Raw genomic sequence first — 57,532 nt, 5'->3', positions numbered from 1 at the left:
AAGCCAGCCACAGCGCCATGGTAAGTGGGGAGTCGTTAACTCTGGGTATGTACCTGAAAAGCAACGAACAGCTTGTCGGTAAGTGCATGTTGTTCAGTTACAGTGCACATTCCCGCCGTGCTGAGATTGGTTTTGGCTTAGGAAAGGCGAATTGGGGGCAAGGCTACGTGCGCGAAGCCGCGAATGCTTTGATTGAATACGGGTTTGGCCAGTTGTCATTGCGCAGAATCGAAGCGGAAATTGATCCGTTGAATACCTCTTCTGCCAATGCATTGGAAAAACTGGGTTTTGTGCAGGAAGGGATGTTACGCCAACGTTGGGAGATCGACGGCGTTATCTCTGATTCCGCATTGTACGGGTTGCTTGCCAGTGATGTGACCCAATAGGAATAAAACGACATCTGCGTCGCAGGTGAATAACGCCAAGTGGACACATAACACTGGGTATTTGGAAAGGCCGAATTGCGTTACGGGGACGCTAAAATGCAAAAGATTAATGTCGTTGGCACAAGTGGTAGTGGTAAGTCGACATTTAGTCGTCAGTTGGCGGATAAACTGCGTTACCCGCATGTGGAGATGGATGCTTTGTTCTGGAAAGCAAATTGGCAGGAGTCCAGTGATGACGAATTTTTCGCCGCTTTAATCCAGCGTCTTGAAAGGGACTGCTGGGTATTGGATGGGAATTACAACCGCACGGTACCGATCAAGTGGTCTAACGTGGATACGGTAATATGGATTGATTATTCATTTTCACGAACGGTGTATCAGGCAGTCACAAGGGCGTTGGTACGTTCGGCTACCCGCAAGGAGATCTGGCCTGGAACAGGCAACGTGGAAACATTCAGGAAGTCGTTTTTTAGCAAAGAGTCTGTCGTGTGGTGGAGCATTAAGCACTTTCATCGTAACCGAGAGCGGTATCAGGCAATGAGTCAGGATCCGCAGTTTGAACACATTCGCTTTGTTCGTCTGACCAGCCCCAAAATGGCGCAGGAATTTATTCACCAACAAGCTTAATCTACGGCATAGAAAGGAATCACCATGTATCAACTCTATTATTATCCGAACAACGCCAGCTTGGCACCGCACTTTTTACTGCACGAGATGCAGCTTGACTACACGCTGTTACTGGTTGATAAACAGACGAATTCACAAAAGTCGCCGGAGTATCGTAAACTCAATCCTGCTGGGCGTATACCGACATTGGTGGACAATGGACAGGCCATTTTTGAAAGCTCTGCGATCTGTATTCATTTGTGTGAGTCTCACCCTCAATATGGATTGATCCCGCCATTAGGTGATCCTCTTCGGCCGATGTTTTTTCAGTGGTTAGCTTATTTAAACAACACTTTACAGGCTGAGCTGATGGTTCGTTATTACCCACACCGCCACACTACGGATGACAGTACTATTCCTCATGTGGTGGCGGCGCAGGACGAACGAATCGCGGAAGCACTCGCGTTGCTCGATCAACAACTCGCAGATCACGAATACCTGCTTGGCGAGCGAATCAGTGCATGTGATTTCTTTTTGTTTATGCTGGCGGAATGGTCATTACCCGTGGCACGCTCGCCGCTGACGTTTCCCCATCTGGCGTCTTACCTCAGGCGCTTATGCGAACACCCGACCATCAAGGCGGTTTGTGAGCTGGAAGACATTGATCTGAGTCCGTTTATTTATGGGAGTCTGCCGGACGCCAGATGAAGCGGGGCACGTTACCTACTTCAACACGATAAGAGTAAGGAGAACTCTATGATCACCTGTTATTTGCGATACGTTATTGATCCCAAGAAAGTCGATCTGTTTGAACAATATGCCAAAATGTGGATTCCGTTGGTCGAAAAGTTTGGCGGACAGCATCACGGATATTTTCTGCCATCAGAAGGGGTGAGTAATGTGGCGCTGGCTTTATTCACGTTTGAGTCGTTGAGTGCTTATGATAAGTACCGCTCCGACTCTTTTCAGGATGATGCGTGTAAGGCCGCGTTTGCGTTTGCTGAAGAAACCGACTGCATTATTAGCTATGAGCGCAGCTTCTTCCGCCCGGTATTGGATTAAACGAATGCACGAGGGGGTCGAGATGCAACGTAAAGACATTGAGGATAGTGAGCAGAGGCTGAAACTAGCAATGTTGGAATCGGACGTGATGACGTTATCCGATTTACTGTCAGACTCGCTGATATTCGTCAATCACCTTGGTCAGCGCATAGGCAAAGCGGCGGATATTGCAATGCATCAGGCCGGGCAACTGAAACTAGGCGTGATCGAGCTGTCAGAAATGCAGATCATACTGTTAGCTGATTCAGCAATCGTGCAGACCAATGCGGCCATTGAAGGTCGTTATGAAGGACAGGAAGCAAGTGGTGAGTTTGTTTTTACTCGTGTATGGGCGAGGGAGAACAACATGTTAAGAGTTGTCGCAGCGCATGCGTCATTGTTACTGCCACAAAATGGTTAGCACAGAGAGGGAGAGCATAAGCTCTCCCTCTTCGTTCTATCAAGCTTGTGAGAACTTGTAAGTGCGGTAACCGCCTAACAGGTTTCTGGCGCGGAAACCATTGTTTACTAACTGACGATAAGCAACATTACCGCGTAATCCAACCTGACAGTAAATAATGATTTCTTTGTCTTTGGGCAGTTCATTCAAGCGATCCCTTAATTGATCGACCGGAATATTGATGTCCCCGGCGATGTGGTTATTGTTGTCGCGTTCACCCGGATTACGCACATCCAGAATGATCTGCTCGTCACCGAGTTGATCCATATCGTGGTAGTGAATGGCTTTGGCATCACCCTTCATGATATTGCTGGCAACGAACGCCGCCTGGTTGATGACGTCTTTGGCGCTGCCATAGGGCGGTGCATAGGTCAGTTCCAGATGTTGAAGTTGTTCAACGGTCATACCAGCACGCTGCGCCACCGCCATGACATCAATACGCTTGTCGACACCGTCCTTTCCAACAGCTTGTGCGCCGAAAATCCGGCCGGAAACAGGGTCAAACAAGAGCTTAAATGACACCACTTCAGCGCCAGGGTAGTAACTGGCGTGGCTGGCGGTATGTACGTAGACTTTCTCGTACACAAGGTTTTCTCGCTGAAGTTGTTTTTCGTTTTTACCGGTGGAGGCCACGGCCAGATCAAAGACTTTACAGATTGTCGTGCCTTGTGTTCCCTGATAAGACTCACTCCGACCCAGCATGTTGTCTGCGGCCATACGTCCTTGTCGGTTCGCTGGCCCTGCAAGAGGCACTAAGGTCGGTTTACCCGTGATGAAATCAGCTTCCTCAACGGCATCGCCAACAGCGTATATGAAGGGATCGCTGGTTTGCATGGCTGCATTCGTGGCAATACCGCCAAGTTCACCGAGTTGTAAACCCGCCTGGCTTGCCAACGTGGTTTCGGGACGTACGCCAATTGCCATGATGAGAATGTCAGTCACCAATGTGTCACCATTGTTGAGGGACAGCGTCAACTCGCCTTCAATGTGTTGGTGCTCATCGCTCTCTCCGGAGTCCTGACTGGCCATCGAGGGGTTAAGTTGGTACTCAACAGACTCTAAAGCGACGCCAATACGAAGATCGATGCCCTTGCTTCGGATCTCTTCGTGTACCAGACCTGCCATCTCCCGGTCGACGGGAGTCATAACCTGGTCAGCCATCTCTATTAAGGTCGTTTTGATACCGAGTTGGTGGAATGCCTCCATCATTTCCAGGCCAATGAAACCACCGCCGACAACAGTGGCGTGTTCAGGCTTGTTCATTTGTAGTGTCCGGAGGATTTTGTCCATATCAGGAATATTACGCAGTGAATGCGTCAATGGGTTGCTCAAACCTGGGATCGGTGGAACGATCGGAGCTGCCCCCGGGCTGAGCAGCAAAAAGTCGTAGCTTTCGGTATATTCGTTGCCATCAACGAGGTTTTTGATCGTGACCTTTTTGGCGTTGCGGTCTATGTGGGTTACTTCGTTCATGACACGTACATCGACGTTGAATCTCGCCTTGAAGCTTTCTGGTGTCTGAAGGAGGAGGTTACTGCGTTCCTTGATGTCACCACCAATGTGGTAGGGCAGACCACAGTTGGCGAAAGAAACGAACGGCCCCCGTTCAAACATGATGATGATTGCGTCTTCACTCAGTCTGCGAGCACGAGCTGCCGCGGAGGCACCGCCTGCCACGCCACCAACGATCACTATTTTTGTCATATTCTCACTCCGCTTAATTTGGTTGACGCTTTCGTGCCGTCCCAGTTTTCTCAAAATTGCCGCTGCCGGACATAGTTCCGTGAATGAACTTTGAATTAGGTTCAGGCCAATAAATGTCGTTGACCATACAAAGCCAGGATGAACAAAGCGGTTAACAGTAATGAAATTAGAATTATACTGCCTGCCAATACTCTAACACCATTCTCGATCGTCATTGTGTATCCCATACACTGGATGACGCGTTTACTATAAGATTAAATTTTAGCAAAGTCTAATGTAAGTATTGCTAAATCTGTTAATGCTAATTTAGTATTGACTAAGTTTCATTTATTAGTAACATCTAAATAAGTCGTATGAGTATGAGACCTTCTATGGATACAGCCAACATTGATCAAATGAAATCAAACGTTGAGGAAGTGGCTGAGCTGCTCAAAATTATGGCGCATCCTGAGCGGCTTATGGTGTTGTGCCAGTTAACGCAAGGTGAAGTTGGGGCGGGTCAGTTGCAGAAGAACTCATCGCTCAGTCAGTCTGCGTTTTCTCAGCATCTCACGGTATTGAGAAAGCATCAGATGATTCAGGCGAGAAAAGAGTCGCAACAGGTGTTTTATTCCTTAGCGGATCCCAGAATTTCGCACCTGATCACCAGTTTGCACAGCGTGTTTTGTCAGTAGTGAAGGAGTGTGAAGTCATGTCATTTTCTTTTCCATGGGAATCATTAGCAGGTGGAGTGCTATTGGGCGTTTCGGCCACGATGCTGTTACTAGTGAACGGTAAAATTGCTGGTATTAGTGGCATTTTGAAAGGGCTATTAACGCCAAAGCACGAAGATTTTTCATGGCGATTGATGTTTATCGTCGGTATGGTTGCAGGTGGATTCCTTGGCGCTCTGGCCTATGCTGAGCACGCGCCAGACGAATTTAACTACAGCACTATGATGTTGGTGGCGGCTGGCTTGTTGGTCGGTTTGGGTACTCGGTTGGGGAATGGCTGTACCAGCGGGCATGGCATTTGTGGGATCGGTCGTTTATCACGGCGTTCTATTGTGGCTACGATGACGTTCATGCTGGTGGCCGGTGTCACGGTGTTTATTCGTCTTCACGTCGTATGAGAATAAGAGAGTATTCTTGATGATGAACAAAGTGTTGTTTCGGTTGGCTGCTGGGGTTTCCGGTATGTTGTTTGGGTTAGGCATGGTGATATCAGGCATGGCTGATCCGGCCAAAGTGATCGGCTTTTTAGATGTTGCTGGCGAGTGGGATCCCAGTCTGATATTCGTGATGGGGGGCGCCTTGATGGTCTTCATGCCAGCGTACTTCTTTGCGATTCGAAAGACATCGGCGCCAGTGATGGCTCACACATTTTGTGTGCCAGACAATAAGCGTATTGATGCGAATCTTCTGAGAGGAGCGGCATTATTTGGTGTCGGTTGGGGAGTGGCTGGAATTTGCCCAGGTCCCGCAGTATCGAGTCTGGCGTTAGGTAACCCTGGGGTATGGACATTTTTTATCGCAATGATGGTGGGGATTGGAGCGATGCATTGGATGCTGACGTTCAAGAAAGTATAAAACGCACCCGCTCAGATGACATAACCTGACACACGTGGATGTGATTCGGGGAGGACCACCTATGTTCACAATTCGATATCAGTGTTCTATTACTCGGTGATGAAGAAGCGGAGCTAGCTGATGACCTCTGCCGGGAGACCCGGCAGAGCCGTTACCATTTCAGTTGGGTGCTGACAGGGCAATGATCGCTCAGTTTAAATTTGAGTACATCCTCACTGCTAAACGTATTTTGTTTTGCCGGCCCGGCATCGAAATCCGGACTGGCAATAATGTGATCGATCAAGGATCTAAACTGATGAGTGCGTTTAGGGTCTTTGTTGGAGCGAACCTTACATTCTGCTTTGGTGTAGCGTGTCGTCAATGTAGGTTCATCATCCAAACCTTTCACTAAGGTCGACCAAAACCAATCCCCCTGATAAGCCAGATTGTGATTGAAATCTCCCATAATCAGGTATGGCTGGCCAGTACGGGTTCGATCCAAAATCCACGTGTTGAGCGCTTTGGCCTGAGAATTAAGAATACGGCATTCTCGCTCATTTTGGTAAGCGCCGCTGCAACCAGCCTTCAGATGAACGGACAACGCATGTACGGGGCGATTTGAATCTGGATAAAGAATCACGTAAGTTGCAAATCGGAGTTTGCTACTTTGGCCTTTGTCCAGCCGGACATCTTTCACATTAGTGAACGGAATACCGCGCTTAATCGCAAACCCTGTATATTGATTGATGTCGCTAAACTGAAAGCGCCCGTTTCCGGACTCGGAACGGTCTGACATCACCAACTGGTAATCATCACCGACCACGCGATTGATAGCGCCATAATCATTCACCTCCTGAAATGCCAGGATCCCGGGTGTGAATTGACGAAAATGATTCGCAAGCTGTTTGAAGTCCTCTTCGTCACGTTGGGACTCTGTCACGGACGGCGACGGATTACTGGATAGCCATTCGATATTCCAAGACGTCACAGCGACTGATTGAGCAGTAGCAGGAAGTGAGAAGCCAAATAGTATCGCTGCCGATAAAAATGAACGAAAAATAGTCGTTTTCATACTTGATACACCCTTCTGATGTCTGTGTTCCTTATCCTAGCAACTCTCGCAAAAAATCAAGTTCAAATATGGGAAAAAATTGAATTTTCACAGTTTCTTTTTCAATTGAGATCACGCGCAATAAGATCGATTTGTTCTTAATCTCCCGTCTGTTTTGGTTGATCTACATCAATACTTTTTAGTGGTCGTTCTCGTTAAATACGCCACAATATATTGTGGTAGTTAGATAAGAAATAACCCTATATGGTGTGTTTGTGGATAACTCTGCGAGCATGCTGGGGTAAGGAGAAAAAGTGAAACCAATCGTAATTAAGCGCGACGGCTCAAGAGCTCCGTTCAGCAGGGACCGCATTCAGGCAGCAGTGGAAGCCGCGGCGGAAAATGTCGATAAAGAAATCGCGATTTACGCACTGAATGTTGCGTTAGCGGTCGAGTTACAGCTTAAAGAATACGATGAAGTTCATATTCATGATATCCAGAATCGGGTCGAAAATGAGTTAATGCAAGGGCCGTATAAACAACTGGCCCGTTCTTACATTGAGTATCGTCACGATCGTGACATTGCGCGAGAAAAGCAAAGTGCACTGACACGGGAAATTGAAGGGCTTATTGAAGAAAGTAATGTTGACCTGATCAACGAGAACGCAAACAAAGATGGCAAAGTGATCCCGACTCAACGTGACCTATTGGCCGGGATTGTTGCGAAGCATTATGCGAAGACACACATTCTGCCACGCGATGTTGTTCAGGCCCACGAAGAGGGCGACTTGCATTACCACGATCTGGATTACGCCCCATTCTTCCCGATGTTTAACTGCATGCTGATCGATTTGAAAGGGATGCTGACCCACGGTTTCAAAATGGGCAACGCAGAGATCGACACACCTAAGTCAATTTCAACTGCCACGGCGGTGACTGCACAGATCATTGCTCAGGTTGCCAGCCACATTTACGGTGGTACCACCATCAACCGGATTGATGAGGTTCTTGAGCCCTATGTTGTCGCCAGCCATAAAAAACATCTGAAAATTGCGCAAGAGTGGGATATTCACGATCCTCAAGCGTTTGCAGACGCACGCACGGAGAAAGAGTGTTTTGACGCTTTCCAGTCACTGGAGTACGAAGTAAACACGCTGCATACCGCTAACGGGCAAACACCGTTCGTTACGTTTGGCTTTGGTCTGGGGACGAGCTGGGCTTCACGTCTGATCCAACAGTCTATTTTGAAAAACCGCATTGCGGGTTTAGGTAAAAACCGAAAAACAGCTGTTTTCCCGAAACTGGTTTTCGCAATCAAAGATGGACTGAACCACAAATCAGGCGATGCCAATTACGACATCAAACAGCTTGCACTTGAATGCGCCAGCAAGCGGATGTACCCGGATATCCTTAACTATGACAAGGTTGTTGAAGTGACCGGATCGTTTAAAACGCCGATGGGGTGCCGCAGTTTTCTTGGTACTTATGAAGAGAATGGTGAGCTGGTCCATGAAGGGCGTAATAATCTCGGGGTAGTGAGCCTCAATTTGCCGCGTATCGCGATTCAGGCTCAGGGCGACGAACACCGTTTTTACGAGTTACTGGATACTAAACTTAAACTGGCACGACGTGCACTGGAGACTCGCATCAGTCGCCTGGAGAACGTACGTGCCCGCGTGGCCCCGATTCTGTATATGGAAGGGGCATGCGGAGTTCGGCTCAAAGCAGAAGACACCATTGCGGATATCTTCAAGCATGGCCGAGCATCTATTTCTCTTGGCTACATCGGCGTTCATGAAACCATTAATGCGCTCTATAGTAATCAGACACATGTGTACGATGACGCAGAGCTGCGCGACAAAGCGGTGGCCATCATTACGCGACTTAAACAGGCCGTGAATCAATGGGCGGATGAGACAGGTTATGGGTTTAGCCTATACGGCACCCCCAGCGAGAACTTGTGCAATCGCTTTTGCCGTATCGATGCCAAAGAGTTTGGCGTCATTGAAGGCGTCACAGACAAAGGTTATTACACCAACAGCTTCCATCTTGATGTGGAAAAGAAAGTCAATCCGTACGATAAGATCGACTTCGAGTTACCGTATCCGCCAATTTCCAGCGGTGGTTTTATCTGCTACGGCGAGTTCCCGAACATGCAGCAGAACGTCGAGGCATTAGAAAACGTTTGGGATTACAGCTATACCCGAGTGCCTTACTATGGCACCAATACACCAATCGATGAGTGTTATGAGTGCGGTTACACCGGCGAGTTCGACTGCACCAGCAAGGGGTTTACTTGTCCGAAGTGCGGTAATCATGACTCTTCTAAAGTGTCGGTAACACGTCGCGTGTGCGGTTATCTGGGAAGCCCGGATGCGCGTCCGTTTAACTTTGGTAAACAAGAAGAAGTGAAACGTCGGGTGAAACACCTTTAATCCGGACATGCACTGCCGGGGCAGGTCTCCGGCAGTGCGACGCAGAGAATAACAATGAATTATTGCCAATATTACGCCGTTGATGTGGTGAATGGTCCCGGGACACGCTGTACGCTGTTTGTTTCAGGATGCGTGCATCAATGCCGTGGATGCTACAATCAATCAACGCAAAAGCTCGATGCTGGTAGCGCGTTTACTCAGCAAGCCGAAGATCGGATCATTAATGATCTGAACGATACGCGGATAAAGCGACGTGGCTTGTCACTATCAGGTGGTGATCCGCTTCACCCTGCTAATGTTTATGCTGTGCTTAAGCTTGTTAAGCGCGTCAGGAAGGAATGTCCTGACAAAGATATCTGGATGTGGACCGGATACACGTTGCAAGAGTTAAACGATGCTCAGAAAGAGGTTGCCTCATACATCGACGTGCTGGTCGATGGGCGATTTGAACAGGATAAAGCAGACCCATCTTTGCAATGGCGTGGCAGTTCCAACCAAATCATCCACAAGTTCACCGAATTTTAATCGGATAAGAATTTTCGCTTCGAATTTTTATGAACAAGTGTTAACGTGAGCCACTACTTGAATTTCAAAGGGTTGTGACTTTCATGTTTTCACACTTACCAACACCAGCACTTGATCCTATTCTTTCTCTTTCTGTGGCTTACCGGAATGATCCTCGACCAGACAAGGTCGATCTCGGTATCGGCGTGTATAAAAACAGTGCCGGCGAAACACCGGTGATGGAAGCGATTAAGCAGGCTCAGGACATCGTTGTTGCTACACAAACCACAAAATCCTATGTCGGTCTTGCTGGTTGTGAAGAGTTTAACCAGTCGATGGTCAATTTGCTGTTATCGGGCACAGCTGCGATGGATCGTGTCGCCGCAATCCAAACACCTGGTGCCAGTGGCGCGCTGCGTATGTTGGGAGACTTGATGAAAGTGGCCCAGCCTGATACCACAGTGTGGATTTCGAATCCAAGTTATGTGAATCACAAACCCGTGATGGAAGCCGCTGGCCTGAAAGTGAAGTTCTATCACTATTTCAGCCCGGAAACCAAGCAGGTCGATGTGGCGCGCATGCTGGACGATCTGTCTAAAGCAGGGCCAAATGATGTGGTTTTGCTGCATGGCTGCTGTCATAACCCAACTGGCGCAGATATTGACTTTGCTGCGTGGCAGGAGATCACCAAACTGTCGATAATTAAAGGCTTCATGCCATTTGTCGATATTGCCTACCAAGGATTTGGTGATGGTTTGGAAGAGGACGCAAAAGGGCTGCGTTACATGGCCGACAATGTGGAGGAGATGATGATCACTACATCCTGCTCCAAGAACTTTGGCTTGTATCGCGAACGGACTGGTGCGGCTATCGTGGTGGGTAAAAACCATGTGGATGTTGCCAACGCCAAAGGTAAACTGTTGACGCTGGCACGCGCCACCTACACGATGCCACCGGATCATGGTGCCGCCCTGGTTAAAACTATCCTGCAGGATGATAAGCTGACCCAAGTGTGGAAAGCAGAACTCAGTTGTATGCAACAACGTCTTGTGGCGCTACGCCATTTACTGTGTGAAGAGCTTCGTAACGTTCATGCAACGGCTCAGTTCGACTTTATTGAGTCACACAAAGGCATGTTCACTGTGCTAGGATTTACACCAGAACAGATGGCACAACTGCGTGAAGAATATGGGATTTACGGTGTGGGAGATGGCCGAATTAACATCGCCGGCCTGACCGAGAAACACATCCCTTATGTTGCCAGTGCCATTGTGAGCGTTTCAAAATAATTACTATCGGGTATTTGAATGAACAAACCATGGAAATTGTTATTACCACTAATGTTGTGCGGTGGTCTGGTCGCCTGTACGACAACCAGTCAAGTTCCAGTGGAGCCGGAAACACAGCCTAAGGTTGAGAACCCCAAAACGGAGGTAACCACACCAGAAGTGGTTCAACCGGAAACCCAACCGAAGGAAGAGGTTAAAACCGAGAAGGTTGAACCTGAGGTGAAGCCTCAGGAAGTGAAACCTAAGCCAAAACCGCTACCGAAGAAGACATCGGATGGAAAACTGATTCTGGGCGAGCAAGAATGGGTATATGTTCCTGGTTTGACCGAGTTCTTTAAAGCGAGAATCGATACCGGCGCAACGACTTCATCCATCAGTGCTATTGACGTGATCCCTTTTGAACGCGATGGCAAAGAATGGGTTAAGTTTAAAATTGAGCATGACAAGCTCAAGAGCAAAGAGCTTGCTTTGCCAGTTGAACGTTGGGTTAAGATTAAGCAGTCCAGTAGCGATGAATCTCAAAAACGTGCGGTTGTCGCTGCCTGGATCCAGATTGGTGACTTAAAACAAAAGACGGAGTTCACGTTGGCAGATAGAACCCATCTGGCGTTTCCGTTGTTACTCGGTAGAAGTTTCTTCAATGATGTCGCTGTCGTGGATGTCAGCCGTAAGTTTGTTCAACCAAAACAAACCAAGTAACCGATACTGATGAATAAAGAAAAACCCGCCGGTGGCGGGTTTTTTTGTTTGGTATCAGCGATCCCAGTAGGCTTCTTCCAGACTGTCTTCTCGCTCAGGAAGGGCGCGCGACAGGCGAGGAGAGTGCTGGGTGAGTACTTCATAGCTGACCCGGTTGGCGTATTTACAAATCTGCGACAACGATGAGTAGGTCAGGTAGGTGTGATCGTGTTTCGATGAGTTAGGCACGTTCCTAAGGTGAAAGCTGTTGGCGGCCATATCGTGTAACAAGGCTGACAATGCCGCATCACCGGCACCATTGGTGTTTTTGATCTCTAAAGGTCCGCCTAAGTATGGCCCGATGTGAGAATAAACCCGTTGCGGGTGCTGACAATCCGACTCACGCATCGCGCGACTGAACTCGAACTGGTTGAAGCTGGCAATAGGTCCTTCAAAGATCGGTAGCTCAGTTTCGCGCAGTGCTGATTTGTCTGTAAAACCTGCCATATAGAGGCCATCTGGGCCTGCGGTACACAACACCAGATCGACCCAGTCCAGCGCTTTATTTGCAGCCAGCAATGGCGTCTTCTCGCCGGTCAGCGCGTGACCTTCTTCTTCATTCATCGCCACAATGGTGATGTTTTCTTTGATGTAGTCCTGCCACCATTTTTCATTGCCTTCGATCACGTACTTAGTGCCCAGCGTCAGGACGACAGGTACGTTTTTCTGTTTAGCGATGTCGATGGCACGTGCGACGGCTGCTGGCATCGGGTCTTCTGGTTTTCCTCGCATCAGATATGAAGAAACCACCAGGGCTGAGGCTTTATCAAAGACTTCTTCAGGAATGCTGTCCGGACGCAGTTGGTTCATATGACCTTCGTTGATCGCGAAGGTACGTTCCCCGTCTTCAGAAATCAGGGTATAACAACGCCCGATTGGGCCGTCCACCATTTGCAGGTGGTTGAGGTTCATACGTGATGAAGTACGACAAAGATACCGATACGCAAAAGACCCAACCTCGATATTCTTTGACATTACACCAAGCAGAACCGATTTGCTGTCAGCCAACACAGAGTAGTTGTGTAGAGTGTTACCTATGGTATCTCCCGGATACTGATGTGTGATCAATCCACGCTCAACCAGTTCGTCATAGAGATCGTCCGCTTTGCTTTCTTCCAGAACCAGAGAGTGCCCTTTACTCAGTTCGTATTTATTTAGGAACTCGTCATCAACGCGTGCTTCAATGTCTACGATTGTCTGGCCGACGCCGACAATAAAAGGTCGATATAATTTAGGTGCTTGTCGGGCTTGGTTTAAGATTGGATCGCGGGCGTGAGTAGGGAAGTAGTGCTTAGATTTGCGCTGTCCGGGAAACTTCATGTTGTCAGTGAGGTTAAAAATTTTGCCGCATCATATCACACAAAGAATAGATAGTTTTCATCTTTATTACATAAAAAGGCGACAACGTGAGCAGTCGTCGCCTTCTTAGATTCTGGTTGATTATTTCTTATCTGTTGTGTATGCGCCGTAAGCTTTGGTTCCCCATAACGGCACGGTCGACAAGCTATGCTTAAAGCTGCCGGATGTTTCTTTGGTCGAATAGGAGATATACATCAGAGTTTGATTTTGCGCGTCCAGAATACGTCTGATTTTCATACTTTTAAAAAAGATGCTTTTTGATTTTTTAAATACCACTTCACCGGAAGCGGATTTGTCTATCTCAGCAATCATTTCCGGGGTGATTTCGCCAGTCTGACGACAGGAAATCGAACTGTCTGAAGGATCTGCCAGGCTCAAGTCGGCTTCAATGGAGGCGACGTGGCAAGTCACGCCACTGACAATAGGGTCCTGGAGGTAGTTAAGTTTAATGTCTTTCATCGTGAATAATCCCAGGCTGACGTCACCAACCTCGTCACCACTACAGCCAGCCAGCCCGAGCGAAATCATAGACACCAGGGTGATTTTCTTTAGCATTTCTTTTTCCTGTCAATGTTTTTACCCATGATAGCAGTTTGTTCAGACAAAGAAACGCTTAGAAAATAACTGCTTGCTCATCACATACGGGGTGGTATGCTGCCTGCATGATTTTAAGCCTTACTTGGGATGACTGACAATGGCAACTTCTGTGCAGGCTATCGCCGAACTCAAAAATAACTGGCTTGCCAGTCAGATCGATGTTGAATTTCCTACTCAGGAAAGTCTTGCTGGTCACTCTCTTTATCAAAAACGAGCCGCATTATTTACCTACCACGAATTGAGCCAGGATGAATTCGCAGGAAGCACACTGTTTCCGGAGCAAGACGTTTTCCTGGTCGACTTTCACCGCCTCACGGTGATGTTTGCTTTGCTTCAGGCGCAGGTTTGGGAAGGGGAGCAGGAACAGGCTTTGACGATCGAATTTTTCACCCAAATTATCTACTCCTCACCGTGTGACCTTTACCTTGGCTTTCAGTCTGGTGAACCTGTCGCGTGCGCTATTGTTACGCAACAAGAGTCGGCATCATTGATTTCTGATGTGGTAGCACAAGGAAACGATGCCCAACTGGCTCAGGCTTTTGCGTATTCCGTGGCACAAAAATGCCAGCTACCCCAGAGTGGGAAAACCGTTTACATCGAACAAGCTGATACTTGATGAATGAGAAAGAGTGATATTGTCTGAACTTTTGTCATTCACGCCGAGCAATACACTATTTCTGTTAACTGGATCCTTTATGCATGGCTATTAGCACCTATTATCGAATTTAGCGTTAGCAGCTTAGGTGACTTAAATGCATAAAAAAAAGGTGAAATGTGTCATTTTTGATTGTGATGGCACGTTAGTCGATAGTGAAAAATTGTGCTGCGAGGCGCTGGTCAATGTGTTTAACAGTTTTGGTGCCCGATATCGCTACGAAGATGCTCTGGCGAATTTTGAGGGGGGCAAGCTGGCGGATATTTTGGCTCAAACACGTGATCATTTGAATCTTCAGGTGTCCATTGATGTTCTGGAACCTCTTTATCGTGATGAAGTTCAAAAGCTTTTTGAGCACGGCCTTAAGGCGATGGATGGCGCTCAGGACATTCTTCAGATGCTCGATTCCAGACACATTGAGTACTGTGTTGCTACCAACGGCCCTCAGGAAAAGACCAAGCATGCCCTGATTTTGACGGGGTTAATGCCGTATTTTGAAGGTAAAGTGTTTTCTGCGTTTGATACCAATAGCTGGAAGCCGGAACCAGACCTCATTCGTTACTCTGCGATGAATATGGGTTTTACGCTGGAAGAGTGCTTATATATCGATGATACGCCGAAGGGGTTGGAGGCCGGGCTGCGCGCTGGCGTGAGGACATTGCAGTTACTCGGACCACACTCCAGAACCTACTCACACACCGTTCACGCGATCGACAATCTTAGGGATATCTCCCAATGGTTATAACGCGAAAATAAAGCCAAGCTGCGAATCAGTTTGGCTTTATTGTTTTCCGCCAGTGCAGTTTCAGTGTGACGTGCAGTTGGTGTTGTGAATGTAACTGGTTGAAGCTGAAGTTAGCCCTGAATTACTGACCGTGCGATGGATCTGGTTGATATTTTGCAGAAAGGAGCCACAGTGAGCGCACAGCATATTGTGACTGTTTTCCGAAATCAGAAATTCTTCACTTTCGCATAAAGGGCAGCACAATGTTGCGTTTGCATTGGTTTTTGGTGTGTTCATAAATCGTCTCAGCAAGCAAATAATAGATAGAAATGTTTTTTGTTATGCCTGACCATCATAGATGATCAGGTTTAATGCGGAGTTATATTGATAATCTTATTTGTGTACTTTGAGAGCCAATTCATAATTAATAGTGTGGTATTTATGCAAACGCAGAGCCGCAATCACCATTAGATCGAAAAATTTACCACGCCTGTGATGAAAGGCGTGCCAATCGGAGGGAATGAAGATGGAATCTGAAAAATTCTGTATTGTTCTGACCACAGTCAACAATCACCAAAACGCCGATCAGATCATCGAGAGTTTGTTGCGCCATCAACTGGCGGCATGCATCCAAACGATTCCTATCAACAGTCATTATGTTTGGGAAGGCGCTGTATGTCGTGATGACGAGATATTGATGGTGATTAAAACACGTTGTGCATGTTATGAGGCACTTGAACGAGAAGTGTTAGCGGTTCATGAATACGAAGTTCCGCAGATCGTACAAGTGCCGATTATCGATGGCTTCAATCCTTATTTAAGCTGGTTACAGGCCAATACGCAGGTTTAGCGAAACCGGGATTGCGCGATCATTATGCACAACGATGTGATCGCGCCCAATGTGTCACACAGCATGTCCTTTTGAGCATCCCAAATGTCGCCTTGAGATCCCAGAAAAGCGATGCCTTCATCCCCGCCAGCAACAGCCGCATACCACCATTCGATGATTTCATAGCCAGCTGCAACACTCATGATCGCGAACAAACCAAAAAAGCCAGCCAACACAGGTTTGCAATGCTTATTTCTGATTAAGTATTCAGCAATGGGATAAGCATACAGGCCAATAGAGAAGTGAGCCACGCGGTCAAAGTTATTCCTTTCTGAGCCAATTAACTGATTGAACCAGTCAAAGGGGACTTCAGCGAAGGTGTATTTTGCGCCAATAGTATGCAGTGCCAGCCAGATAAACATCATCACATAAGCAGTGTCACTAAAACGGAATTGCTGTGAGAGCGCATAGATGCCGCCAAGAATGAGCACAGCAGGGACGATTTCAGCTACCCATACCGCACGTGAAGAAGGCTCAATAGCACTGAAGATAAATAACACCCCGTAAAGAAGCGTCAATATAAGAAGAGTTCTGTTGTTTTTGAACGGTAATACAGTGGAATTGGTTGATGACATAGTGGCTCCTGCCTTTATCCATTCACAGAAGCATGACACACAATCGAACGTTGTTCAATTGTGTGTTTTTCCACACGACGTAAACGATTGCTGTTGAAAACATCGAAGATCGCTCAATAATTTCACAATTAAACTTCAGCATTTCATTAAAGTTTGATTTACAAACGGTGGGTATCTATTATCAGCCGCTCAAAGCCATTAATAACAAATAGTAAAGTCATGAAACTGGAAACTGTCGATTACCTTGCCGAAGATGCGGCGGAGCAATTTGTCAAATCACTACGTGAAACCGGATTCGGTGTTCTGAAAAATCACCCAATCCCACAAGAACTGGTTGAGTCTATCTATCAGAATTGGTACGAGTTTTTTAGTTCAGAACGCAAAAATGAATTCCAATTTAACGTTGATACCCAAGATGGCTACTTTCCACCAAGTGTCTCTGAAGTGGCTAAGGGCCATTCGGTCAAAGACATTAAAGAGTATTTTCATGTGTACCCTTGGGGGCAGATTCCTGAAGAGCTAAAAGTTCAGATTCTGGACTACTACCTGCGTGCGAATGAATTTGCCCAGACTCTGCTGAGCTGGGTTGAAGCACATGCGCCGAAAGACGTGCAAGAGAAGTTCTCTGTGGCTTTATCAGAGATGATCAATGGCAGTGACAAAACGTTGTTGCGTATTCTGCACTACCCACCAATGAGTGGTGATGAGGAGCCTGGTGCGATTCGTGCCGCTGCTCATGAAGACATCAACTTGTTGACAGTTCTGCCAGCCGCTAACGAGCCGGGTCTGCAAGTTAAAAGCCAGGAAGGTGAGTGGATTGATGTGCCATGTGATTTCGGTAATCTGATCATCAACATCGGAGATATGCTTCAGGAAGCGTCCGGTGGTTATTTCCCAAGCACGACACACCGAGTGATCAATCCGACGGGTGAACGTCAGGAGAAATCGCGTATTTCATTGCCTCTGTTCTTGCACCCAAAACCAGACGTGGTTCTGTCTGAACGCTATACCGCGCACAGCTACCTGATGGAGCGTCTGCGTGAACTGGGTGTTATCTAATCAAGCAACGAGCCAGCGAAAGCTGGCTTTTTTGTCGCAGAGATCAATTCCTTTGTTCCATGTGGCTGAATCTGGTGAATTTTGATCCTATAGTGAGAGAGCGACGACTTAAGGATCAAGCATTCGACTATGACTGAACAGCATCAACTTTCGGAACAATTTATACACGAAATCGAGAATCCACTACTGTGGCCTATTCTGGAAGTGTTGAAAGAGCAGCCCCAGGGCTGGAAAGTACACACGTTAGCTGCGCGTTTAAGTGAACTGGAATTGATGCCGGTATTGGATTCTTCTCCGGAGAAAGACCTGTTTAAGCGTAATTTCCTGATGATGAACGCGTTGTATCAACTGCAGGAAACACTCTATCCGCGACAGTGGCTGCAAGTGGAAGCCATGGACATTGAATTGACTTACGTTTTTCGCTCGTCAGGGCATGTGATCGACATGGAAGACCCATTGCGTGAGTATTACAGTGACTGGCACAACTATGAAGCGGAAGAAGGGGAAGTCAAACGCCTGCTGAATGAATTCTGGACCCGCTACCGGGATTTTGTTGGTAGTAAAGAAATCGGGAATCTGGATAAAGCTAAAGCGCTGAGATTATTCGACTTACCGCTGGACGCCACTTCGGCCGAAATACGGAAACGCTGGCGAAAGCTGGCTTTAAAATGGCATCCCGATCGTGAGAACGGCAACAGTGAGCAGTTTCGGATCCTTTGCTCTGCCTGGAATGTTCTCCGTTCAGAGTACTGAGCCGAACAATCGCACTGGCTGGACGTTAGTGCCCCGTAATATGTCGGGTTGATCACTTAGTTCAAACTCTATTAATCCTAAACGCTGACACAGCATAACCGCAGGTCGATTCTCCACCAAAGTGTCAGCGTAAATGCGCTTAATGCCATAACTGGCGATACCAAATTCCAGCAACGTAGTCATCGCTTCAAACGCATACCCTTTACCGTGTTCATTAACATTAAGGCCAAATCCAATAGCGGCGTTGGCGTTGTCTTCTAGGCGCATGCCTGCAACCCCAATCAGTCGTTGGCTTGCCTTCTCGACAATGGCCAAATGATAGCGGGAGCGTGGAGTCATTGTCGCTTCGTTGATAAACTCAGCGACTCTCGTTGTCAGGGCGTCCTGAGTATGGTCTGAAGGATGATAGAACCGCTGGTAGTGCGGATGTTGGCACTGGGCGATAAATGTATCTCGGTCATCTGGAGTGAAATCTCTTAATATCAGACGTGACGTAGTCAGCGAAAATGGCATCTTGTGTCCTTGCAAAAAAGCCGATGCTGACGCATCGGCGTTTTAATTCCAGCGAGTGTTATTTAGCCGGTTTGAATTGAGATTTACGCATTCGGTTGAGCGCGGCCATGGTATCCAGAACACGAGGGCGTGCCAGATCGCCATGATTTGGAATAATGCTGTACCACTGTGTGCTATGTAGCATTGCTGCCAGCTCTTTAGCAGGATTTTCCGACCAGCCAGGGAGCTGCGCTAACTGGAACCACAGCCAACCAATGGCGTTCACTTCATTGGCCGATTCTAACTGCTCAAGTGCAGATAAATCCGTGAACTCTTTGCCAAAACGCAATGAGTCTTTCCCCTTAGCGTTAATGCGAAACTTGCCGTCTGCCAGAATGGCCTGCAAATTGGCGCGGTTTAACGCGCGTGGGCGGAACGTGTCCAGCGGTGTCTCACATTCGTTGTGACGCATGGTCGGGTGTTGCTTGATGACTTGCTGTGCTTTTTCTGTGACGTCAACAGCCTGATAGTCGTGCATTTGTATTACGGTATCGGCCACATCCAGATAATCACCAGAGCCACCCATAACGATAATGGTTGAGATATCGAGCTCATCACGTAATTGCCCGATACGATCAACCAGAGGGGTTATTGGCTCATCACCTTTCGCCACCAGAGCCTGCATCCGTTCGTCGCGGATCATGAAGTTTGTCGCAGACGTATCTTCATCAATCAGCAGAGTGGAGGCGCCGGACTCGATAGACTCTTGAAGCCAGGCCGCCTGTGACGTTGAACCGGATGCATCTTGTGTGGTGAAGTCCGCGGTGTCTTTGTCCATCGGCAGATGATTGATGTAGTTTGAGAGGTTGAGGTGGTGAACGCACCGGCCATCTTCCGCACGGATTTTCATTGCATTGTAATCCGTAACAATACGTTCACGACCGTCACCCGGAATGTGGTTGTAAATGGATCTCTCTATGGCATTCAGCAACGTCGACTTACCGTGAAAACCACCACCGACAATCAGTGTGATGCCCTTCGGAATGCCCATGCCGAGTATTTTCCCTTGATTCGGCGTATCAAGTTCGATTTGAAGTGCTTGAGGCGACACAAACGCCACGGCTTCTTTCATCGGTAGATCGCAGTTACCAGCGACACGAGGCAGAACACTGCCGTTCCCTACGAACGCAGCGAGATCATGTTCGTCTAACTGAGCACGCAGGGCTTCCTGATCTTCGACCACCTCACAATGTTGGATCAGTGCTGCTTTATCAAGCTCTCGCTCCAACGTGGCGCGGCGAAGAAACTTAGGCAAATGGAATGTGAGAATGTTATTGGCTTTCTTACCCAGAACACTGCGGCCTTCAGCGGGCAGGTTAAGACGAAAACGCAGCTCTATGCCTTCTTCGGTAAACAATACCGCGGTGTTATCCAGTACAGTTTGTCCGGTCAGTGCGATGCTGACACTGTTTTCCTGCTTAGCAAATTCAGCGAAACTGCGGGCAATAAAGTCGCGGGCGGCCATCTGATAGGCAGGAGACTCATCCAGAAGCCACTCCAGTCCGGTAAGGGGCCAGGCACGAAGAGCGCGTAGACGCGACGCTGAAGCATACGGATCGCCCTGGACATAATCGATGAACAGACGAAAGTCGCCGAAGTCATATTCACCTTTGATTTGTTGATAGGCGCGGTAGTTTTGTTTTTCTATTTTTTTCAGGGTCGCGGTTAACTGATCCATGATGACTGCCTGGTAAGATGGAGAAAGGCGGGGATTATAGGAATCACCGCCCGGTGAGTAAAGGAGATGATGCTATTGTGGGTAACGAATTTCAATGCTACCAGTGTAATTTTGGTTGTTCAGGCAGGCTTCAAATTCATCACAAGGCATGGGTAACCCATAAAAATAGCCCTGACCAAAGTCGCAGCCTTCTTCAATAATAAACTGCTCATGCTGCTGACTTTCGATGCCTTCGACGGTCACTTTCAGCTCAAGTTTCTTTGCGACGTTGACGATAGAACGGACGATCTCTTTGTCATCATCACTACTGTCCAACTGCTGCATAAAGCTCTTGTCGATTTTAATGGCGTCAAAAGGGAATTTTTTCAGATAGTTGAAAGAGGAATAACCGGTGCCGAAGTCATCAAGTGACAATGTCACTCCTAGTTGGTGCAACGCTTCTAAGCTGTTTTGGGCCACATGTTCGTCTGCAATTAAGCTGCTTTCGGTCACTTCGAGTTCCAGATAATGAGCGGGAAGCTGATACGTATGCAGCAGTTCGTTGACCTGCTCTGCAAACAGTGGATTTTTCAATTGCATGGCAGAGATATTCACCGCCAGCTTGAAGTCATCGATACGAGGAGCCCATTCGGCGGCTTTTTCGATCGCAGCCCGTAATACAAAGTTGCCGACTTCAAAAATTAACCCATTTTGCTCCGCCATATGAATCAATGTTTCATTACTGATATCCCCTAGAATCGGGTGCTTCCAGCGCAGTAGCGCTTCCGCTCCGGACCAGCGATGTGTGACGGGTGATACTTTAGGTTGAAAATAGAGCAGCAAGTCGTCGTTGCGTACCGCTTGCAGAAGGTAACCCTCAAGCTGGCTGATGTGTGACTGTGAAGCGGACAGATCCTGTGAGTAAAAGCTGTACTTATGCCCCGAATCTTTACACGACAGCATTGCCTCTGTGGCGTGTTTGAGTAGGGTTGTGCCGTTGATGCCCGGCGTGGCTTTGGCAATCCCGATGAAAGAGTGGAGTAGCAGTTGTTCGCCGTCCACCTCAAATTCCTGATACCCCAGTTCCACCAGCGCCAGACATAAGCGGTGTAAGCTGTCGTCCAGATGCTGACTTTTTACAACCAGAACGATATCGGTAGAGGTCGGTCGCGCCGTAATGGCTTCGTACTGAGAAAGGTCACCCAGGCGTTCCCGATACTGCACCAGCACCTTTTCCCAGATGGAATAACTGTATTTGGACTGTACACGTCGTGCATTGGTGAAGCCGATGTGGATCAGCGCTAATGGTTTGATGTTCTGATCCGCACTTTTCAGCTGGGTATCCAGCTCGGCTTCGAGTGCTTTTCGGTTGAGAAAACCAGTCCCCATATCATGTCGTTTTCGGTAAGCGACTTCCTGCTCTGCAGCTCGTCGGCGGTCAATCTCCTGATTCAGTGAATAGTTCAGATCGACTAAATCTTTTGTTCTGGTGTCGACCCTGGAGCGTAACTCTTCATTTAACACCTGGAGTTTCTCTTTCTGGTAGACGGTCGTGAGTTGAGATTCGATTGAGTCACGAAAGCTCGCCAGCAGTTGGCGGTAAAGATCGTTGAAATGGTTTTCTTGGGTATCCAACACGCAAATGGTGCCAAACGGTGAATTGTCTGGCCAGTTTATCGGAATGCCACAATAGGCAATCATACCGAGCGCTACATCGGGGTTATCACGCCACTCGGGATCAGACAGAGCGTTCGGAACCAAGAGTTCACGCTGCTCGTTTATCACCGTTTCACAGTACAAACCTTGTCCTAATGATTCAGAGTCTCCTGTTTTATAGGGATTGGTGGTATTGCTGCTGCTAGAAAACACTTCGATATGCTGATCATGGATACGCATGACCAAGGCTGAGGGAACTTCAACAATGTCAGCAAGCAAATTGACGATCGTCTGCCAGCCGCTGAGCATCTCCGAAGGGATCGATAACTCGCGAGTATTGATTTTTGACATACATTCTTCCTTGTTGCGGCCAAACCGTGCTTCCGTGCACCAGATGTTACGACTAAAACGTCAAGCAATAACGGGCTGCTTTTTTATTTAATTATTATAGAGATTGACAATAATGTACGAAAAAATGCCCCACTTTGAGGTGGGGCACACAAGGAATTGGTCAAGTCTCAGCATTGAGATGAGATTAAAAAAGCGTATCAATCCGTAAACGCGGTGAGATCGACATCCTGATTGTAATCCACTTGCTCATAACCAAAGCCGTTCAGATGCAGGAACTCCTGTTTATATCCGGCATAGTCACCAAGCTGTTGGAAGTTGCTCTGGTTGAGTTTGCCAAGGAGTGCACGAACTTTTTCCTGCGTATCGGGATTTAACTCCCAGTCATCCATTCTCACCAGCCGTTCTCCGTCGACCGGAACACCAGCCCGGCAGTAGAGTTTTTCCTCAAACAGGCGGTGCATTTGTTCGATACAGCCTTCATGGGTTCCTTTTTCTTTCATGACTTTGTACAAGGCAATCATGTAAGGGCTAAGACCTGGGATAAACACGCTTGCTTTGGTGACTAGGGCCTTACACACTGTGGCATAAGCGCCACCGTTATAGTTTGCCAGTTTTAGATTGAGCGAGTGACTGGTTTGGTGCAGGTCGACCTTGGCACGGCCCAGTGTGCCGTCGAGGTAAATAGAGTGTGTGACCTCGGGGCCAATATAGGAGAAGGCGATGGTTTTGCACCCCTCGGCGATGGAGTCATTATTGATCAGCGTGTCAATCCAATCTTCCCAGTCTTCGCCTCCCATGACTTTAATGGTGGCTTCGATTTCCTTCTCTGAAGCGGGCTCTAACTGAGAATCGATCCATTGATCGTTTTCCAACAAAATCGACGATCCCGACACCGGTTCGCCAATCGGCTTAATCGCCGAACGCCAGAGCTCGCCAGTCTCTGGATTTGGTCGAACTCCGGTTGCAAGGCTGTATATCACCAAATCAACTTCGCCTTCAAAATAGGTTTCGATGGCTTCAATCACTTCGTTTCTTACCTGCTGGGAAAAGGCATCACCGTTTATATTGATGGCAACCCGGCCTTCTTTTTCTGCGTGTTGTTTAAAGAAATGATTGTTGTACCAGCCAGCACTGCCAACGCCTTTATCTGACGGGCCACGCTCAAAAGAGACGCCGATGGTGTCAGCATTCGCGCCGAAAGTCAGCGCAATGCGTGCCGCCAGCCCGAAGCCGGATGATGCGCCGAGAATCAGAACGCGCTTCGGTCCGTGGGCGATCGGTTTGGCAGATTTTACGTATTGAATTTGTTGAAGAACGGCTTGTTCGCAGCCGGATGGATGAGCGGAACGTGCAACCACGCCCTGAATAATAGGTTCAATCATCATATGTTGTGCACCTGCCCGGTGTAAGTGATCAGGATAAGTACACAACATAGCGTAAAGTTGAGTAAAGTTTATTGAGCTAAACCATTAAATAGTCAGGCTTAGAGTAAATCGACGATTGAATCTGCGACAAATTCGGCAATCCAGGACTGAGCTTCAGGTTTTGGGTGCAGGCCATCATCCATAATCCACTGTGGATTACTGGTGATGATGCCTTCGAGGAAAAACGGGATCAACGCTACCGAGCGATCAGTGGCCAGCTCAGGGTAAATACCGGAAAACGCTTGGGTATAGCGTTTGCCATAGTTAGGCAGAACGTGAATTTGCATCAGAATAGGCGTTGCACCAGCGGCTTCTATGGTATCAATAATGGTGTTGAGATTCTGCTTAATGATAGGGGGAGCGAAACCACGCAGCCCGTCATTGGCGCCGAGCTCGATCAACACACTATCAGGCTTATGCTGATCCAGCAGTTGTGGCAATCGGGCGAGACCGTTTCCCGTGGTGTCACCAGAGATGCTGCCATTGATCACATCGACCGGTTTGCCTTTTTGTACCAACACATCCGGTAACAAGCTGGGCCATGCTTTTTCAATAGGCATTTGATAGCCTGCACTGAGGCTGTCGCCCAGAATTAACAGTGTTTCAGCACGCGTTTGAACCGAAAATATCAGAATAAAAATCAAGGAAAGTAGTCGAATCATGCAAACATCCGTTATTAAAGCTGAGTCTCTTAGTAAAGTAGTCTCCACTAAACAGGAAAGTTTAACAATCTTAACCAACATAAATCTGGACATTAAAAATGGTGAGAGTGTGGCGATTGTCGGAACGTCAGGCGCAGGAAAATCGACCCTAATGACATTGTTGGCCGGATTAGATACAGCGACCGGTGGAGACGTTGAATTGTTGGGGCAGTCTTTGTCGCAACTAGACGATGAGGCCAGAGCGGCAATCCGCAGTCAGTCCGTCGGTTTCGTGTTTCAGAGCTTCCTGTTAATTCCGAGCTTAACGGCGCTGGAGAACGTAACATTGCCGTGTTTGCTCAAAGGTGAAGAAGAAGACACTGAGCGTGCACGGGAACTGCTGTGTTCTGTTGGATTGGAACATCGGATGGATCATTCACCATCGCAACTTTCGGGTGGTGAACAACAACGTGTTGCTCTGGCACGGGCGTTCATGATTCAGCCTAAGATTCTGTTTGCGGATGAGCCTACTGGCAACCTGGATCAGAAAACCGCAGCCAAAGTTATCGAGTTACTTTTCGACCTCAACCAACAACACGGCACAACGCTGGTTCTGGTTACCCACGATATCAATCTTGCCCAGCGCTGTGACCGCCGACTGCATATCCAGTCAGGTCGGTTGGAGGAGGCATGAGTATGTCTGGCACGGTGAATCAGTCCAATAGACGTATCTGGTCGTGGAGCTGGAATGAAATCCGCCATGGACAGTTGTGGCCCATTTCAGTCGCGTTGACCTTAATCATCGCCTGTATTTTTGCTTTGTCTGCTCTGGCAGAACGCATGGAACAGGTGGTTGTAAAACAGGGGAAAGAAGCGTTAACCGCAGACAGTGTTTACGTCAGCGCCAATCCAGTTCCACCAGCGTTGCAGGCGGCGGCACGAAATCAGCAACTGAACACCTCTGTTATGACACGCTTTGCCACCATGGCTTTTAGTGAACAGACCATGCAGTTGGTAACCGTAAAAGCAGTGCAAGAAAATTATCCCTTGCGCGGTGAGATGCGTTTGTCGGACGGGAAAATAGAGCGCCAACATGTCAAGCCAGGCGAGTTGTGGCTTGATGAACGGGTATTCAATCTGCTTGAGGTCACTATTGGTGACAAGGTCACGTTAGGTGACGCCGATTTTGTGATAACAGGCCGTATCGTTGAAGAGCCAGGCTTGAGCTTCAACCCGTTTCAGCAGATGCCGGCGGTGTTGATCAATCAGGCCGATGTGGAGAAGACCGGTGCTGTGCAACTGGGAAGTCGAGTTCGTTACAGTTTGTTCGTTAATGGTACGGATGAGCAAATTGAAACACTCAAAGCGTCATCAACGTTAACACCGAGCGATCGCTGGCGCGATCAGAACTCAGCCAGTCGGACCAACGAAGTATTCCAGCGTACCGAACAGTATCTGTCACTGACGGTGGCGATAGTGGTGATTATGGCCGCTACGACACTGGTACTCACGTGTCAGCATTACGTTTCGACCAGGAAAAAGACCATTGCTATGTTGAAAAGTCTCGGGGCAAGCCGCCGCTGGATTCGGCGTTGGTTGTCAACCCAGGTACTGATTCTGTCTTTGATTGCTTCTGTCTTTGGCATCATCATTGGCATATTACTTGAAGTTCTCCTGCGCATACCTCTAACGGATTTGTTGCCCAATCCGCTGCCGGGGTATGGAATGGTACCGGCGCTGTTGGCGATTGGGGCCAGTGTATTGATTGCTGTTCCGGCACTTGGCATCCCGTTGCTGTCGTTGCTGAATATCAACGCGGTCAATGTGATGCAACCTCAGGCTGATGACAAAACCAACCGGCGTTATGCCTGGCTGATACTGGTTCCTCTGCTGCCAATGGTTTACGCCTACAGCGACAATCGTTTGGTGTGGATTGTACTGCTGGGTATTTTAGTGTTGTTCATTGTGCTGGGGATGCTGTCGGTGTTGGTGACCCGTAGTCTGACGCGTCTGCCATTGTCGACATCGTTTAAACTGGCGCTAAGCCGCATCAACCGATCCTCTCTGTCTTCCGGCGTTCAGTTTGGCGCACTAGCCCTGTCACTGATGTTGTTGGCGGTAATGTGGCTGGTTCGCACAGATTTGCTTAGCGATTGGCAGCGAACCATTCCTCCTGATGCCCCCAACGCATTTGCATTAAACATCGCTTCTTACGAAAAAGACGCTTACCTCAACGCCCTCGATAGCGCGAGTGTCGACCGCTCAGAAGCCTATCCGATTATTCGCGGACGCTTATCGAAAGTAAATGGCGAAGACGCCAAACAAGTCGCCAATGGTGGGGAGGCAAGTGATGCCTTGCGTCGTGAAATTAACTTTACCTGGGCAGACGATGTGCCTGAGCACAACGACTTATTACAAGGGGAGTGGACGGATGACAATGGGGTTTCGGTAGAGTCTGATGTGGCGAGCGATTTGGGATTGATGCTTGGTGATGAACTGACGTTTGTCATTAACGGGCAAACGCTCAGCGCCAGAGTTAACTCAATCCGTCATGTGGAATGGCGAGACATGAAACCTAATTTTTACTTCATTTTCACTCCGGATGTGCTGAGCAGCATTCCGGCCACCTGGTTAGTCAGTTTCCGGATCGATCAACAGCATGATGCGTTGGTCACGTCATTGTCGCGCAATCATCCCACGGTCAGCCTGATGGATATTCGCAGCATGGGGGCCAAAATCCAGCAGTTATTAACACAGATTGTCTGGTCGATAACTTTACTTGCGGCTATTGGTGTAGTGGCTGGGCTGTTACTGATTTTCACTCTGCTGCGGCTGAGTTTGTCACAACGCCAAGACGAAATTCGCCTCTACCGGACGTTAGGTGCGAGTAAAAAACGGGTGACACGCACTATCTGGGCGGAATATGGACTGATGGCGTTGATTGCAGGTGTGGTTGCCAGTTTCGGTTCGGAGCTGGTTGTCGCCGGTGTGATGAAATTTGGGTTTGAATTGTCCCCAGCGCTGCACCTTTCCATGTGGTTAATGTTGCCTCTGGCTACTTTTTGCACACTTTTTGTGGTGGTGAGTAGTTTAATAAAAAGGCTATTAACCCCTGTAAATAAAGAGTTTAGTTAAGTCAAGTCGGGGATGTTTTTCTAGTTATCCACAAAAACAGTGGATAAGCTATGGGATAACTCAAACTGTAGATAACTGGCCATTTGTCCTAGCCCAATAACTACGGACTTTTGGCCAGTTTTGTTATTCACATGGTTAAAAAAACGCCTCTGGCAAATATGTCCGTCAAGCCTTTTTTTTAATTTTTACGTCTTGCAACTGAAATATATCTGAACTAAAGACGCGAAAAAAATGTGATTTTTTTAATGGCATAAAGGCTTTAGAATATCGGCAGAATTTGAGTGTCAGCAGTTTTAATGTCTCACCTAAGTAAACATACATCGCCTGCACACGTCGCCGTGATCGGTGGAGGTGTCGCCGGAGCAACCGCAGCACTGCACCTGGCAGAAAGAGGTGTGCGTGTCTCACTGATCGAAAAAAGTGATGGATTAGTCAACGGACCACCGATCTGTCATTTGCATGCTGGGGGCAACCTCTATCGAGAAATCTCCCAGCAGCAGTGCATCGAACTGTTAAAGCAGTCCATCGAATCTGTACGTTTGTATCGACATACACTGAATGTGAGGCCAACAATTATTGCGGTACCACACAGTGATGGCGGTCAGCCAGAAGAGCTCTTGCCGAGGTTGACAGTGGTTGCTGATTCCTACCGTGAGTTGGTCGAACAGAACGAAGCCAATCGAGTGCTAGGCGATCCTGAAGACTATTATCGAGTTTATGAAAAATCAGAGCTGTTGGCTCTGAAACAACAGGTTCAGCCGAAATGTCCGATCACATTTGATGAATGGATAATCCCGTTTGCTAAACGAGTGGATCTGGAGCAACTCAAGTTTCCAGTAGTGATGGTCAACGAATTTGGTTGGAGCGTATTTCGTTTAGCTGCGACTGCGACACTGGCATTTGACCAGATGCCCCATTGTGATGTTCAGCTGAATACGCGTTTGATAAGCGCAAGCCATGATGGCCAAGAGTGGCGCCTGACGTGTAAAGATAATCAAGACAACGTATCCCAACTTAAGGCCGACTATCTGGTCAATGCCTGCGGATACGAAACTGGAAAACTGGACGATCAGGCCGGGTTTAAACGCAAAAGGCTGGTGGAATTTAAAGCCGCGTATGTTACGCAGTGGCCACAGTGTGAAGAACAGTGGCCCGAAGTGATTTTTCATGGTCCAAGAGGCACGTCAAAAGGCATGGCGCAACTGACGCCATACGCTGACAACGTGTTCCAGTTGCATGGCATGACAGAAGAGATCACGCTGTTTAAAAACGGCTTGGTTGGATCCTCCACCACTTCTTCTCAACCACAGTTGCCCCTTGAGTTGCAACGCAAAATGGACACCGGTTGGTTGGAAGATATCAGCGAACGTCGCAGCGTGCGCGCGATTGAGCACGTGGCTCAGTTTATTCCCGGATACCAGACAGCGACGCCAATGGGAAAACCTTTGTACGGCGCGCAGCAGATTCCCGGGGATGATGCGACTTTGCGAGCGGCGGATGTAACGTTTGAAGCCAACGGGTATGCCAGACTGGAGGTGGTTAAGGGTTCATCTGCATTAGAAGCGGCGCGAAAACTCGTGCAGCACTGGCAATTGGATGATGGCGATACGGCTTCTATTGAAGCATTGCACCCGGTGTCTCTGTCGTTAACGGCAGATGCCATCGAAAACCAGGCGATCGTTCTGGCGGAGCAGCGAGGTTATCCGTCTGCGCTGGCTAAAGTGGTTGGGATCAATAACCAAAAAACTTAGCCCACTTGCACCAGGCATCTTGCAGTCCCAGTAAATCGCCTGGTGTGAAACTCACCGACTGACCTGGCTTCGCCTGTGCAAGGCGGGGAAGATCAATTCTGGCTACACAGCCGATTTTGGGGTACCCACCGATGGTTTGTCGATCGTTTAACAGCACGATCGGTTGCCCATCCGGGGGCACCTGAATCGCCCCTAAAGCAATCCCTTCACTGAGTATCGCCTGCTGAGGCGCAGGGATTGTGCTGCCTGTCAGGCGATAGCCCATCCGGCTGCAATGCTGGCTGATCTGGAATGTACGTTGATACATTGCGTTTTTGGCGTCATTGTCGAACTGATCAAATTGATAGCTTTCAATCACGCGCAACGTGATCGGTAAGTTGTAGTTGGGCTGAAAGCGAAAAGACACCTCTCTCAATGGCGTATTGCAGCGGTGCTCGTGAAAGTACAGTTGATCACCTTTTTCCAGCGCCCGGCCATTAGAATGTAGGCCCCCCAGTTTATCTTTGGCCACTGTCGCGCAGCTGCCCAGTTGCAACGGAACATCGAATCCGCCTTTGATGGCTAAGTAAGCTCGCAAGCCATTTTTAGGCAAACCAAAGCTGAGTGTTTGCCCACGGCGCATTACGAATACCGACCAGTTGGGTAAGCGAACTCCATCCAGTTTGGCCTGCAAGTCTCCGCCACATAATGCCAACTGGCATTTGTCTTGCGCAACGAATTCGGCCTGACCCAATGTGATTTCCAGCGCGGCACAATTGATGTCGTTATCCAGTAAATGATTTGCCCAACTGTAGGCGTAGTCATCCACTGGGCCTCCGGGAACAATACCGATCTGTGTGACGCCGTAACGACCAAAGTCTTGAACCAGAGTTAATTGACCGGGCTTTTTCACCTCTAGGTGAGGGCGGTGTCTCATACAAAATCTTCCTTGTGGATAGTGCCACCCAGTTCGATGAATTCGGCTTGGCTAATGGGTTTGAATCGCACTTTCTGACCAACAGTGAACGGAATCATCGGCTCTTGGTTAGGGGAATAAAGCGCCAGTGGGCAGTTGCCGATGACGTTCCACCCTCCGGGCGAACTGTCGGGATACACTGCGGTTTGTTTTTCAGCGATCGCAATGCTGCCTTTAGGCAGTGACAGGCGTGGCGTGTCTTTTCTGGGGAGCTTTAACTGCGGATCGACTTCGGTCAAAAACGCAAAACCGGGCGCAAAACCAATCGCTCCGACCGTATATTGCTTGTCCGAATGAAGGCGAATCACATCCTCGAGTGATAAACCTCTGTCGAAATAAAGTGTTAAGTCCGGCCCGACGGATAGATCGTAGTAAGCCGGAAGCTCAATTGTATCGCTGTGCGCGTTCAGTTGTGGCTGGAGAGAATTGATCAAAGTTTCTGTCCTGGTACAGAAATCAAAGATAGAAATGCGGTGCGGTAAGTAATCAATCAGAATGGTGTTGTATGAGGGGGTAATGTTCATCAACCACTCTGCCAGTTCTGCCTGTAGTGCGTCACTGACGCAACGCACTAACTGAGACGTTTCAGCATTGGGTTCGTGTTCGAATACAATCAGAATGCTGCATTCTGCGATAGGTTCTATTCGGTAATCGAAATCCAATCTGTTACTCCTCTAGGGCCTGACGAATTTTGGCAATCAGTCCGGCTGATGATTCGTTATCGCCGTGCACGCAAATGGTGTCGGCTTCTATCGGGACGACAAAACCATCTTTACTGGTGACTTTCGCGTAACGTGCGATCTGACGTACCTGATTTATGATGTCTTCTTCGCGTGTTAGCACTGCGCCGCTTTCTGAGCGAGGGCACAATGAGCCATTACCCAGGTAGGCTCTATCAGCAAACGCTTCGAATAATAAAGGCACTTCGTATTTGTCCGCGATGTCAAAAAACGCCTGACTGTCAGAGGTCGCCAGGATCATCAGTGGGACATTAAAGCATGACACGGCATCCACGACGGCTTCAAAAATAGCCAGATCTTTCATCATGTCATGGTAGAGCGCGCCATGTGGCTTCACATAGCTGACTTCGGTGTTCTTACTTTCACACAACGCTTTCAGTGCGCCAATCTGATAAATCAGCATCTCACTTAACTCGTTGGTCGGGTAGCTAATGGATCGACGGCCAAAGCCCTGCAGATCCGGATATCCAGGGTGTGCACCGACTTGTACGCCATGTCGGATCGCGAGGTCGATTGTTTGGCTCATTACATGTGGGTCTGAAGCGTGAAAGCCGCAGGCAATGTTGGCCATGTCAATCCAGGGCATGACTTTGTCATCACAGCCCATTTTCCAGGGGCCAAAACTTTCGCCCATATCGCAGTTCAGGGTCAGCGTGGATTTAGTCATTGATGTTCACCATCATAAATCTGGTCCAAAGGGTGATCTGTTTCATTATTCAATCGGTTTATTAAGCGTAAGGTATGCTTTTTCTATAATTTGATACTATTCAATGAAATAATAGCTCAGTTTCATGATGCTCAACACATACGAGTGTTGAGAATCTCATGTCGTTGCAGCAATGGAAATGGCTTGCAAACCAAATTGAGAACAGTACGACAAGTTTGCTGTCATCATTTAATTCTGCCGTAAACGGCAGGGCCGCGGCGTCAGGCAAAATAAAGAATCAATAATTTACGATTGAAAATGGAAGTTTAATCGGGCGAGGTTTGCCTGCTAAGTGTCTGCCAGACACGCCCGGGGGCCTTTAAAACAACAATGAAGTTACTCAACCAACTCTCGCTCAGGAACAAATTGGTTCTTCCAATTATCGTTTTTACAGGAGTGATTTTTTTCGCGTCTCAAGTTTATATGTTCAGATTGAGCCTCCAGCGCGAAGAGACCAATCTTATCGAGCGAGTGACCGTCCTGGCTGGTGGCATTGCGCATAATCTGCATACCTCTTTATATTCAGAAGACAGCTTGGCAGCTCAGTTAGCCCTGTCCGCGTTCAATGCCGACCCAGACGTACTGGGCGTAAAGCTGTTTACTCGCTCTGGGCAACTGTTTGCCAGCTACGTCAGTCCAGGTTTCAAGTTTAGCCAAGAAGATGAACGGCAATTGTCCGGCCTAACCAGTGGTATTCATATCGGCCAAAATTGCATCTATTCAGCTATTCAAATTCAGTGGGGAGAAAAGAGCATCGCGGTCTTGAAAATGGCCATATCTAAGGATTCCCTGAAGCTGCTCTATCGAACGGCTGTGGAAAACAGTGTGCTGTTTTTGACCTTGATGATTGTCGCGAGTGTCGTGCTCTACTTGACAGTACAAAAATACATTGTGCATCCAGTCTTTGCGCTGAATCGCGCCATGGGGGACTTCATTGATAATCGCAGTCGTCGAATTATGTTGTACCCAGAGTCAAACGACCAGATCGGTGAGCTGTTCACGGCGTTCAACACCATGGTGGAAAGATTAGGTCAGCACGAAAAACGCGTGACGTTTGCGTTGGATAAACTGGAAGTGGAAAAAGCGTTTGCCAATGAAGTAATCGAGACCGTTCAACACGCCTTATTGGTTGTTAATCGCAAGGGGGAAATCGTTCACCACAATGCAGCGAGTCGTGAAGTCTTCAGTTGTACCGATGATGTCATCCAGAACGCCTGTCTGATGGATCTGTTTCGGGTTCCGGATTGCAGCTTGTTCGATGATGCTTTGAATTGTGGCAAAACCTTTGATGATGAACTGGTGTGGGTGACTGATCTGCTGTCTCGGAAAATCTTACTTCAGGTGTCGTGTCGGGTACTTTCCCGATCGGAGCAGATGCTGTTTGCGATTCAGGATGTCACTGAGGAAGAAGCGCACCGCGCTCGGCAGAGGCTGGCGGCTGGCGTGTTTGAAAACAGTCACGACGGATTGATGGTGCTGGATCATGATGGTGTCATCACCATGGTGAATCCGGCCTTCAGTCGTATGTTGGGATACCATCAAAACACTGTTCTGGGCAAGCCTCCCGGCGAGGTGATGGACTGGCATCAACTGACCTCTTTGATGCCAACCATAACGGATGCTGCGTTTGAATACGGCCTGTGGCAAGGGGAGATCTGGGAAAAGCACATCGATGGTCGCCTGATCCCCATGTTTGTCAAAGTGAATCTGATTCAAAATCATGAAAGCAGCTCCGCGTATGATTTAGTGTTTATCTTTTCTGATCTGTCGAGCACCAAAGAGATGGAACGGCTGGAGTATCTCGCGCATCATGACTCTCTGACCGGGTTGGGGAATCGTGCTCAGTTGTGCCGGATTGTCGATGAGCTGCTGGCGAATTTCTCCGAGCACCAAGGATTTGGTGTTCTGTATTTGGACCTGGATGGCTTTAAAGCGGTCAACGATACTTTTGGTCATGATGCGGGGGATGCGGTATTAAAGCAGATCTCCGAACGGTTGTTGTCTCAAGTGCGTGCGCACGACCTCGTCTCTCGCTTATCGGGCGATGAGTTTGTCATTATTGTGAATCATACTGACCGGGAAAACACCATCAAGCTGGCCAAACGTTTATTGCAGCTGTTTCGTGAGCCCGTTGTGTACCAAGGCCAAACTTTACATGTAGGGTCAAGCGTAGGGGTGTATTATGTGGAGCATGGTAATGAGACGTTGGATAGCATTCTGAAGAAAGCCGATGCCGCCATGTATCGGGCCAAAATGCAGGGCAAAGGTCGATTGGTTTTGGCCTGATGCGTTGCATACAGTAAGAAAACCTCTAAAATACCTTTCAAATTCGTCAGTTGGAAAACAGAATGAAAGTACTAGTGACAGGTGGTATGGGTTACATCGGTAGCCATACCTGCATTCAGATGATTGAAGCGGGAATGACTCCGGTCATTTTGGACAATCTGTACAATAGTAAAGCCAGTGTACTGCCGCGTATCGGTGCAGAAGCGGGAGTGACTCCAAAATTCGTTCAGGGTGATATTCGTGATAAAGCGCTGTTAGTCGAAGTCTTAAAAGCACACGCGATTGAGGCCGTGATCCACTTTGCCGGGCTCAAAGCGGTGGGTGAGTCGGTTGAAAAACCACTGGAGTATTACGATAACAATGTGAATGGGACGCTGGTTCTGGTGAATGCTATGCGCGAAGCCGGTGTGAAATCCCTGGTGTTCAGTTCATCTGCCACGGTATACGGCGATCCGGCAACAGTGCCGATCACGGAAGATTTCCCGACCAGCGCGACCAATCCTTACGGGCGCAGCAAATTGATGGTAGAGGAGTGTCTGACGGATTTCCAACAGGCGAATCCGGATTGGAGCATTACTTTACTGCGTTATTTCAACCCAGTGGGCTCACATCCAAGCGGTCATCTGGGAGAGGATCCTCAGGGGATCCCAAATAACCTGATGCCGTTTGTTTCTCAGGTCGCCGTCGGGCGCAGAGAATGCTTATCTGTGTTTGGTAGTGACTATCCAACCAAAGACGGTACCGGTGTGCGTGACTACATTCATGTAATGGATCTGGCCGATGGCCACGTAGCGGCTCTGCAACGTGTCGGTGATAAGGCAGGGCTACACACCTATAACCTGGGTACAGGTAACGGTTATAGTGTTCTGGAGATGGTTCACGCGTTCGAACAGGCTTCAGGTAAGCCGGTTCCGTATCAACTGACGGATCGCCGTCCGGGAGACATCGCAGAATGTTGGGCCGACCCGGCTAAAGCAGAAGCCGAATTGGGCTGGAAAGCGACACGCTCTCTGGACGAGATGACACAAGACACCTGGCGCTGGCAGTCGCAAAACCCGCAGGGCTACCCAGACAAATAACACGCACAAAAAAGCCACCTCAACGGTGGCTTTTTTATTCTGACTCAGGATTCTTTGTCTTTCCACATGGAGAGCAGCCAGATACAAATCACAGCGACGGCGGCAAAGCCACTAAGGATGATCACAGGCATTGCGCTGTAACCGAGAACGTGCCAGATAACTGATTCTAATGTACTCATTCAGGTTCTCCTTATTCCCAGCCTTCAACGCCATGCATGTCTGGTAAGTTGTGTGCGATACCTTTATGGCAGTCTACACAGGTCTTTTCACCAGATGCCAGAGCGGTTGAGTGTTGTTTGGCGCTACGTGAACTCTGTTCGGAGAAATCCATGTACTCGAACTGGTGACAGTTGCGACATTCAAGAGAATCGTTCTTTTTCAGTCTTGCCCATTCACGTTCTGCGAGATGAGCACGGCGTGCCTTGAATTTCTCAGGAGTATCAATGGTACCAATGGCCCATGCGAACAGTTCTTTAGATGCCTGAACTTTACGTACGATCTTATCTGTCCATTCATGCGGCACGTGGCAATCAGAACAAATCGCACGTACGCCGGAACGGTTCGAGTAGTGAATAGTTTCCTGTATCTCTGCCACAATCGGTGCGTGACAGCCAGAACAGAATTCTTCGGTGTTGGTCGCTTCCATTCCGGTGTTGAACGCGCCCCAGAACAGAAGACCACCAGCAAACCCCATGAAAAGCACAATACCAACGGCAGCTTTACTCGGGCTTGTCAGTCTCTTCCAAAACGCTTTAAGTAGTTTCATAAATCGCCTCTTTTAGTCGATGCCTGAGTTAGCGAAGCGAATCAACGCGTTCATATTCATTTTTGACCAGAGGTTTTGCATCTGCCTGAGGTACGTGACACTGAAGACAGAAGTAGCGGCGAGGTGACACGTCGGCCAGCACCGCATCTTCACGGTTAACGAAGTGGGTCACACTGATCTTGGTTGCGCCCATTTCACTCGCATTCTTCCAGCTGTGACATGAAAGGCACTTATTCGCATTCAGTGATACTTCATAGTTGCGAATGTTGTGTGGAATCAACGGTGGCTGGTAAACGTAATCACTTTCCAGTGCTTGCTCACGAGGGTATTTCTTCATCGCGTCTGCGGGACGAGTCTCTTCCAGTAAGGAAGTTCCTCTTAGTGATGCGACTCCGCCCACGCCGCCGGGGTTATCCAACTCGGCTTGTGCAATACCGGTGATCACAGCGCCTACAGATATCAGTGCAACAAGTAGTTTTTTCATTTTTGATTCTCCGCCTGATGGCTCAATTCTTTAACCAGGCTGCTTTCGCAGCCTGTACATTCAAAGAGTGGGGGTTAAGCCACTTTGGTGATTTTGACCGGACACTTCTTAAAGTCGGTTTGCTTCGATAGTGGATCCGTTGCGTCAAGAATCAATTTGTTAATCAGAATGCGTGCGTCAAAGAACGGCACAAAGACAAGGCCTTTAGGTGGTTTGTTGCGCCCACGAGTTTCAACCCGAGCCCGCACTTCACCCCGTTTATTCGATATCAGAACTTCATCGCCGCGGCGCAGGCCGCGTGCAACGGCGTCGTCGTGGTGCATAAAGCAGACTGCGTCAGGGAAGGCTTTGTACAATTCGGGAACACGACGAGTCATGGTGCCGGTATGCCAGTGTTCAAGCACACGGCCAGTACATAACCACAGGTCGTATTCTGCATCAGGCACTTCCGGCGGCGCTTCGTATGGTGCGGAGATAATCCAGGCTTTACCATCCGGTTTGCCGTAAAAGTCCCAATCGCTGCCTTTTTTCGCGTATGGGTCGGAACCTTCTTTAAATCGCCACTTGGTCTCCTTACCATCCACCACAGGCCAGCGTAGGCCGCGCACTTGATGGTAACGGTCGTAAGGAGCCAGATCGTGACCATGGCCACGCCCAAAGGTGGCGTATTCCTCAAACAGGCCTTTTTGCACGTAGAACCCAAAATGGTGTGCGTCATCGTTTAATTCGCGTGCTTCCTCAATAGGGAAGGCATCCACCTGACCATTGCGGTAGAGTACGTCGTACATGGTTTTTCCGCGATACTCCGGTTTCTTGGCCAGTAATTCTTCAGGCCACACTTCTTCTATCTTAAAGCGCTTAGCGAACTCCATGAGCTGCCAAAGATCCGATTTTGCGTCACCAATGGTCTCGACTTGCTGATACCAGGCTTGGGTACGACGCTCAGCGTTACCGTAGGCACCTTCTTTTTCTACCCACATCGCCGTCGGCAGAATCAAATCCGCAGCCTGAGCCGTTGCGGTCGGATACGGATCCGAAACCACGATAAAGTTATCGGGATGACGGTAACCAGGTAAACGCTCCGTATTGATGTTCGGGCCTGCTTGCAGGTTGTTATTACACTGAACCCAGTAACAGTTCAGGACGCCATCGTTGAGCATGCGGTCCTGTAATACGGCATGGAATCCCGGTTTCGGCGGGATAGTGCCTTCCGGCAATTTCCAAATCTTTTCGGCAATTTCACGGTGTTTCGGGTTGGCGACAACCATATCCGCTGGCAGACGGTGTGCGAACGTTCCGACTTCACGGGCAGTACCACATGCTGACGGCTGACCAGTCAGTGAGAATGGACTATTACCCGGAGTAGCGATTTTTCCGGTGAGCAGATGCAGGTTATACACCAGGCTTTGCATCCAGACACCGCGAGTGTGCTGGTTCATGCCCATTGTCCACAGTGACATTACTTTGGTGTCAGGATCGGCGTACTGTTTGGCCAAAGCGATCAGTTTGTCTGTCGACACGCCAGACATTTCAGACGCTTTTTCTGCGGTATAGGGAGCTACTGACTTTTTGTATTCCTCAAAGGACATGTCAAACATGTCGCCCGAGTTCGGGTGTTTTGCTTTTTGCTGTAGCGGGTCGTTATCGCGCAGTCCGTAACCGATGTCGGTTTGAGCCTGTTTGAAATGGGTATGTTTGTTGACAAAGTCCCAGTTAACCGCATCGTTTTGAATGATGTAGTTGGCAATAAAGTTAGCGATCGCCAGGTCAGACTGTGGATGGAAAATGTAGCCATGGTCCGCTAACTCAAACGAACGGTGGTAATAGGTAGATAGAACGTTGACACGAACGTGCGGGTAGCTCAGACGACGGTCAGTGATTCGTGTCCACAGGACCGGGTGCATCTCAGCCATGTTTGAACCCCACAGCACGAATGCATCTGCGTTTTCGAAGTCGTCGTAGCAGCCCATGGGTTCATCAATACCGAATGTACGCATAAAGCCAACCACGGCAGAGGCCATACAGTGACGAGCGTTAGGGTCGATATTATTCGAACGAAAGCCCGCTTTCATTAATTTCGATGCCGCGTAACCCTCCATCACGGTCCACTGACCAGAACCGAACATACCAACACTCGTTGGGCCTTTTTTCTTCAGGGACGCTTTCCATTTTTCAGCCATAACATCAAAAGCGGTATCCCAGGACACGGGCTCGAAATCACCGTCTTTACTGTACTTGCCATCCTTCATGCGAAGGAGTGGCTGAGTCAGTCGATCTTGCCCGTACATGATTTTCGATAGGAAGTAACCTTTGATACAGTTCAGGCCTTTATTGACGGGCGCTTCAGGGTCCCCTTGTGTTGCCACAACACGGCCGTTTTGAGTACCGACCAAAACAGAGCAGCCGGTACCGCAGAATCGACAAGGCGCTTTGTCCCAATGGATCTTTGTTTGGTCGGAGCTTGCAATCAGGTTGGTCGCGGAAGCTGGCAGTGTAATGCCTGCCACGGCCGCTGCCGAAGCGGCTGCGTTTGCTTTCACAAACGCACGTCTTGTCATTTTCATACTTCACCCTCAATTTGGGAAATTTGCGTTCCAGTGTCAGAATCCGTGTCGTTCAGGTCGGTTTCAATCTGGTGATAAACCAGCACCGCGCTCAGGACGTTTGGTAAGTTGTTAATGGCATCTATCGTGTCAGTGACAAAACCCTGGTTTTCGGTTTCTAACACCACGACAATTTTGCCTTCCGGGCTGTCGCCATAAATCTCTGCGTTTTCAAACGCCGCGATTTGTGTTTTGACGGTTTCCAGGTCTTCCGGTAGGGCATGGACCACTAAGCTTGAAATGTGCACTTCATTTAGTGACATAAATTGCTCTCGTATTTTTTATAAAATATTGCTCACATTGATTGCTGAAGTCGGGCAGACAGAGACGCACGCGCCACAACCATTACATTCAGACAGATCCAATATCGGCTGTGACACCCGGCCGATTTCAGGTTTAAACTTGATAGCCATGGGATCGCAGAGATCGCCACAGCTCCGACAATCGACATTTTGTTTTGCCAGACACTGCTCTGTGATGGTGGCTTTTGCATTCCAAGGCTGTACATCTTTGGCATTAAACAGGGGGTCAGGACATGCTTCGGCACACTGATAACAAAATGTGCATTCGCCGAAGGTGAAATCCACGCTGGGGTAACCACCATCGCCAATCTTGATGATTTGAGTTTCACAAGCACTTACGCATTTTCCGCAGCGTGTACAGCCGTCTACAAACACCTGATTATCAATTAACCAAGGGAGGCGAAGCGTCTGCTCGTTGATGTCTCTGCGTGAAAAAAAGCGTCTTTTTGAAAGATCGACCACTAATCCACCTGCGATAGAGAAACTTAACTAAAGTCTAGTTCACATTTCTCATTAACAAATTGTCATTTATCCATACACAAATTGTAGTTTTTGCCATATTCGTATAAATACCCCCTAAGAGGTAATTAGGATGCAATGTTGTTTTGGATCAATAAATTCCGGAGAGAGTGATCACATATTGTGCCCATATTTACTTAGGAATATGGTAAATAATAAGTCGAAGTGTTCGTGGAGTAGAGGTGTGGCTTGAGAGGTCAAGTACAAAAGTCGGTAACCAGTACTATAGCAAAGGCCATGCTGTTGATTCTGCTGCTGTCCGTTGCGACAACCAGCTTTGCAATTATTACCTTGGCTTCGAGCCTGAATGATGCCGAAGCGGTGAACGTGGCCGGCTCTATGCGGATGCAAAGCTATCGTCTGGCTCATGATATACAGAGTCAATCTGATAACTATCAGTACCATATTTTCCAGTTCGAGCGTTCGATCTATTCCAGTTCGATGAAAGCCTTACAGAAGTGGTATGTTCCCGACGACATCACTCAGGATTATTATCGACTGATCGTTCGTTGGCACGAATTGAAAGCTGTGCTGGATGGCGATGGCCGGGATCAGTATCTTGTTCTGGTTGCGGGTTTTGTCACTCAGATCGATGCTTTTGTCTTCAAACTTCAAGAATATTCAGAGCAAAAGCTGATCAATCTGGCGTGGGTGGGTGGCCTTGGATTAGGGGCAGTGTTGTTGGTCAGCATTTTTGTTGTTGATTTCATCCGCAGTGAAATAGTGAGCCCGTTGAAATCATTGGTCGCGGCCAGTGAACAGATCCAATCACGCTCGTTTGATGTTTCGCTGGATGAATCGAGCAGTAATGAAATGGGCATTCTGGCTCGAACGTTTAACCGAATGGCCGCAGAGCTGGGTAAGTTATACCGTGGCCTCGAGCAAGCGGTGAATGAGAAAACGCACAAGTTACAACACGCCAACCAGTCTCTGAAAGTATTGTACAACTCATCACAAGAATTGACGGCGGCACGCATCAGCGTCGACAACTTTCAGGCAATATTGCGTCATATTGTCAGCATTGAAGGTATCACCGGGGTCAGAATTGAAATTGAAGAACCCGGAGAGAAAAATCTGATCCTGGAAGAAGGCGCTTTTTATGGTGAGAACGTCGAGCAGAAGGCGTTGTCTTTAGACGAACATCATTTAGGAACCTTGCAATGGGAATACGGGCTGCCCTGTCCGGACAAAGCGTTGATTGATAACTTCGTCCAGATCTTATCCCGCGCGGTGTATTACAATCACGCACAGCGTCAGGCCGAACAGCTGTTGCTAATGGAAGAGCGGGCGACGATTGCAAGGGAGTTACACGACTCTCTGGCGCAATCATTGTCGTATCTCAAAATCCAGGTTGCTCTACTGAAAAAAGTGATCAACAAACTGCCGCACAGCGAATTTACGCCGAAAACAACGCTGGTTATCGGCGAGTTAGATACCGGTTTGTCTTCTGCGTATACCCAGCTCCGCGAGCTCTTAACGACGTTTCGCCTGACTATAAAAGAAGGTACATTCGGCCAGGCATTGCAAGAGATGCTTGAGCAGTTAAACGAACAGACCAGCGCTCAGATCCAACTGACGAATGAACTGTCTTCGGTCGATTTGGATGTACACCATCAGGTGCACCTTCTACAACTGATTCGTGAAGCCACAATCAATGCCATTAAACATGCGAATGCCTCCTGCATTCAAGTGAGGTGTTCAGCGTTGGGTGACGTTGTCACGGTATCAGTGAAAGATGACGGTGTTGGCATGAGCGAGCACAATGAAAAAATTAACCACTACGGCATGAGCATCATGCAAGAGCGTGCGAACCGGCTTAATGGTGAGCTGAAAGTCCACTCTTCGCCAGATCAGGGTTGTGAAGTCGTATTAACTTATCAACGTTCAAAGGAAGCAAAGTTTGACAGTGTGTAACGTAATGTTGGTTGATGATCACCCGCTGATGCGTCGTGGGATCAAACAATTACTCGAATTTGAAGACGACTTCAGTGTCGTGGCTGAAGCCAGTAACGGGGCGGATGCAATTGCACTGGCTCATGAGGTTGAACCTGAGTTGATATTGCTTGACCTTAATATGAAAGGGATGTCTGGCCTGGATACGCTTAAAGCGCTCAGAGCGGATGGCTCTGATGCGAGTATCGTGATCCTGACGGTCTCTGACAGTCCCGCGGATATTGAAGCTCTGGTTAAAGCCGGAGCAGATGGCTATTTACTCAAAGACACCGAGCCCGATGAACTGATTGAACTGCTTATACAGGCGGTTGGGGGCGATAAAGCCTACAGTCAGGAAGTTGCCAGATACCTGAGTGACAGCGAAGGCCGCGAAGATATTTTTGACTCGTTGACCGAGCGTGAGACTCAGATCCTGCAAGAAGTCGCACGTGGATACCGAAATAAACAAATTGCAGATCGCCTTTTCATATCGGAATCGACCGTGAAAGTACACATGAAGAGTTTGCTCAAAAAGCTACGGGTTCCTTCTCGTACTGCGGCGACGGTGCTGTATCTGGAACGTTATGGTGACGTGAAGTAAACATCGGATAGAAACAGAAAAGGCGCTCAATGAGCGCCTTTGTTTTTTTGTTTGTTGTTACGTGATTTAGACGTACATCGGTACGAGAACCATAGTACCGATAATCACAGTGGCCAGTCCGCACAATACTGGTACAGAAGTACGTTTCACGACCTCAAACGGGCTGACCTGACCCATACCGGACGTGGCAACCACAACACCGGACACGGGGGAAATGGTTCGGCCCAGATTCGAAGCTTGCAGCATTGGAATAATCAAAAAAGCAGGGTTCAGGCCCATTTTGGCCGCCAGCGATGGTGCCAGTTCGACAAATGCGTAAAAAGGAGCATTACCCGATCCAGTGGCGATGGCTGCGGCCACCGTCAGGGCTGTGAGGATCAGCATCAGAGCCACTCCACCAGCGCCGGCGGTTTCGGCCAGATGAAGCAAGTTGTCAATAGCTCCGATAGACATCAGGCCTTGTGCAAACACCCCGGCGGCTACTAACAGCATGACCACACCTTTGAAGGCATCCGCCATACCCTGATAGCAAGATTCCAGGTCGTCGAGGGTTTTTTGTCCATCAAAACGTTTGGTGACAAAGTCGACTAGCGCACCAATGAAAATCGACAAAACGACGATGGTATAGATGTCAAGATAGAGGCCTTTGATAGTCTCCCCATTAAAGACGAACACGCCAATAATAGGAAGAAAAGGCAGAGCCGCATAGTAGGCTGGTGCATTGACTTCAATTTCAGAGACATCAATGCGCTCCATTAGTGAATTGTCTTTTTTGTCCAGATACTGGTTCCAAAAGAACGCCGCAATAGCCATCACGATGATGGCGCAAATGGAGACAGGCAATACGGTTTCCACGGCAAAAACATGCAGAGCCAGACCGGATTTCTCCGCTGCGATAACTACATCACCTGATGTCGGCGATAAGATGATTGCCGCCGGTGAGGCGCACACGGCCACAGCCGCAGGACGGGAAATGCCCATTGCAGTCATCATTGGGAACAGAGTCGCCATCAAAAGCACACCGAGACCCGTCGCAGAGCTGACGGCCAGGGACATTAAACAAGCCACGATATAGGCAGCAACAAGCAGGATATATGGAGATTTGATGACCGACAATGGTTTCGAAAACTGCTTCACCACCACGTTGTTGGCGCCGATATGGGTCATGTAAGACGCGAAACCGCACAGTAACATGATCTGCATGCCTAAACCGCCACCACGGTATTGGAGCATATATTTCACGTACTCCAGTGAATCGGTCAGCATGTTGCCCGTAGACTGAATGGAGTCAGGTAAAACGGTATGGCCGATAATTCCGGTAAGAATAAGCAGTAATACACCAGCGGTTAGCAGGACACCGGCAGGCTTATAGCCTTTCACGATGAAGTAGCCGACAGCCACAGTCACTACTAATCCAATCAAGAGCTCCAGCATAGATATCTCCGTTAGATTCTGAAAATGATAAATAAAATGTTTCAAACTGTGACTCGAAATGTACAGAAAAGCGTTTTGTAGCACGAGAGCTACTTAAACTTGTCATGATCTAAAACAAGAAATTAACCAATGTGTTAACACTCAGAAGTGAAGATGATTCAATGAGGTAGGGGAAATGTTAATGATGATTTAAGTGTCAATAAAAAAGTGCTAAGTTGATCAAAATGACACAACGCCCAGACTGAACGAAGAGGCAGAGTAAAACAGGCGTTTTTACTATTTAGATATTATTAACCGACGTGCTGGAGCCCTTGAACGATGGCTTGTGGTTCAGCCAGGTAGTAGCCTTGCAACATGTCGATATTCAGGCCTCGCATGGCGTTGAACTGCGCTTCTGTTTCAATGCCCTCTACCACGATCTTCGCGCCTTTATTGCGGATGGTGGTCAACGCGTTTAACAATGGAGATTGTGTTCCGTTCACGTAATCTTGCATCAGGCTGCGATCTAGCTTAACGATCTGTGGGTTTAACAGATTGAGTCGATACTCGTTGGACTCTTCGACGCCGTAATCGTCGATTGCAATATTAAATCCATACTCATGCATACGCTGAAGGGCGTTTTGTAGCAGATCGTCCGATTCAGATTTTGCTTCGATGATTTCCATCACAATGTTGCTGGCATCGATTTGGAGTTCTTTTAGCCGCTTAGCCAGAAGAGTGCACTCAATGTCGGTATACGCATATCGCTCGCTGGCTGCGGGAAGCATATTAATAAACAGGGCGACATTTCTATACGTCGAGAGGCTATAGTTGCGAATGTGCACGACACGAGAAAGGCATTCCAGATTGATTTTGTCTTCCGTGTTGGTTTCTTCGCCAAGAAAAATCGTGTCTGGCATCATGCACTCGCCAGTCAGCGTGTGGATTCTTGCCAGCGCTTCGACGCCGACAACATTTAAATGTTTATCGAAGATCGGTTGAAACACGCTAGACACACGCAGTCCATTGTATATCGCGTAAAACTGTCCCTGAGCATCAACAAACAAGTACTGCAAAATCTGTTTTCGAGTGGCAAGTAGCATTTGACCAAATCACTAATGAGTTAAAGTTTATTCATATAAAGTCTGACGTTCGGTAACCCAGCAATTCCATTTATGGTTACGTTCATCTTACGCAAAACATTTTCTTAACGTTCACTCTTTTTGTCTTATGTTTGAGATTATAAGCAAGAGTGATGAATTTTTATCAGGTGATTGCATTGATATATGAATAACTTAATCATACAGCGAATGCCTTCATCGTGCTGCAGAGGTTTTGATGTGTTTGTAATTAAGTCTCAAAAACGAGATTTAGATCATAGTGGAATGAGGCAACACGTTACCTTTCATCAAAGAAATCTTTATTCCGGATGTATTTTGACATTAAGTGATATGAAAACGGACGAATCAGCCAGGAGCCGAGAGAGCGCCCTAGTCGTATCAGTGTTGGGGTATTTTCGTAAATCCGCCCGTTGTATAGCCAGAGAATTTTACCGACGTGCCAGTAGTAAAAAGGAAGTGGAGGGAGAAAGGTAACGATATCGAGATCGCAGCATACCCGATAAGTTTTGTGACTTAACAGATAACGTCGTTTAAAGCGCAGACCGCCAATAGCCGGTTGTCCAAAAGTAACAACCCGTTTAATTACTTTCGGGTAGTGATGCTCAATGTAGTCGGCTATCACACAACCTATTGCGCCACCGGACGAGTGCCCAGTAACAGAGACTCGCTTTCCTTGCTCAATCAACGGAGTGACAATATTCATCACTCGCTCGAAAACTGATAAACCCAAGGTGTCGTTTTTGTGCGCTGGCAAACTTTCTTGGGTCAGCAAATAGTGGAAACCAGCGTGAATGGGGTAACTCAAGCCAAAGTTTCGACAGTGCTTCTTCCACATCACCAGATTGAGTAGCCAGTCCCAAATATTATGCGAACCTTTAATGACAATAATGACTTCGTCGGATTCTTTGCTCCAGAGAACGCGAATGTAGGTTTTGCCGAATCGATTATTGATGATCCGCTGTCCGGTGGGAGAAAAGCCATAGCGGGTTTGTTTGAAGACTCGTTGGTAAGCAAGATTGCATAGGACGGCGTAGCGCTCATATTGGTAGCGTTTGAGCTTTTTCACTTAACCTACCTGAATTTATCGACTTAGGCTTAAGTGTCACACCGTCACATGAAAGATTGATGACAAATCAGTTCCATTGAATCACGGCGTAAAGTTGGATGTATTTACGCACGAGTTGTTGATTGTTGGAACGTTTCAAAGGATGAGAAAATTTAATGTAGTAGGGGCTAAGCGCGTATTGCGCTTCAAGCATCTGTGACAGCAGTGAGTCACTCTCGTACAGGCTGATTCCTTGTGCGTTGTAGTCGTCCAGTTCATCCGGCAGTTGTCCTGTCCACCAATGCAGAAGTTCTCGGCTCTGTTTACTGCGGCTGATCCAATGATCGGAAAGCAGCAGCAATAAATCGTTGGGTTGAATGGCGTAACCGTATTCCTGCTGCCATAAACCAATTTGCTTCATTAATTTGTGTCGACAGCCGTTTCCAGCACTGACCAGATGAGAGGTCAGGACCCAGACGGTGCCGGCATCTGAGCTGACGCGGTAATGGTGGGGAAGATCGTTGTTCTGATGAATGTCCATTGGTGCGTATTCGCAACCGTGACCAAACTCATGGAGCGTACGAGAAAGGCGTCTGGCAAAGGCAAGCCCCAAGTGATGTTCACTCATTCCACCGTTATGTATGGTTGGGTAATGTTTTTCGCACAACGCCATACAGTCAGCCTGAAACTCGTTCACACTTTGAATCAGCACATCCAGTAGCAACGCATATCTCCTCGAAATGAGCACAATGCTCAATATCAGCAAAGCGTACCATAAAAATTTCAAACCACTCGTCTAAATTTCGCAACTTCATGATCTTTCCCGTTATTTACATCACGAATTTTTGTTATTCAAACCCGCTTATGTCCAAGTTGCTGACTGAAAACTGTTAGGATTGAGTCAGTTGATCACTTAGCCGATAGGCGAAAAATAGAGAGCCTGCGTTACACATTAAGAGAGAATGAGCATGTCTGAGATTGAATTTACCCACGAACAAAAACAAGCCATGGCAGAAGCACTGCAACGCTTCCTTGAATCCGAGTGCGACACTGAACTGGGACAGTTCGATGCGCTTTTTCTGGTGGACTTTATCAACAAAGAACTGGCGCCAGCGTTTTATAACAAGGGCGTTTCGGATGCGAAGAGTGCTCTGGAACGTAGAATGTTGGACATCAGCGATGACTTTTATTCGATCGAGAAAGATTCGAAGTATTAACCATGATGTAACGCTTTGTTACATGTTTGACTGCGGTTTTTTCTTAGATGAGAGACAAAAACAATAGTGATTAACTTGTTAATATTATTGGCCTTTCGTTGATTTATCTAGGCTTGTCACAAGTGAGCGAAAAGTTGTTCGAAATATTTGAATAACTTATTCAGGTTACTAATATTCCCACATTGTAAATATTGGTAAATACTGTGTTACGCCAATGAGATAAATCGCTATGATAGACATTCTCATTCGGCGCTGGGCACATTTTGGAAACTAAAAATGAGTACAGAAGTTAAAAACTATAACGCGATGGTACGGGCAATCCACTGGATATCAGCGGCCGTCATCATTGGTATGTTTGCTGTTGGTTTGTGGATGGTTGATCTGACTTACTACAGTCAATGGTACAAAACTGCACCTCACTGGCATAAGTCGGTTGGTATCATATTAGCGGCGGTCACAATTTTCCGGATCGTCTGGAAGCATGTAACTTTGTCTCCAAAGGTGGAGGGCAAAGCTTACGAGGTTATCCTGGCTAAGCTGGCCCACAGTGCGATTTATTTATTGCTGCTGGTTATCTTTATTTCTGGCTATCTGATCTCGACAGAAGATGGTCGCGGAATCGATGTATTTAACTGGTTTACCGTCCCAGGAGCGGGGGCGTTTTTTGAAGGTCAGGCAGATACTGCCGGTACCATTCATTATTACGCTGCCTGGGCTCTGATTTTACTGGCCGCGCTGCATGCTGTCGCGGCACTCAAACATCACTTTATTGATAAAGACAACACGCTACGCAAAATGATAGGAGCTTCGAAATGAAAAAAACGTTAATTGCTACCGGATTGGCTATGGCTGTTGCACTGCCTTTTGGTGCAAGCGCAGCGGATTATGTAATTGATTCAAAGGGCGCTCACGCGTCGGTTAACTTTAAAGTCAGCCATCTTGGCTACAGCTTTATCAAAGGTCGTTTTAACAAGTTTGAAGGCGATTTTTCTTACGATCCAGCGAATATTGCAGCCTCTAAAGTCAATGTAACGGTCGACACCAGCAGCCTGGATTCTAATCATGCTGAGCGTGATAAACACATCCGTAGCTCAGACTTTATTGATGCAGGTAAATTCCCATCAGCAACATTCACCAGCACGAAAGTGGTTGATAAAGGTGATGGCAACTTAGATGTTATGGGTGATCTGACTCTGCATGGTCAAACAAAACCAATCACAATCAATGCACACTTTGTGGGGGCAGGTAAAGATCCATGGGGCGGTGAGCGTGCAGGCTTTTACGGCACCACCCGTCTTGAACTGGCAGATTTCAATATTGCAGTAATGGGTGATTCGAGCTACGTAGACATGGAACTGCATGTGGAAGGCGTGAAACAATAACGCATTTTGCTTTGTCAAGTAGCCCCCGCATTGCGGGGGCTTTTTTGGTTAAGCGACTTATTTCCCAACCAAAAATCGGTTAAGCCAGTTCGAGTTTGGTTTCACTTTGGTGCTGAATTCGTTCGCCATAAACGGGTCGTAGTGCGGCCAATACATGCTCACGGGTCACCACGCCAACAAACTCACCATCGTCCAGCACAGGCAGCAACTGCGGTTTACTGACTTTCATCGCTTTAGCTCGCTCTTCCAACGATAATGATGTCAAGCGAGTGGCGATGCCCATACTGCTTGTCGGGTATAACTGCTCTTTGTCGATGCACATGAATTCCACAACATCGACCAGGCGGTCATTTGCACTGACTGCAATCACATCTCGCGACATCAGGTCGACAACTTTCTGGTCTTTTTGTGGGATGTAATCCTGGCACCACAGATCAACCATGACATCGTGTGCTGAAAAGAAGCCGACTAATCGTCCTTGCACGTCACATACTGGCGCGCTGGTTAAATGCGTATCGAGCAGGCTATCAATCGCTTCTGGTACCGGCATGTCTGCGCTCAGCGTGATAGGGTGGATGTTCATGATGTCACGGACTGAAACTTCTGAGCTCATAATGGTTTCCTTTTCTGATGTGATAGTCGTGGTCGTGCTGATAGGTGTGATGGTCGCGGACTTTAATTGCGGTCGTCGATAAATACTCCAGTTGGCTAAGCCGACTAAAACCGCGCCCCCTACGATGTTTCCAAACGTCACCGGGATAAGATTGGCGGTAATAAAGTTCGCTACGGTTAAATCCTGAAACTGCATTGCTTCAAGGCCCAGTTGCGCCCAGAAACTTTCAGGTGCAAAGGCATGAATGGTAATGCCAAGTGGGATCATGAACATATTGGCGACACAGTGTTCAAAACCACTGGAGACAAACATTGCCACTGGCATAATGGTCATCGCCGCTTTTGTCATTGCGTTAGCCGAGCTGAAGGTCAGCCATATTGCCAGACACACCAACAGGTTACATAAGACGCCAAGAAAAAAGGCTTCCAGAGTGGTGTGGTGCAATTTGTGCTGGGCAATATTGAGCGCATTCAGACCCCATTGACCATGATCCATCTGATACAACCCGGCACCTGAGACGATAAACAGCAGCGCCATTGCACCGATGAAGTTTCCCAGATAGACCTTACCCCAGATAGACAGCATTTTGCGCAGGCTAATCTGCTTGTTGGCCCAGGAAATCGAGGAGAGGACGGAACTGGTAAACAATTCACCGCCACAAATGACAATCAGTATCAAGCCCATGCTGAATGCCAGCCCGCCAACCAGACGAGTCAGCCCCCAGCCAGCGTTCCCACTGCCTGTCGTCACCGTGATATAGAAAAGAAACGCCAGGCCGATAAAAGCACCGGCCATCACCGCTAAACTCAGCGTCATACCACTGGTTTTTTTTGCCTTGCTGATCGCGAATTTTTCTGCTTCAGCCATCATCTCTGATGGAGAAAACAACTGGATGTTATTGGATTGGGTGGTCGACATACGCACTCCCTAATCTATTTTTCATTATTACCTCCTTTTCAAACAAGACATTATGTCCGCTTGCCAGAGCAGATTAGGATGGGAAGCGATAGAGGTAAAATTGATAATGTTTAAAAACCTTATCAAAATTATTGATATAGGTGGTTTTCACTTTACAATGAAACCGCTTGCTCATGATCAGGCATGATAACAAGGTCAAATCACCAACGGAAAAGGATGGACAGTGCGGTACTCATTAAAACAACTTGCAGTATTTGATGCCGTCGCAGATACAGGCAGCGTCAGCCAAGCCGCAGACAAGCTTGCACTGACACAATCGGCGACCAGTATGTCGCTTGCCCAACTGGAAAAAATGCTCGGACGGCCCCTGTTCGAACGTCAGGGCAAACAAATGGCGCTGACGCATTGGGGGATGTGGCTACGGCCTAAAGCTAAACGATTATTACAAGACGCCCAGCAGATCGAAATGGGGTTCTACGAGCAGCACTTACTCAGTGGTGAAATTCGTCTGGGCGCCAGCCAGACACCAGCGGAACATCTGGTGCCTGACCTCATCAGTATTATTGATAATGATTTTCCTGAAATGCGCATTTCTCTCGAAGTGAAAAGCACCAATGGTGTGATTCAGGGGGTATTGGACTACAAATACGCTCTCGGCGTGATAGAAGGGCGATGCGATGATAATCGCCTCCATCAAATGGTGTGGTGTCGCGACCATCTTACGGTTGTCGCATCTGCGCATCACCCGTTTGCCAAACGAGAAACGGTCAGTCTGGCACAGCTCGAGCAAGCCAAATGGGTGTTGCGTGAGCATGGTTCTGGTACGCGCAAAGTCTTTGACAGCTCAATCCATCATTTGATTGAAGATTTGGATGTCTGGCGTGAATACGAGCACGTACCGGTGCTGCGCTCTCTGGTTGCCAACGGCCCCTATCTGACCTGTTTGCCTTATCTGGATGTAGCCAAATTTATTCACAGTGGCCAACTGGTCGCGCTTAACGTTCCTGAGCTGGATATGGAACGAACCCTGTCGTTCATTTGGCGCTCGGACATGGCTGAAAACCCGTTAGCTGAATGCATCAAACGGGAAGGTTTAAGAATGATGAAAGGGCAGCCTACAGTGTTGTAAGTTGGGGGTAATAACCACCGCGTATCCATTCATCAACAAAATTGATGGAAGCCATTTGCAATTCATGTCATGGATTCGAATACGATATTTATAACGATAAATGTTGAATAAACGTTTGCGTAGACATAATGATGAAAACCTATGTCCGAATTGAATGCTAATTGTGATCTTTGTCAGGAAAGTTGTTCGATTTGGTTTTAATATTCTCGCTTGATTCACTGATGTTGCACAGGCCTGATGGGGTCGTTGGCACACGCGAGGAATATATGAATACACTGGTTGCTATTTCGTTAACTACCGGAATTTTATCTGGTGTTTGGGGATGGATAGCTGTGTCATTGGGCTTACTTTCCTGGGCTGGGTTTCTGGGCTGCACCAGTTACTTTGCTACACCAAATAGTGGACTGAAAGGTTTGGGCGAAAGCCTGCTCACCAACATGACGGGGGTGTTTTGGGCAATCGTGATCATCAAATCGTCGCAGTATATCAGCCTGGAAATTCTGGGTTATGTGATTACCGCGATTGTGGCTTTCTTTATGTGTATTCAGGCTAAGCAAGCCTGGCTTGGGTATATCCCGGGCACGTTTATTGGTTCGTGTGCCACATTCGCAGCTGGCGGTGATTGGCAACTTGTGGTGCCGTCCCTGCTGCTAGGTGGCCTGTTTGGTTATCTAATGAAAGCCTCAGGATTGTGGTTACACCAGAAATCAACCCAACCTAAAGTGAGCTCAAAGGTAGTCGCTGAGACGCAATCTCAGTGAGGGCAGCTTGAGGTTAACCCCCGATTGATTTGTATCAGCACATTGCAATTATATTAGATACAGGCACTCCATGATGGAGTGCCTTTTTTTGCTCGGTGCTTGCCAACTTTAAGTGTTGCCGTTTGCCATGGTAATGACTCGTTTAAGCGTCCAGCGCAGTAAAAGTGGGATGCATTCCATGCCACGTTCTTCACAATGCGACACGATGGCCAGAGCCAGATCCGGTTTGGCGTGCTTCTTGAGCACCCGAGTGACCACTTTTTTGGCTGGGATCGGATGGTCGTGCGGGATCTTCACCATGTCTTTGAAGAAATTTTCAAATCCGTGGGCGTATAAATAATGTTCGATGTCTTTGTCCGGCAGCTCAGTCAACCGATGACGTTCCTGATCATGCCCCAGCATGTTTCTGACCGTATGCGCGTATTTTTTACCTGCCGGGTCACCGTCGGTCACCACGTGCCAGTCAATGCCAAAGGCTTTTGCGACCTTGATAAGAGATTTTAACCCGGATTGGGCAAATTCAATGATTTGTACGCCTTCTGCTGCCAGGTTGTAACCACACTGATTCGCCAGTTCGTTAAAAAGCCAGACTTCGGTTTCACCTTCAACCAATAACCAGCATCGGGCGAACAGAGCACCCGAGCGATGAAAGCGGATGTGGAATCCGATGCGGCGCAATTCGTCTTTGCCTAACCGTTGAGTGGGCAAATAAGTCGCGACGGTCTTGTCTGACTGACGAACCAGGCGCCGGATCGAATTCAAAGGCAACTGACGCAGTAAATCGGCACTGTTGGTGGTCAGAATTTTTTGCATGGGCAGAAGTTGCAGCAAACTCCAGGCGCGTGCCAGGTGAGTCGGGTGAAGCCGGCCTTCTGGGTCTTCAATAATCAATAGCGGCCGCGCGCAGCGACGCAAATCATTGGGCCCTTTGGCTTGCAGATAAGCATTCAGCAGCCCCATTAACAGCAGCCGGGTCTGCTTGTTGCGAGTTTCTTCAACAATTTTACTTAGATTGCTGTCGCTGGGCGAAGAAGTGAAGAACACACCGTCCCGTTGTTTTCTCGGGTTTTTACGACTTTGACTTTTGAAAGAGAAGTAGTGTTCAATCAATGAGTTCATCGATGCGAGACTGCTTTTCATTTCGCCTTTGTTCACGTGTCCGGGAATCGCCATTAGTCGTCGACACGTGTTATTGATGCGTTTTTCAACACGCGCGTTAACCGGGTCAGTGGAGCTGATTGGGCGATCAAAGCGGCGTGAGTCGCGCAAGCGAATCACCGGATGTAAGCTCATCAACTCTTTTGCCAGTTTGTCAGCATGGTGTAACGACTTGGGATTGCCTTTGGCATCTAGGAACGCGTAGGTGGTGGTAATGTCATACAAGTTTCTTGATGCACTGATCCGGTAGTAAATCCGGTGATTTCCATCTTGATCTTCGACCCACAATGGTTTGATTCTTCGATATCGACCGGCTTTCAACTCATGCCTGTCGCTGGCGATCAGGCTGAGTACAATTTGCAGATGCTGGGTTTGAGGATGTGAAATCGAGTAATCGACATGAAAATCCATCATCTCAAATTGATAAAGTTCGCCATCCGCTGGCAGTGCGACGGACAGGGCGTCGAGCAAGGATGACTTGCCCCAGGTGTTTTCGCCAATCAATGTCGTCAACTCATCAAACGACAATGACAGGCGACGAATGCCACGGAATCCTGAAATTTCTACTCTATCTAACTGCATACTGACATTCCTTGCTGTTCCGGGGAGCTGCGAACGAAGGCGCTGAGACGGGTGAGATGCAAAAAAAGAAGGCACGCTCGATGTCAACGTTCATTTACAGCAAGTTAGTTGCTTACTATTAAGCATAATTGAAAAAATCAATATAAGCAGATATTTAGCTCACAGAACCTTGTGATGCACGTCGGTGTTATACAGTCAGTCGTCTGCTTAAATAAATTTCTTTGCATCCTCGTTTCATAAAAGTCACGATTCTGTCATGATCGGTGCGCTAGGATGGAATGGAATAAAAGAGAAAGAATATGACACAAAAAAGCAATAAACCGGTGAGATTGACACTGGCACACATTAATGACACCCATTCCTATTTTGAACCAACGTCACTGCAGTTAGACCTGACCATCCACGGTCAACGCATTCATCCATATGTCAGTGCAGGTGGTTTTGCCCGTATCGCCACACGCGTGGGTCAGCTTCGTGATGATGCTGCGCGGATGAAACGCGGTTTCCTTTTCCTGCATGCTGGGGACTGTTTCCAGGGGACACTGTATTTTTCGCTGTTTAAAGGTAAGGCGAATGCCGACATGCTCAATGCGTTAAATATTGACGCGATGACACTGGGAAATCATGAGCTGGATATGGGAAATGAACCAGTCGCGCATTTTGTTGAACGTATCCGTTTTCCTTTTCTAGCGGGCAACTGGGATCTGAGCAACGAAAGCCCGAGTAAGGCTGCCACAATAGGTTCTCATCCGCGCGTTCACAGTTATCAACCACACACAGCAACGGCCGATTGGATAACGAAAGATATTGACGGCGAAAAGGTCGCTATTTTTGGTTTGTCCCTCGACAAAATGGTGGACATTTCTAACCCGGATTCAGATACACCTTTTGTTGATGCAACCGAAACGGCCAAAAGAACGGTTGCTGCGATCAACGCACAAGGCATCAATAAAATTATCCTTTTAAGCCATCTTGGCTACGACGCCGATTTGGCTCTGGCTGAGGTAGTGAACGGGATATCCTTGATCGTCGGTGGCCACAGTCACCGCCTTCAAGGCGATTTCAGTGACATTGGCCTTGAAAAAGACGATGAATACGGTGTTCGCATCAACGATACGTATGTTGTACAGGCCGGATATCATGCATTAAGCATCGGTCATTGCATGATTGATTTTGATGCAAGCGGGCGAGTTGCTGCATTTCACGGTCAGAACGAATTGTTGCTGGGACGTCGATTATTTTTGGACGCCAGCATGAGTGAAACCGGCGATGATGAAACGCATCATGCGGCGTGTGATTATCTTAATAACCATCCTAACGTCGTCGTGTGCAAGAAAGATAAAACCGTTCAGGGGATCCTGCTGGACAAATACATTCCACGCGTACGCAAACTGCAGCAACAAATCATTGCTACCGCGGATGACATGCTCCGGCATGTGCGGATTCCAGATGATAAAGGTCCGAGCCAGTTGGCACCTCTGGTGGCAGAATCGTTCCACTTCGCCATGAACCAGCGGGGAATGAACGTACAGTTCGCGATTCATAATGCTGGAGGGGTGCGTAACTCGCTGAATGCCGGTGACGTCTCGGTTGCCGATATTGCCGGAAAGTTACTGCCGTTTGCCGTTCCGATCGGTGTATACGAAGTTCTAGGACGTGATGTTGCCGCTGCGCTGGAAGGAGCCATCAATAATGCGACTAACAATGGTGTGGAAGGAACTGGTTCGGGTTCGTACCCTTATACGTTTAATCTGAGTTACGAGTATGATGCCAACGCTGAAGCCGGAAAACGTATTTGCAATCTAAAGCTATACTCGCCGAACGTAGGTTGGCAAGCTATTGAATATGATAAGCTTTATCGCGGCACTTCATCGGCTTATACCATGAAGGGCAAGGAAGGCTATGAAGCATTACTGAACATGAAGGGCGATGGCCTGGTCACATGCGTGTCGATGGCGGATTGTTTTATTGAGCTGTTAAGTGTAGAGCCAACCAAGCTAAACAGAAAGGACAAAACTGAGATGGTGATTAAATAACCTAGTCTGGCACGCTTGTTGCTCTGGTTAGATCGGCGTTTCATTTCATCAGGAACTGTCTGAATGACCGGAGGAAATATGTGGAGACGCGACTGGATTGACATAGCTCTGGTAGTAACATGGGTCGGTGTCTGGTCAGCCTTAGTTTATCTGGTACCAATGGGTGGTATCTGATTAACAACAATTCATCTTATCTTTGTCCTAATGAAAAAGGAGCAGGAAATCTTGCTCCTTTTTGATTTTTTCATAGACGTAAAGCCATGGGAGGATTAGAATTCGCCCTGTTTGGGGAGTAGTCGCCTCTGGTTTACTTATCGTCATCTCGTTAGACCTCTGTCTATCCGGTAAGTATAAACTTCGTCTCTTTGAGTACGTGGTTTCGACGAGACCAACGCAATCAAGGTTGATCGTGTTTGATCAGCCATTGTTGTTTGCGGACGGTTTCTGAACTCGGTTGATTACACCAACAGGATCCTTCCGCTCAAAGGAGGACTCATGACCCCAATGACCTATCTGGGCTTCGGCCTATTGACTCTCTTCCTCGTATCGCTTGACGTCTGGCAGACGCGTGGTGGAAAAATCACCATTCGCAGAGCGGTTGTCTGGAGTGTGTTCTGGTTTCTTCTGGCGTTCCTGTTTGCCGCTAGCATTTATTTGTTCTGGGATCTCTATGCGCCGGGCAGCAATTATTCAGCTGAAAAAGCCACGGTATCCTTCATTACTGGCTATCTGCTAGAGAAGTCACTCAGCGTCGACAACTTGTTTGTATTTGCGATTATTTTCCATCAATACTCTGTACCTGAATCTCTGCGTCCGCGTGCGTTGTTATGGGGTGTAGTTGGTGCACTTTGCCTGAGAGCGCTCATGATTGCCGTAGGTGCTCAGTTACTGGCTGACTATCACTGGCTTCTTTATGTGTTTGCCGCCTTCCTGATTTGGACAGGTATTCAACTGGCGATAGATAAAGGTGAGGAAGAACTCAGCCCAATGCCAGAAAAACTGATACGAAAGTTTGCCCAGGTATCCAGTGACTTTCGTGGTAATGCGCTATGGACTAAAGAGCAGGGGACGTGGATGGTAACACCGATGATGATCGTCGTCGTTGTAATAGCCTTTATGGATGTGATGTTTGCACTGGATTCCATTCCGGCGATTTTTGCAGTCACCCGCGAACCGTTCCTGGTTTTGGCGGCAAACGTATTTGCATTGTTGGGGTTGCGTTCACTGTATTTTGTATTGCAGGGGATGATGGATAAGTTTATTTATCTCAAACCGGCGTTGGCGTTCATTATGATGTTTATTGGTGTAAAGATGCTTTTGGTCGGGACTCAGTGGGAGATTCCAACCGTTCTGTCTCTGACCGTACTCTCAGTGACCATGGTGATTGCTGTGATCGCATCGGTGATCCAAGACAAACGGAATCAGGCTGAGGCAACGGCCAAACAGCAGAGGTAGATTACCTGTATTGATGGTAATTTATTAAGAGTTAACAAATTTTCTTGTAACCGTTTTGTTAACTCTTATTGGCATAAATTGTCAGGGTGAGAATTTATTAAGCGATTTCGGTTATTTTGTCATACTTATTCATGTTTTGAGGATAATAAAAAAATGCTCTGTTAATACATTGTTTCATTAGAAAAACTAA

56 protein-coding genes and 1 pseudogene (1 of these 57 running past the window's edge) are annotated in these 57,532 nt (G+C 47.9%); 31 read left to right on the top strand and 26 right to left on the bottom strand.

Annotation, left to right across the window (positions count from 1 at the left end; genetic code table 11):
- From CAG64_RS21865 to CAG64_RS21845, 5 genes are all read left to right on the top strand, one after another.
- Positions 1-386, top strand: partial view of a GNAT family N-acetyltransferase gene (locus CAG64_RS21865; protein ID WP_021705351.1) — the 3' portion only. It extends 172 nt beyond the left edge of the window; only the last 386 of its 558 coding nucleotides appear in the window; the start codon falls outside the window, past its left edge; its stop codon occupies positions 384-386.
- 96 nt (positions 387-482) lie between these two features.
- Positions 483-1,013 carry a shikimate kinase gene (locus CAG64_RS21860; RefSeq protein WP_040902568.1) on the top strand — a complete coding sequence of 177 codons (531 nt, stop codon included), beginning with the start codon at positions 483-485 and terminating at the stop codon, positions 1,011-1,013.
- 24 nt (positions 1,014-1,037) lie between these two features.
- Positions 1,038-1,700, top strand: a complete 663-nt coding sequence (locus tag CAG64_RS21855) for a glutathione S-transferase family protein (protein ID WP_161457398.1) — start codon at positions 1,038-1,040, stop codon at positions 1,698-1,700.
- A 48-nt stretch (positions 1,701-1,748) separates the two neighbouring features.
- The gene (locus CAG64_RS21850; protein WP_021705348.1) at positions 1,749-2,054 is read left to right on the top strand and encodes an NIPSNAP family protein; all 306 of its coding nucleotides are present in this window, start codon (positions 1,749-1,751) and stop codon (positions 2,052-2,054) included.
- A gap of 22 nt (positions 2,055-2,076) precedes the next feature.
- Entirely contained in the window at positions 2,077-2,454 is a 378-nt protein-coding gene (locus CAG64_RS21845) for a nuclear transport factor 2 family protein (RefSeq protein WP_161457397.1), read from the top strand.
- Positions 2,455-2,493: 39 nt separating this feature from the next.
- Here the strand turns inward: CAG64_RS21845 and CAG64_RS21840 are convergent, their stop codons facing one another.
- Positions 2,494-4,197 (bottom strand): FAD-dependent oxidoreductase, encoded by a 1,704-nt coding sequence (locus CAG64_RS21840; protein ID WP_161457400.1) that lies wholly within the window; start codon positions 4,195-4,197, stop codon positions 2,494-2,496.
- Between the two features lie 39 nt (positions 4,198-4,236).
- Positions 4,237-4,412: pseudogene (locus CAG64_RS21835) on the bottom strand (YgaP family membrane protein); the annotation flags it as partial.
- 156 nt (positions 4,413-4,568) lie between these two features.
- Between CAG64_RS21835 and CAG64_RS21830 the strand changes: the two are divergent.
- Genes CAG64_RS21830 through CAG64_RS21820 form a run of 3 tightly spaced genes read left to right on the top strand, consistent with a single transcriptional unit; the run spans position 4,569 to position 5,765 of the window.
- A complete protein-coding gene (locus CAG64_RS21830; RefSeq protein ID WP_021705345.1) occupies positions 4,569-4,871 on the top strand; it encodes an ArsR/SmtB family transcription factor in 303 nt (100 codons plus the stop codon).
- Positions 4,872-4,888: 17 nt separating this feature from the next.
- Positions 4,889-5,308 carry a YeeE/YedE family protein gene (locus tag CAG64_RS21825; RefSeq protein ID WP_161457396.1) on the top strand — a complete coding sequence of 140 codons (420 nt, stop codon included), beginning with the start codon at positions 4,889-4,891 and terminating at the stop codon, positions 5,306-5,308.
- A 22-nt stretch (positions 5,309-5,330) separates the two neighbouring features.
- Positions 5,331-5,765, top strand: a complete 435-nt coding sequence (locus tag CAG64_RS21820; protein ID WP_161452554.1) for a YeeE/YedE family protein — start codon at positions 5,331-5,333, stop codon at positions 5,763-5,765.
- Positions 5,766-5,916: 151 nt separating this feature from the next.
- On the opposite strand, the gene CAG64_RS21815 is transcribed toward CAG64_RS21820, so the two are convergent.
- Positions 5,917-6,816, bottom strand: a complete 900-nt coding sequence (locus CAG64_RS21815) for an endonuclease/exonuclease/phosphatase family protein (RefSeq protein ID WP_202599264.1) — start codon at positions 6,814-6,816, stop codon at positions 5,917-5,919.
- A 293-nt stretch (positions 6,817-7,109) separates the two neighbouring features.
- Here CAG64_RS21815 and nrdD point away from each other — a divergent pair, with 293 nt between their 5' ends.
- The 4 genes from nrdD to CAG64_RS21795 all read left to right on the top strand — a co-directional run bounded on the left by nrdD (position 7,110) and on the right by CAG64_RS21795 (position 11,722).
- Positions 7,110-9,230, top strand: coding sequence for an anaerobic ribonucleoside-triphosphate reductase (nrdD, locus tag CAG64_RS21810; RefSeq protein WP_161448438.1), 2,121 nt, complete (start codon positions 7,110-7,112; stop codon positions 9,228-9,230).
- Between the two features lie 54 nt (positions 9,231-9,284).
- Positions 9,285-9,755, top strand: coding sequence for an anaerobic ribonucleoside-triphosphate reductase-activating protein (nrdG, locus tag CAG64_RS21805; RefSeq protein WP_161448440.1), 471 nt, complete (start codon positions 9,285-9,287; stop codon positions 9,753-9,755).
- A gap of 83 nt (positions 9,756-9,838) precedes the next feature.
- The gene (locus tag CAG64_RS21800) at positions 9,839-11,023 is read left to right on the top strand and encodes an amino acid aminotransferase (protein WP_161448442.1); all 1,185 of its coding nucleotides are present in this window, start codon (positions 9,839-9,841) and stop codon (positions 11,021-11,023) included.
- 18 nt (positions 11,024-11,041) lie between these two features.
- The gene (locus CAG64_RS21795) at positions 11,042-11,722 is read left to right on the top strand and encodes an ATP-dependent zinc protease family protein (protein WP_161448444.1); all 681 of its coding nucleotides are present in this window, start codon (positions 11,042-11,044) and stop codon (positions 11,720-11,722) included.
- Between the two features lie 54 nt (positions 11,723-11,776).
- Here the strand turns inward: CAG64_RS21795 and CAG64_RS21790 are convergent, their stop codons facing one another.
- On the bottom strand, positions 11,777-13,081 hold the full coding sequence (locus CAG64_RS21790; RefSeq protein ID WP_161448446.1) for an inosine/guanosine kinase: 1,305 nt from the start codon (positions 13,079-13,081) through the stop codon (positions 11,777-11,779).
- Between the two features lie 120 nt (positions 13,082-13,201).
- A complete protein-coding gene (locus CAG64_RS21785) occupies positions 13,202-13,675 on the bottom strand; it encodes a CreA family protein (protein ID WP_161457395.1) in 474 nt (157 codons plus the stop codon).
- A gap of 139 nt (positions 13,676-13,814) precedes the next feature.
- On the opposite strand from CAG64_RS21785, the gene CAG64_RS21780 reads away from it, so the two are divergent.
- The 3 genes from CAG64_RS21780 to cutA all read left to right on the top strand — a co-directional run bounded on the left by CAG64_RS21780 (position 13,815) and on the right by cutA (position 15,946).
- The gene (locus tag CAG64_RS21780; protein WP_202601000.1) at positions 13,815-14,333 is read left to right on the top strand and encodes a flavodoxin; all 519 of its coding nucleotides are present in this window, start codon (positions 13,815-13,817) and stop codon (positions 14,331-14,333) included.
- A 136-nt stretch (positions 14,334-14,469) separates the two neighbouring features.
- Positions 14,470-15,117 (top strand): HAD-IA family hydrolase, encoded by a 648-nt coding sequence (locus tag CAG64_RS21775; RefSeq protein ID WP_021705334.1) that lies wholly within the window; start codon positions 14,470-14,472, stop codon positions 15,115-15,117.
- Positions 15,118-15,622: 505 nt separating this feature from the next.
- The gene (cutA, locus tag CAG64_RS21770) at positions 15,623-15,946 is read left to right on the top strand and encodes a divalent-cation tolerance protein CutA (protein ID WP_040902565.1); all 324 of its coding nucleotides are present in this window, start codon (positions 15,623-15,625) and stop codon (positions 15,944-15,946) included.
- Here the strand turns inward: cutA and CAG64_RS21765 are convergent.
- The gene (locus tag CAG64_RS21765; RefSeq protein WP_161457394.1) at positions 15,943-16,560 is read right to left on the bottom strand and encodes a DUF2238 domain-containing protein; all 618 of its coding nucleotides are present in this window, start codon (positions 16,558-16,560) and stop codon (positions 15,943-15,945) included. The genes cutA and CAG64_RS21765 overlap by 4 nt on opposite strands.
- 219 nt (positions 16,561-16,779) lie before the next feature.
- Here CAG64_RS21765 and CAG64_RS21760 point away from each other — a divergent pair, with 219 nt between their 5' ends.
- Together CAG64_RS21760 and CAG64_RS21755 are read left to right on the top strand one after the other, a co-directional pair.
- The gene (locus CAG64_RS21760) at positions 16,780-17,619 is read left to right on the top strand and encodes an isopenicillin N synthase family dioxygenase (RefSeq protein WP_161457393.1); all 840 of its coding nucleotides are present in this window, start codon (positions 16,780-16,782) and stop codon (positions 17,617-17,619) included.
- A 129-nt stretch (positions 17,620-17,748) separates the two neighbouring features.
- The gene (locus CAG64_RS21755; protein WP_161452487.1) at positions 17,749-18,372 is read left to right on the top strand and encodes a DNA-J related domain-containing protein; all 624 of its coding nucleotides are present in this window, start codon (positions 17,749-17,751) and stop codon (positions 18,370-18,372) included.
- Here the strand turns inward: CAG64_RS21755 and CAG64_RS21750 are convergent.
- The 5 genes from CAG64_RS21750 to CAG64_RS21730 all read right to left on the bottom strand — a co-directional run bounded on the left by CAG64_RS21750 (position 18,361) and on the right by CAG64_RS21730 (position 24,674).
- Positions 18,361-18,885 carry a GNAT family N-acetyltransferase gene (locus CAG64_RS21750; RefSeq protein WP_161452485.1) on the bottom strand — a complete coding sequence of 175 codons (525 nt, stop codon included), beginning with the start codon at positions 18,883-18,885 and terminating at the stop codon, positions 18,361-18,363. The two genes, CAG64_RS21755 and CAG64_RS21750, sit on opposite strands and share 12 nt — an antisense overlap.
- 58 nt (positions 18,886-18,943) lie before the next feature.
- Entirely contained in the window at positions 18,944-20,602 is a 1,659-nt protein-coding gene (locus CAG64_RS21745) for an ABC-ATPase domain-containing protein (protein WP_161457392.1), read from the bottom strand.
- A gap of 72 nt (positions 20,603-20,674) precedes the next feature.
- Positions 20,675-22,588, bottom strand: coding sequence for a sensor domain-containing phosphodiesterase (locus tag CAG64_RS21740; protein ID WP_161457391.1), 1,914 nt, complete (start codon positions 22,586-22,588; stop codon positions 20,675-20,677).
- A 197-nt stretch (positions 22,589-22,785) separates the two neighbouring features.
- Entirely contained in the window at positions 22,786-23,973 is a 1,188-nt protein-coding gene (fabV, locus tag CAG64_RS21735; protein ID WP_161457390.1) for an enoyl-ACP reductase FabV, read from the bottom strand.
- A gap of 98 nt (positions 23,974-24,071) precedes the next feature.
- Positions 24,072-24,674 carry an arylesterase gene (locus CAG64_RS21730; protein ID WP_021705325.1) on the bottom strand — a complete coding sequence of 201 codons (603 nt, stop codon included), beginning with the start codon at positions 24,672-24,674 and terminating at the stop codon, positions 24,072-24,074.
- On the opposite strand from CAG64_RS21730, the gene CAG64_RS21725 reads away from it, so the two are divergent.
- The 3 genes from CAG64_RS21725 to CAG64_RS21715 all read left to right on the top strand — a co-directional run bounded on the left by CAG64_RS21725 (position 24,673) and on the right by CAG64_RS21715 (position 29,539).
- Positions 24,673-25,347, top strand: coding sequence for an ABC transporter ATP-binding protein (locus CAG64_RS21725; protein WP_161457389.1), 675 nt, complete (start codon positions 24,673-24,675; stop codon positions 25,345-25,347). The two genes, CAG64_RS21730 and CAG64_RS21725, sit on opposite strands and share 2 nt — an antisense overlap.
- A 2-nt stretch (positions 25,348-25,349) precedes the next feature.
- On the top strand, positions 25,350-27,788 hold the full coding sequence (locus CAG64_RS21720) for an ABC transporter permease (protein ID WP_161454173.1): 2,439 nt from the start codon (positions 25,350-25,352) through the stop codon (positions 27,786-27,788).
- A 296-nt stretch (positions 27,789-28,084) separates the two neighbouring features.
- Positions 28,085-29,539 carry an FAD-dependent oxidoreductase gene (locus tag CAG64_RS21715; protein WP_161447587.1) on the top strand — a complete coding sequence of 485 codons (1,455 nt, stop codon included), beginning with the start codon at positions 28,085-28,087 and terminating at the stop codon, positions 29,537-29,539.
- Here CAG64_RS21715 and CAG64_RS21710 read toward each other — a convergent pair.
- From CAG64_RS21710 to CAG64_RS21700, 3 genes are read right to left on the bottom strand one after another with little or no spacing between them, the layout of a single operon-like run.
- A complete protein-coding gene (locus CAG64_RS21710) occupies positions 29,520-30,455 on the bottom strand; it encodes a biotin-dependent carboxyltransferase family protein (protein WP_161447588.1) in 936 nt (311 codons plus the stop codon). The two genes, CAG64_RS21715 and CAG64_RS21710, sit on opposite strands and share 20 nt — an antisense overlap.
- Positions 30,452-31,156, bottom strand: coding sequence for a 5-oxoprolinase subunit B family protein (locus tag CAG64_RS21705; RefSeq protein WP_161447589.1), 705 nt, complete (start codon positions 31,154-31,156; stop codon positions 30,452-30,454). The genes CAG64_RS21710 and CAG64_RS21705 overlap by 4 nt, the downstream gene beginning before the upstream one ends.
- A gap of 4 nt (positions 31,157-31,160) precedes the next feature.
- Positions 31,161-31,901: a 5-oxoprolinase subunit PxpA gene (locus CAG64_RS21700; protein WP_021705319.1), complete on the bottom strand. Its 741-nt coding sequence runs from the start codon at positions 31,899-31,901 to the stop codon at positions 31,161-31,163.
- Positions 31,902-32,363: 462 nt separating this feature from the next.
- Here CAG64_RS21700 and CAG64_RS21695 point away from each other — a divergent pair, with 462 nt between their 5' ends.
- Both CAG64_RS21695 and galE read left to right on the top strand, forming a co-directional pair.
- A complete protein-coding gene (locus CAG64_RS21695) occupies positions 32,364-34,226 on the top strand; it encodes a diguanylate cyclase domain-containing protein (RefSeq protein WP_237668139.1) in 1,863 nt (620 codons plus the stop codon).
- Positions 34,227-34,288: 62 nt separating this feature from the next.
- A complete protein-coding gene (gene galE / locus CAG64_RS21690) occupies positions 34,289-35,305 on the top strand; it encodes a UDP-glucose 4-epimerase GalE (RefSeq protein ID WP_161457388.1) in 1,017 nt (338 codons plus the stop codon).
- 44 nt (positions 35,306-35,349) lie between these two features.
- Here galE and CAG64_RS21685 read toward each other — a convergent pair whose 3' ends face one another.
- From CAG64_RS21685 to napF, 6 genes are all read right to left on the bottom strand, one after another.
- Positions 35,350-35,484 carry a TIGR02808 family protein gene (locus tag CAG64_RS21685; protein ID WP_021705316.1) on the bottom strand — a complete coding sequence of 45 codons (135 nt, stop codon included), beginning with the start codon at positions 35,482-35,484 and terminating at the stop codon, positions 35,350-35,352.
- Between the two features lie 11 nt (positions 35,485-35,495).
- Complete coding sequence (locus tag CAG64_RS21680) at positions 35,496-36,071, bottom strand: NapC/NirT family cytochrome c (protein WP_021705315.1); 576 nt, start codon at positions 36,069-36,071, stop codon at positions 35,496-35,498.
- Positions 36,072-36,099: 28 nt separating this feature from the next.
- On the bottom strand, positions 36,100-36,555 hold the full coding sequence (locus tag CAG64_RS21675; protein ID WP_161453792.1) for a nitrate reductase cytochrome c-type subunit: 456 nt from the start codon (positions 36,553-36,555) through the stop codon (positions 36,100-36,102).
- 74 nt (positions 36,556-36,629) lie between these two features.
- Positions 36,630-39,119 (bottom strand): periplasmic nitrate reductase subunit alpha, encoded by a 2,490-nt coding sequence (napA, locus tag CAG64_RS21670; protein ID WP_021705313.1) that lies wholly within the window; start codon positions 39,117-39,119, stop codon positions 36,630-36,632.
- Positions 39,116-39,421, bottom strand: coding sequence for a chaperone NapD (locus tag CAG64_RS21665; protein WP_161457387.1), 306 nt, complete (start codon positions 39,419-39,421; stop codon positions 39,116-39,118). Before CAG64_RS21665 ends, napA begins: the two co-directional genes overlap by 4 nt.
- Positions 39,422-39,439: 18 nt before the next feature.
- Positions 39,440-39,922, bottom strand: a complete 483-nt coding sequence (napF, locus tag CAG64_RS21660; RefSeq protein ID WP_161489106.1) for a ferredoxin-type protein NapF — start codon at positions 39,920-39,922, stop codon at positions 39,440-39,442.
- A gap of 246 nt (positions 39,923-40,168) precedes the next feature.
- Between napF and narQ the strand changes: the two genes are divergently transcribed.
- Positions 40,169-41,893, top strand: a complete 1,725-nt coding sequence (gene narQ, locus CAG64_RS21655; RefSeq protein WP_161457588.1) for a nitrate/nitrite two-component system sensor histidine kinase NarQ — start codon at positions 40,169-40,171, stop codon at positions 41,891-41,893.
- Positions 41,880-42,512, top strand: coding sequence for a response regulator (locus CAG64_RS21650; RefSeq protein WP_021705309.1), 633 nt, complete (start codon positions 41,880-41,882; stop codon positions 42,510-42,512). Before narQ ends, CAG64_RS21650 begins: the two co-directional genes overlap by 14 nt.
- A gap of 66 nt (positions 42,513-42,578) precedes the next feature.
- Here CAG64_RS21650 and dcuC read toward each other — a convergent pair whose 3' ends face one another.
- From dcuC to CAG64_RS21630, 4 genes are all read right to left on the bottom strand, one after another.
- Positions 42,579-43,946, bottom strand: coding sequence for an anaerobic C4-dicarboxylate transporter DcuC (gene dcuC, locus CAG64_RS21645; protein ID WP_021705308.1), 1,368 nt, complete (start codon positions 43,944-43,946; stop codon positions 42,579-42,581).
- Between the two features lie 290 nt (positions 43,947-44,236).
- Positions 44,237-45,028 carry an EAL domain-containing protein gene (locus tag CAG64_RS21640; RefSeq protein ID WP_021705307.1) on the bottom strand — a complete coding sequence of 264 codons (792 nt, stop codon included), beginning with the start codon at positions 45,026-45,028 and terminating at the stop codon, positions 44,237-44,239.
- A gap of 295 nt (positions 45,029-45,323) precedes the next feature.
- Positions 45,324-46,112, bottom strand: a complete 789-nt coding sequence (locus CAG64_RS21635; RefSeq protein ID WP_161452330.1) for a lipase family protein — start codon at positions 46,110-46,112, stop codon at positions 45,324-45,326.
- 67 nt (positions 46,113-46,179) lie between these two features.
- Entirely contained in the window at positions 46,180-46,815 is a 636-nt protein-coding gene (locus tag CAG64_RS21630; protein WP_021705305.1) for a hypothetical protein, read from the bottom strand.
- Between the two features lie 244 nt (positions 46,816-47,059).
- Between CAG64_RS21630 and CAG64_RS21625 the strand changes: the two genes are divergently transcribed.
- The 3 genes from CAG64_RS21625 to CAG64_RS21615 all read left to right on the top strand — a co-directional run bounded on the left by CAG64_RS21625 (position 47,060) and on the right by CAG64_RS21615 (position 48,690).
- Positions 47,060-47,308: a DUF2164 domain-containing protein gene (locus CAG64_RS21625; protein WP_040902561.1), complete on the top strand. Its 249-nt coding sequence runs from the start codon at positions 47,060-47,062 to the stop codon at positions 47,306-47,308.
- Between the two features lie 276 nt (positions 47,309-47,584).
- Positions 47,585-48,124, top strand: a complete 540-nt coding sequence (locus tag CAG64_RS21620; protein ID WP_021705303.1) for a cytochrome b — start codon at positions 47,585-47,587, stop codon at positions 48,122-48,124.
- Positions 48,121-48,690 carry a YceI family protein gene (locus tag CAG64_RS21615; protein WP_161452329.1) on the top strand — a complete coding sequence of 190 codons (570 nt, stop codon included), beginning with the start codon at positions 48,121-48,123 and terminating at the stop codon, positions 48,688-48,690. The genes CAG64_RS21620 and CAG64_RS21615 overlap by 4 nt, the downstream gene beginning before the upstream one ends.
- Positions 48,691-48,769: 79 nt before the next feature.
- Here the strand turns inward: CAG64_RS21615 and focA are convergent, their stop codons facing one another.
- Positions 48,770-50,221, bottom strand: coding sequence for a formate transporter FocA (gene focA, locus CAG64_RS21610; RefSeq protein WP_161457589.1), 1,452 nt, complete (start codon positions 50,219-50,221; stop codon positions 48,770-48,772).
- Between the two features lie 223 nt (positions 50,222-50,444).
- On the opposite strand from focA, the gene CAG64_RS21605 reads away from it, so the two are divergent.
- Positions 50,445-51,350 (top strand): LysR substrate-binding domain-containing protein, encoded by a 906-nt coding sequence (locus CAG64_RS21605; protein ID WP_161488263.1) that lies wholly within the window; start codon positions 50,445-50,447, stop codon positions 51,348-51,350.
- 266 nt (positions 51,351-51,616) lie between these two features.
- Positions 51,617-52,111: a DUF1097 domain-containing protein gene (locus tag CAG64_RS21600; protein WP_021705299.1), complete on the top strand. Its 495-nt coding sequence runs from the start codon at positions 51,617-51,619 to the stop codon at positions 52,109-52,111.
- A gap of 108 nt (positions 52,112-52,219) precedes the next feature.
- Here CAG64_RS21600 and CAG64_RS21595 read toward each other — a convergent pair whose 3' ends face one another.
- A complete protein-coding gene (locus tag CAG64_RS21595) occupies positions 52,220-53,851 on the bottom strand; it encodes an ATP-dependent endonuclease (protein WP_161454447.1) in 1,632 nt (543 codons plus the stop codon).
- A gap of 299 nt (positions 53,852-54,150) precedes the next feature.
- Between CAG64_RS21595 and CAG64_RS21590 the strand changes: the two genes are divergently transcribed.
- Positions 54,151-55,887, top strand: a complete 1,737-nt coding sequence (locus CAG64_RS21590) for a bifunctional metallophosphatase/5'-nucleotidase (protein ID WP_161488262.1) — start codon at positions 54,151-54,153, stop codon at positions 55,885-55,887.
- A 495-nt stretch (positions 55,888-56,382) separates the two neighbouring features.
- Positions 56,383-57,342: a TerC/Alx family metal homeostasis membrane protein gene (locus tag CAG64_RS21585; RefSeq protein ID WP_161488261.1), complete on the top strand. Its 960-nt coding sequence runs from the start codon at positions 56,383-56,385 to the stop codon at positions 57,340-57,342.
- Positions 57,343-57,532 lie beyond the last annotated feature (190 nt).

The organism is Vibrio sp. V38_P2S17PM301 (genome assembly GCF_009904845.1).
Taxonomy (GTDB): domain Bacteria; phylum Pseudomonadota; class Gammaproteobacteria; order Enterobacterales; family Vibrionaceae; genus Vibrio; species Vibrio proteolyticus.
The sequence above is the reverse complement of the archived record's forward strand: the minus strand, read 5'-3'. Positions and strand labels throughout refer to the sequence as shown.

Coding starts and splice junctions, on each gene's coding strand:
- CAG64_RS21675 (WP_161453792.1), bottom strand. CDS start 36,555: ATGAAAAAACTACTTGTTGCACTGATATCTGTAGGCGCTGTGATCACC.
- nrdG (WP_161448440.1), top strand. CDS start 9,285: ATGAATTATTGCCAATATTACGCCGTTGATGTGGTGAATGGTCCCGGG.
- CAG64_RS21855 (WP_161457398.1), top strand. CDS start 1,038: ATGTATCAACTCTATTATTATCCGAACAACGCCAGCTTGGCACCGCAC.
- cutA (WP_040902565.1), top strand. CDS start 15,623: ATGGAATCTGAAAAATTCTGTATTGTTCTGACCACAGTCAACAATCAC.
- CAG64_RS21740 (WP_161457391.1), bottom strand. CDS start 22,588: ATGTCAAAAATCAATACTCGCGAGTTATCGATCCCTTCGGAGATGCTC.
- CAG64_RS21820 (WP_161452554.1), top strand. CDS start 5,331: ATGAACAAAGTGTTGTTTCGGTTGGCTGCTGGGGTTTCCGGTATGTTG.
- napA (WP_021705313.1), bottom strand. CDS start 39,119: ATGAAAATGACAAGACGTGCGTTTGTGAAAGCAAACGCAGCCGCTTCG.
- CAG64_RS21785 (WP_161457395.1), bottom strand. CDS start 13,675: ATGCTAAAGAAAATCACCCTGGTGTCTATGATTTCGCTCGGGCTGGCT.
- CAG64_RS21745 (WP_161457392.1), bottom strand. CDS start 20,602: ATGGATCAGTTAACCGCGACCCTGAAAAAAATAGAAAAACAAAACTAC.
- CAG64_RS21685 (WP_021705316.1), bottom strand. CDS start 35,484: ATGAGTACATTAGAATCAGTTATCTGGCACGTTCTCGGTTACAGCGCA.
- dcuC (WP_021705308.1), bottom strand. CDS start 43,946: ATGCTGGAGCTCTTGATTGGATTAGTAGTGACTGTGGCTGTCGGCTAC.
- CAG64_RS21625 (WP_040902561.1), top strand. CDS start 47,060: ATGTCTGAGATTGAATTTACCCACGAACAAAAACAAGCCATGGCAGAA.
- CAG64_RS21640 (WP_021705307.1), bottom strand. CDS start 45,028: ATGCTACTTGCCACTCGAAAACAGATTTTGCAGTACTTGTTTGTTGAT.
- CAG64_RS21620 (WP_021705303.1), top strand. CDS start 47,585: ATGAGTACAGAAGTTAAAAACTATAACGCGATGGTACGGGCAATCCAC.
- CAG64_RS21695 (WP_237668139.1), top strand. CDS start 32,364: ATGTTCAGATTGAGCCTCCAGCGCGAAGAGACCAATCTTATCGAGCGA.
- CAG64_RS21755 (WP_161452487.1), top strand. CDS start 17,749: ATGACTGAACAGCATCAACTTTCGGAACAATTTATACACGAAATCGAG.
- CAG64_RS21765 (WP_161457394.1), bottom strand. CDS start 16,560: ATGTCATCAACCAATTCCACTGTATTACCGTTCAAAAACAACAGAACT.
- CAG64_RS21760 (WP_161457393.1), top strand. CDS start 16,780: ATGAAACTGGAAACTGTCGATTACCTTGCCGAAGATGCGGCGGAGCAA.
- CAG64_RS21830 (WP_021705345.1), top strand. CDS start 4,569: ATGGATACAGCCAACATTGATCAAATGAAATCAAACGTTGAGGAAGTG.
- CAG64_RS21775 (WP_021705334.1), top strand. CDS start 14,470: ATGCATAAAAAAAAGGTGAAATGTGTCATTTTTGATTGTGATGGCACG.
- CAG64_RS21665 (WP_161457387.1), bottom strand. CDS start 39,421: ATGTCACTAAATGAAGTGCACATTTCAAGCTTAGTGGTCCATGCCCTA.
- focA (WP_161457589.1), bottom strand. CDS start 50,221: ATGTCGACCACCCAATCCAATAACATCCAGTTGTTTTCTCCATCAGAG.
- galE (WP_161457388.1), top strand. CDS start 34,289: ATGAAAGTACTAGTGACAGGTGGTATGGGTTACATCGGTAGCCATACC.
- CAG64_RS21600 (WP_021705299.1), top strand. CDS start 51,617: ATGAATACACTGGTTGCTATTTCGTTAACTACCGGAATTTTATCTGGT.
- CAG64_RS21790 (WP_161448446.1), bottom strand. CDS start 13,081: ATGAAGTTTCCCGGACAGCGCAAATCTAAGCACTACTTCCCTACTCAC.
- CAG64_RS21730 (WP_021705325.1), bottom strand. CDS start 24,674: ATGATTCGACTACTTTCCTTGATTTTTATTCTGATATTTTCGGTTCAA.
- CAG64_RS21780 (WP_202601000.1), top strand. CDS start 13,815: ATGGCAACTTCTGTGCAGGCTATCGCCGAACTCAAAAATAACTGGCTT.
- CAG64_RS21715 (WP_161447587.1), top strand. CDS start 28,085: ATGTCTCACCTAAGTAAACATACATCGCCTGCACACGTCGCCGTGATC.
- CAG64_RS21700 (WP_021705319.1), bottom strand. CDS start 31,901: ATGACTAAATCCACGCTGACCCTGAACTGCGATATGGGCGAAAGTTTT.
- CAG64_RS21615 (WP_161452329.1), top strand. CDS start 48,121: ATGAAAAAAACGTTAATTGCTACCGGATTGGCTATGGCTGTTGCACTG.
- CAG64_RS21595 (WP_161454447.1), bottom strand. CDS start 53,851: ATGCAGTTAGATAGAGTAGAAATTTCAGGATTCCGTGGCATTCGTCGC.
- CAG64_RS21680 (WP_021705315.1), bottom strand. CDS start 36,071: ATGAAACTACTTAAAGCGTTTTGGAAGAGACTGACAAGCCCGAGTAAA.
- CAG64_RS21725 (WP_161457389.1), top strand. CDS start 24,673: ATGCAAACATCCGTTATTAAAGCTGAGTCTCTTAGTAAAGTAGTCTCC.
- CAG64_RS21825 (WP_161457396.1), top strand. CDS start 4,889: ATGTCATTTTCTTTTCCATGGGAATCATTAGCAGGTGGAGTGCTATTG.
- CAG64_RS21750 (WP_161452485.1), bottom strand. CDS start 18,885: ATGCCATTTTCGCTGACTACGTCACGTCTGATATTAAGAGATTTCACT.
- CAG64_RS21710 (WP_161447588.1), bottom strand. CDS start 30,455: ATGAGACACCGCCCTCACCTAGAGGTGAAAAAGCCCGGTCAATTAACT.
- CAG64_RS21850 (WP_021705348.1), top strand. CDS start 1,749: ATGATCACCTGTTATTTGCGATACGTTATTGATCCCAAGAAAGTCGAT.
- CAG64_RS21840 (WP_161457400.1), bottom strand. CDS start 4,197: ATGACAAAAATAGTGATCGTTGGTGGCGTGGCAGGCGGTGCCTCCGCG.
- CAG64_RS21800 (WP_161448442.1), top strand. CDS start 9,839: ATGTTTTCACACTTACCAACACCAGCACTTGATCCTATTCTTTCTCTT.
- fabV (WP_161457390.1), bottom strand. CDS start 23,973: ATGATGATTGAACCTATTATTCAGGGCGTGGTTGCACGTTCCGCTCAT.
- CAG64_RS21845 (WP_161457397.1), top strand. CDS start 2,077: ATGCAACGTAAAGACATTGAGGATAGTGAGCAGAGGCTGAAACTAGCA.
- CAG64_RS21720 (WP_161454173.1), top strand. CDS start 25,350: ATGTCTGGCACGGTGAATCAGTCCAATAGACGTATCTGGTCGTGGAGC.
- CAG64_RS21585 (WP_161488261.1), top strand. CDS start 56,383: ATGACCCCAATGACCTATCTGGGCTTCGGCCTATTGACTCTCTTCCTC.
- CAG64_RS21815 (WP_202599264.1), bottom strand. CDS start 6,816: ATGAAAACGACTATTTTTCGTTCATTTTTATCGGCAGCGATACTATTT.
- CAG64_RS21860 (WP_040902568.1), top strand. CDS start 483: ATGCAAAAGATTAATGTCGTTGGCACAAGTGGTAGTGGTAAGTCGACA.
- CAG64_RS21590 (WP_161488262.1), top strand. CDS start 54,151: ATGACACAAAAAAGCAATAAACCGGTGAGATTGACACTGGCACACATT.
- CAG64_RS21795 (WP_161448444.1), top strand. CDS start 11,042: ATGAACAAACCATGGAAATTGTTATTACCACTAATGTTGTGCGGTGGT.